General features: G+C 37.4%; 55 protein-coding genes. All 55 read left to right on the forward strand.

Annotated elements, in window-relative coordinates:
- Positions 1–618 precede the first annotated feature (618 nt).
- Complete coding sequence (gene flgB, locus AC3EA5_RS15960; RefSeq protein WP_394187368.1) at positions 619–1008, forward strand: flagellar basal body rod protein FlgB; 390 nt, start codon at positions 619–621, stop codon at positions 1006–1008.
- A 5-nt stretch (positions 1009–1013) separates the two neighbouring features.
- Positions 1014–1475 (forward strand): flagellar basal body rod protein FlgC, encoded by a 462-nt coding sequence (gene flgC, locus AC3EA5_RS15965; protein ID WP_488609234.1) that lies wholly within the window; start codon positions 1014–1016, stop codon positions 1473–1475.
- A 22-nt stretch (positions 1476–1497) separates the two neighbouring features.
- Positions 1498–1803 carry a flagellar hook-basal body complex protein FliE gene (fliE, locus tag AC3EA5_RS15970; RefSeq protein WP_394187370.1) on the forward strand — a complete coding sequence of 102 codons (306 nt, stop codon included), beginning with the start codon at positions 1498–1500 and terminating at the stop codon, positions 1801–1803.
- A 49-nt stretch (positions 1804–1852) separates the two neighbouring features.
- Entirely contained in the window at positions 1853–3436 is a 1584-nt protein-coding gene (fliF, locus tag AC3EA5_RS15975) for a flagellar basal-body MS-ring/collar protein FliF (RefSeq protein ID WP_488609235.1), read from the forward strand.
- A 15-nt stretch (positions 3437–3451) separates the two neighbouring features.
- On the forward strand, positions 3452–4465 hold the full coding sequence (gene fliG, locus AC3EA5_RS15980; RefSeq protein ID WP_394187372.1) for a flagellar motor switch protein FliG: 1014 nt from the start codon (positions 3452–3454) through the stop codon (positions 4463–4465).
- The gene (gene fliH / locus AC3EA5_RS15985; RefSeq protein ID WP_488609236.1) at positions 4449–5228 is read left to right on the forward strand and encodes a flagellar assembly protein FliH; all 780 of its coding nucleotides are present in this window, start codon (positions 4449–4451) and stop codon (positions 5226–5228) included. The genes fliG and fliH overlap by 17 nt, the downstream gene beginning before the upstream one ends.
- A 5-nt stretch (positions 5229–5233) precedes the next feature.
- Positions 5234–6562, forward strand: a complete 1329-nt coding sequence (gene fliI, locus AC3EA5_RS15990; RefSeq protein ID WP_488609237.1) for a flagellar protein export ATPase FliI — start codon at positions 5234–5236, stop codon at positions 6560–6562.
- The gene (gene fliJ, locus AC3EA5_RS15995; protein WP_488609238.1) at positions 6559–7008 is read left to right on the forward strand and encodes a flagellar export protein FliJ; all 450 of its coding nucleotides are present in this window, start codon (positions 6559–6561) and stop codon (positions 7006–7008) included. The genes fliI and fliJ overlap by 4 nt, the downstream gene beginning before the upstream one ends.
- Positions 7009–7013: 5 nt before the next feature.
- Positions 7014–7616, forward strand: a complete 603-nt coding sequence (locus AC3EA5_RS16000) for a MotE family protein (RefSeq protein ID WP_488609239.1) — start codon at positions 7014–7016, stop codon at positions 7614–7616.
- Between the two features lie 29 nt (positions 7617–7645).
- Positions 7646–8935: a flagellar hook-length control protein FliK gene (locus tag AC3EA5_RS16005; protein ID WP_488609240.1), complete on the forward strand. Its 1290-nt coding sequence runs from the start codon at positions 7646–7648 to the stop codon at positions 8933–8935.
- A gap of 11 nt (positions 8936–8946) precedes the next feature.
- Positions 8947–9579 (forward strand): flagellar hook assembly protein FlgD, encoded by a 633-nt coding sequence (flgD, locus tag AC3EA5_RS16010; RefSeq protein WP_488609268.1) that lies wholly within the window; start codon positions 8947–8949, stop codon positions 9577–9579.
- A gap of 16 nt (positions 9580–9595) precedes the next feature.
- Positions 9596–9979 (forward strand): TIGR02530 family flagellar biosynthesis protein, encoded by a 384-nt coding sequence (locus AC3EA5_RS16015; RefSeq protein WP_488609241.1) that lies wholly within the window; start codon positions 9596–9598, stop codon positions 9977–9979.
- A 79-nt stretch (positions 9980–10058) separates the two neighbouring features.
- Complete coding sequence (flgG, locus tag AC3EA5_RS16020; protein WP_488609242.1) at positions 10059–10910, forward strand: flagellar basal body rod protein FlgG; 852 nt, start codon at positions 10059–10061, stop codon at positions 10908–10910.
- A gap of 65 nt (positions 10911–10975) precedes the next feature.
- Positions 10976–11197 carry a flagellar FlbD family protein gene (locus AC3EA5_RS16025; protein ID WP_488609243.1) on the forward strand — a complete coding sequence of 74 codons (222 nt, stop codon included), beginning with the start codon at positions 10976–10978 and terminating at the stop codon, positions 11195–11197.
- A complete protein-coding gene (fliL, locus tag AC3EA5_RS16030) occupies positions 11187–11612 on the forward strand; it encodes a flagellar basal body-associated protein FliL (protein ID WP_394187381.1) in 426 nt (141 codons plus the stop codon). The genes AC3EA5_RS16025 and fliL overlap by 11 nt, the downstream gene beginning before the upstream one ends.
- Positions 11613–11641: 29 nt before the next feature.
- The gene (fliM, locus tag AC3EA5_RS16035; protein ID WP_394187382.1) at positions 11642–12640 is read left to right on the forward strand and encodes a flagellar motor switch protein FliM; all 999 of its coding nucleotides are present in this window, start codon (positions 11642–11644) and stop codon (positions 12638–12640) included.
- Positions 12633–13826, forward strand: a complete 1194-nt coding sequence (gene fliY, locus AC3EA5_RS16040) for a flagellar motor switch phosphatase FliY (RefSeq protein ID WP_488609269.1) — start codon at positions 12633–12635, stop codon at positions 13824–13826. Before fliM ends, fliY begins: the two co-directional genes overlap by 8 nt.
- A 23-nt stretch (positions 13827–13849) precedes the next feature.
- The gene (locus AC3EA5_RS16045; protein WP_394187383.1) at positions 13850–14212 is read left to right on the forward strand and encodes a response regulator; all 363 of its coding nucleotides are present in this window, start codon (positions 13850–13852) and stop codon (positions 14210–14212) included.
- Between the two features lie 4 nt (positions 14213–14216).
- Positions 14217–14894, forward strand: a complete 678-nt coding sequence (locus AC3EA5_RS16050) for a flagellar biosynthetic protein FliO (RefSeq protein ID WP_488609244.1) — start codon at positions 14217–14219, stop codon at positions 14892–14894.
- Positions 14891–15556, forward strand: a complete 666-nt coding sequence (gene fliP / locus AC3EA5_RS16055) for a flagellar type III secretion system pore protein FliP (RefSeq protein ID WP_394187385.1) — start codon at positions 14891–14893, stop codon at positions 15554–15556. Before AC3EA5_RS16050 ends, fliP begins: the two co-directional genes overlap by 4 nt.
- A 13-nt stretch (positions 15557–15569) precedes the next feature.
- Positions 15570–15839: a flagellar biosynthesis protein FliQ gene (gene fliQ / locus AC3EA5_RS16060; protein ID WP_394187386.1), complete on the forward strand. Its 270-nt coding sequence runs from the start codon at positions 15570–15572 to the stop codon at positions 15837–15839.
- 4 nt (positions 15840–15843) lie between these two features.
- The gene (gene fliR, locus AC3EA5_RS16065) at positions 15844–16620 is read left to right on the forward strand and encodes a flagellar biosynthetic protein FliR (RefSeq protein WP_488609245.1); all 777 of its coding nucleotides are present in this window, start codon (positions 15844–15846) and stop codon (positions 16618–16620) included.
- A gap of 1 nt (position 16621) precedes the next feature.
- Entirely contained in the window at positions 16622–17707 is a 1086-nt protein-coding gene (flhB, locus tag AC3EA5_RS16070) for a flagellar biosynthesis protein FlhB (RefSeq protein ID WP_394187389.1), read from the forward strand.
- 24 nt (positions 17708–17731) lie between these two features.
- Positions 17732–19765 carry a flagellar biosynthesis protein FlhA gene (gene flhA / locus AC3EA5_RS16075; RefSeq protein WP_488609246.1) on the forward strand — a complete coding sequence of 678 codons (2034 nt, stop codon included), beginning with the start codon at positions 17732–17734 and terminating at the stop codon, positions 19763–19765.
- On the forward strand, positions 19762–20889 hold the full coding sequence (gene flhF, locus AC3EA5_RS16080; RefSeq protein WP_488609247.1) for a flagellar biosynthesis GTPase FlhF: 1128 nt from the start codon (positions 19762–19764) through the stop codon (positions 20887–20889). Before flhA ends, flhF begins: the two co-directional genes overlap by 4 nt.
- Positions 20873–21745, forward strand: coding sequence for a MinD/ParA family protein (locus AC3EA5_RS16085; RefSeq protein ID WP_488609248.1), 873 nt, complete (start codon positions 20873–20875; stop codon positions 21743–21745). Before flhF ends, AC3EA5_RS16085 begins: the two co-directional genes overlap by 17 nt.
- Position 21746: 1 nt before the next feature.
- On the forward strand, positions 21747–22862 hold the full coding sequence (locus tag AC3EA5_RS16090) for a protein-glutamate methylesterase/protein-glutamine glutaminase (protein ID WP_488609249.1): 1116 nt from the start codon (positions 21747–21749) through the stop codon (positions 22860–22862).
- 14 nt (positions 22863–22876) lie between these two features.
- Positions 22877–24919 (forward strand): chemotaxis protein CheA, encoded by a 2043-nt coding sequence (locus AC3EA5_RS16095; RefSeq protein ID WP_488609250.1) that lies wholly within the window; start codon positions 22877–22879, stop codon positions 24917–24919.
- Between the two features lie 24 nt (positions 24920–24943).
- Positions 24944–25399 (forward strand): chemotaxis protein CheW, encoded by a 456-nt coding sequence (locus tag AC3EA5_RS16100; RefSeq protein ID WP_394187396.1) that lies wholly within the window; start codon positions 24944–24946, stop codon positions 25397–25399.
- Between the two features lies 1 nt (position 25400).
- Positions 25401–26039: a chemotaxis protein CheC gene (locus AC3EA5_RS16105; protein ID WP_488609251.1), complete on the forward strand. Its 639-nt coding sequence runs from the start codon at positions 25401–25403 to the stop codon at positions 26037–26039.
- Positions 26036–26533 (forward strand): chemotaxis protein CheD, encoded by a 498-nt coding sequence (locus AC3EA5_RS16110; RefSeq protein WP_488609252.1) that lies wholly within the window; start codon positions 26036–26038, stop codon positions 26531–26533. The genes AC3EA5_RS16105 and AC3EA5_RS16110 overlap by 4 nt, the downstream gene beginning before the upstream one ends.
- The gene (locus AC3EA5_RS16115; protein WP_488609253.1) at positions 26533–26835 is read left to right on the forward strand and encodes a hypothetical protein; all 303 of its coding nucleotides are present in this window, start codon (positions 26533–26535) and stop codon (positions 26833–26835) included. The genes AC3EA5_RS16110 and AC3EA5_RS16115 overlap by 1 nt, the downstream gene beginning before the upstream one ends.
- 621 nt (positions 26836–27456) lie before the next feature.
- Positions 27457–28230: a FliA/WhiG family RNA polymerase sigma factor gene (locus AC3EA5_RS16120; protein WP_394187400.1), complete on the forward strand. Its 774-nt coding sequence runs from the start codon at positions 27457–27459 to the stop codon at positions 28228–28230.
- A gap of 14 nt (positions 28231–28244) precedes the next feature.
- Positions 28245–28550, forward strand: coding sequence for an RNA polymerase subunit sigma (locus tag AC3EA5_RS16125; RefSeq protein ID WP_488609254.1), 306 nt, complete (start codon positions 28245–28247; stop codon positions 28548–28550).
- A gap of 8 nt (positions 28551–28558) precedes the next feature.
- Positions 28559–29038 (forward strand): hypothetical protein, encoded by a 480-nt coding sequence (locus AC3EA5_RS16130; protein ID WP_488609255.1) that lies wholly within the window; start codon positions 28559–28561, stop codon positions 29036–29038.
- 151 nt (positions 29039–29189) lie between these two features.
- The gene (gene rpsB, locus AC3EA5_RS16135) at positions 29190–29906 is read left to right on the forward strand and encodes a 30S ribosomal protein S2 (RefSeq protein ID WP_394187403.1); all 717 of its coding nucleotides are present in this window, start codon (positions 29190–29192) and stop codon (positions 29904–29906) included.
- Positions 29907–30000: 94 nt separating this feature from the next.
- The gene (tsf, locus tag AC3EA5_RS16140) at positions 30001–30885 is read left to right on the forward strand and encodes a translation elongation factor Ts (protein ID WP_394187404.1); all 885 of its coding nucleotides are present in this window, start codon (positions 30001–30003) and stop codon (positions 30883–30885) included.
- Positions 30886–31007: 122 nt separating this feature from the next.
- The gene (gene pyrH, locus AC3EA5_RS16145; protein ID WP_394187405.1) at positions 31008–31736 is read left to right on the forward strand and encodes a UMP kinase; all 729 of its coding nucleotides are present in this window, start codon (positions 31008–31010) and stop codon (positions 31734–31736) included.
- A 32-nt stretch (positions 31737–31768) separates the two neighbouring features.
- The gene (gene frr, locus AC3EA5_RS16150; protein WP_394187553.1) at positions 31769–32290 is read left to right on the forward strand and encodes a ribosome recycling factor; all 522 of its coding nucleotides are present in this window, start codon (positions 31769–31771) and stop codon (positions 32288–32290) included.
- 175 nt (positions 32291–32465) lie between these two features.
- Positions 32466–33251, forward strand: coding sequence for an undecaprenyl pyrophosphate synthase (gene uppS, locus AC3EA5_RS16155; protein WP_394187406.1), 786 nt, complete (start codon positions 32466–32468; stop codon positions 33249–33251).
- A gap of 5 nt (positions 33252–33256) precedes the next feature.
- A complete protein-coding gene (locus tag AC3EA5_RS16160; RefSeq protein ID WP_488609256.1) occupies positions 33257–34051 on the forward strand; it encodes a phosphatidate cytidylyltransferase in 795 nt (264 codons plus the stop codon).
- A gap of 15 nt (positions 34052–34066) precedes the next feature.
- Positions 34067–35215 (forward strand): 1-deoxy-D-xylulose-5-phosphate reductoisomerase, encoded by a 1149-nt coding sequence (gene dxr / locus AC3EA5_RS16165; protein WP_488609257.1) that lies wholly within the window; start codon positions 34067–34069, stop codon positions 35213–35215.
- A gap of 45 nt (positions 35216–35260) precedes the next feature.
- Entirely contained in the window at positions 35261–36520 is a 1260-nt protein-coding gene (gene rseP / locus AC3EA5_RS16170) for an RIP metalloprotease RseP (RefSeq protein ID WP_488609258.1), read from the forward strand.
- 159 nt (positions 36521–36679) lie between these two features.
- On the forward strand, positions 36680–38392 hold the full coding sequence (locus tag AC3EA5_RS16175; RefSeq protein ID WP_488609259.1) for a proline--tRNA ligase: 1713 nt from the start codon (positions 36680–36682) through the stop codon (positions 38390–38392).
- Between the two features lie 98 nt (positions 38393–38490).
- Positions 38491–42816 carry a PolC-type DNA polymerase III gene (locus AC3EA5_RS16180; RefSeq protein WP_488609260.1) on the forward strand — a complete coding sequence of 1442 codons (4326 nt, stop codon included), beginning with the start codon at positions 38491–38493 and terminating at the stop codon, positions 42814–42816.
- Positions 42817–42949: 133 nt separating this feature from the next.
- Entirely contained in the window at positions 42950–43426 is a 477-nt protein-coding gene (gene rimP / locus AC3EA5_RS16185; RefSeq protein ID WP_488609261.1) for a ribosome maturation factor RimP, read from the forward strand.
- A gap of 28 nt (positions 43427–43454) precedes the next feature.
- On the forward strand, positions 43455–44594 hold the full coding sequence (nusA, locus tag AC3EA5_RS16190; RefSeq protein ID WP_488609262.1) for a transcription termination factor NusA: 1140 nt from the start codon (positions 43455–43457) through the stop codon (positions 44592–44594).
- Positions 44595–44613: 19 nt separating this feature from the next.
- Positions 44614–44892: an RNase P modulator RnpM gene (gene rnpM / locus AC3EA5_RS16195; RefSeq protein ID WP_488609263.1), complete on the forward strand. Its 279-nt coding sequence runs from the start codon at positions 44614–44616 to the stop codon at positions 44890–44892.
- The gene (locus tag AC3EA5_RS16200; RefSeq protein ID WP_394187415.1) at positions 44889–45209 is read left to right on the forward strand and encodes a YlxQ family RNA-binding protein; all 321 of its coding nucleotides are present in this window, start codon (positions 44889–44891) and stop codon (positions 45207–45209) included. The genes rnpM and AC3EA5_RS16200 overlap by 4 nt, the downstream gene beginning before the upstream one ends.
- Before the next feature lie 4 nt (positions 45210–45213).
- On the forward strand, positions 45214–47637 hold the full coding sequence (gene infB, locus AC3EA5_RS16205; RefSeq protein ID WP_488609264.1) for a translation initiation factor IF-2: 2424 nt from the start codon (positions 45214–45216) through the stop codon (positions 47635–47637).
- Positions 47634–47912 carry a DUF503 domain-containing protein gene (locus AC3EA5_RS16210; protein WP_394187417.1) on the forward strand — a complete coding sequence of 93 codons (279 nt, stop codon included), beginning with the start codon at positions 47634–47636 and terminating at the stop codon, positions 47910–47912. The genes infB and AC3EA5_RS16210 overlap by 4 nt, the downstream gene beginning before the upstream one ends.
- A 22-nt stretch (positions 47913–47934) precedes the next feature.
- Complete coding sequence (gene rbfA, locus AC3EA5_RS16215) at positions 47935–48303, forward strand: 30S ribosome-binding factor RbfA (RefSeq protein ID WP_394187418.1); 369 nt, start codon at positions 47935–47937, stop codon at positions 48301–48303.
- An 82-nt stretch (positions 48304–48385) separates the two neighbouring features.
- Positions 48386–49315 carry a tRNA pseudouridine(55) synthase TruB gene (gene truB, locus AC3EA5_RS16220; protein WP_488609265.1) on the forward strand — a complete coding sequence of 310 codons (930 nt, stop codon included), beginning with the start codon at positions 48386–48388 and terminating at the stop codon, positions 49313–49315.
- The gene (gene ribF, locus AC3EA5_RS16225; RefSeq protein ID WP_488609266.1) at positions 49312–50262 is read left to right on the forward strand and encodes a riboflavin biosynthesis protein RibF; all 951 of its coding nucleotides are present in this window, start codon (positions 49312–49314) and stop codon (positions 50260–50262) included. Before truB ends, ribF begins: the two co-directional genes overlap by 4 nt.
- 134 nt (positions 50263–50396) lie before the next feature.
- A partial coding sequence (gene rpsO, locus AC3EA5_RS16230) for a 30S ribosomal protein S15 (RefSeq protein WP_488609267.1) occupies positions 50397–50660 on the forward strand: 264 nt, incomplete at its 3' end.

A 50660-nucleotide genomic window follows, 5' to 3' on the forward strand; every position in this document is an offset into this window, starting at 1 on the left:
ATTCATAAATAAAAGAGAAATCAAGCGCAGACTCAATTTTGCGAACAAGGTGGTTCGCAGGCACAAGTTGATCTAAAGCAATCATTTCAATTTGATCTCTTTGAATGGAATTATGTTTTGAAAGCATTATAGTCACCTCAAGCAAGTATTTTTAAAAGGATAGGTTTCAGAGCCACTCCCGCGGAAAAACGGATGCCGAAAGCCCGCAGACCTTTAGGTCGAGGAGATTGAGGCGTTCGTCCGCAGGAAAGGGCTCAGATTCCACATGATTTATCATATTTTAATTTTAAATGAAAAAAGACTGTAGGCAAACTCAAAATTAATGAGTTTGTCTACAGTCTGACCACAGAGAATTCCATCTCTGTGGTTTTTTTGTTATAGTTTTATCAGAAGATTCTTTTAATTACATGGTATTCTGACAAATTACCCTCTTATTCGACAAATAGGAGTTGGGAATGACCGTCTTGTAGAAAAAAGTTCAAATAAATCGAAAAAACAGTCATTATGGACTATTAAAAACTACATAATGTTCATAGACACTATATTACATCTTCTTTACAATGAGATAGAAAGTGTTATTAAAACGTAATGTTACAGGAAAAGAATGGGGTGAAGTATTTGAGTTTATTTGGTGGAACCATACAAAACTTAGAGAACGGACTAGCATATGCGAGTGTGAAACAAAAAACAATTGCACAAAACATTGCAAATGTCGACACTCCAAATTATAAGTCGAAGGATGTCAGTTTTGCACAGATGTTTTCTGATGCAAAGCAGTCGTCGATGGCGGCATACCGGACAGATACCAAGCATTTTGATTTTAAAATGCGTGATTATTCTCCGGGTGTTTTTAGTTATACGAATATGCGTTACCGACAAAATGGTAACGGTGTTGACATGGATAAAGAACAAGCAAATCTAGCAACCAATCAAATTTATTATAATGCATTGATAGATAGAGTGAGCGGCAAATTGAATTCACTCCAAACTGTTATTAAAGGAGGCTAATGAACATGAGTATCTTCCATAGTATGAATACAACTGCATCAGCCTTAACATCTCAAAGATTACGTATGGACGTTATTTCTTCTAATATGGCCAATGTAGACACCACTCGTGGACGCTTAGTCAATGGTGAGTGGGAGCCGTATCGCAGGAAATCGGTTACGTTGAAACCTCTTGAAGGGCAGTTTTCATCTTTCTTGAATGTTGCTGTTGGACATGCAAGTAAAGGACAAGTTGGGAATGGTGTTAAAGTTTCAAGGATTAACGAAGATAGAGAAACGCCATTTAAACTAGTGTTTGATCCTAGTCATCCTGACGCAGACGAAAATGGATATGTAGAAATGCCAAACGTTGACCCTCTAAGAGAAATGGTCGATTTGATTTCTGCAACACGTTCATATGAAGCAAATGTCACAGTCTTCAATGCCAATAAAGCGATGTTGACGAAAGCGTTAGAAATCGGTAAATAACGGTAAAGAAAGGAAGTAAAAAATGCCAATACAACCTTTATCACTTTTAACACCAGTTCAACAACCGGTGCCAAATATCATGCAAAAAACGACTCCCTATGAAGCACAACAACAATTTGGAGCGATGTTAAAAGATGCAATATCAAATGTAAATGCTCAACAAAAAGTGTCTGACACAATGACTGATAAATTAATCCGTGGTGAACAAGTCGAGCTACACGATGTAATGATCGCTTCTCAAAAAGCAAGCATTATGCTAAGTGGAACGATGGAAGTTCGTAACAAGGTGATTGAAGCGTATCAGGAAATTATGCGTATGAGTGTCTAATATATTTCTGATTTAGTCATGACTCACTCACCAGTACCGGGGGATTAAAATGAATGAACGTATAACAAAATTTAAAAATGATATGACCCTCTTTTGGAGGAGTCGCACAAAAACGCAAAAGGGCACATTAATTGGAACAATTTTAGGTGTGGTCATCCTCGCTGCGGCTGTTACTTTTTTTGCGACAAAAACTGAATATGTCCCATTATTTAAGGATGTATCTACAGCAGAAATTGGTCGTATTAAAGAGACACTGGATGCTCAAGGAGTTCCAAATGAGATTGCTCCTGGCGGGACGACTATATTGGTTCCATCTGAACAGGTTGATTCATTACTTGTCCAAATGGCGGCAGAAGGTTTTCCTCAATCAGGAACGATTGACTACTCCTTCTTCTCACAAAATGCTGGATTTGGTATGACAGATAATGAGTTTAACGTGCTAAAGCTAGCATCCACTCAAACAGAACTTTCAAACCTATTAAAAAGCATTCAAGGCGTGAAAGATGCTCGAGTCATGATTACATTGCCTGAAGAAGGCGTATTTTTAACACAAGGAACCGAAGCAGCAAGTGCTTCAATCGTTTTAAACACAGAACCTGGCTATCAATTTGAAGAACCTCAAATTTTAGCTATGTATAACTTAGTTTCGAAGAGTGTACCGAACTTATCTACAGAAAATATTGTTATTACCAATCAATACTTTGAGTATTTTGATTTGAATAAACCTCAGACCGCTGGTTCATCTGTTATGGATCAAATGGCCATTAAGAAAACCATTGAACGAGATTTACAAAGACAAGTCCAAACAATGCTAGGAACTTTAATGGGTCAAGATAAAGTAATTGTCTCAGTTACCACTGATATCGATTTCCAAAAAGAAAATCGTGAAGAAAACTTAGTTGAGCCTGTTGATAAAGAGAATATGGAAGGTATTCAAATAAGTGCACAACGTATTTCCGAAACCTTTACAGGAAATTCACCGGTTGAAGGTGGCACTCCTGAAGGAGAAGATCCAACTGACAATTTCACCAATTATGTTGAAGGTGGAGCAGGTAGTGGGGATTATGAAAAAATCGAAGAGACGATTAACAATGAAGTAAACCGAATTCGTAAAGAGATTGTAGAAAGTCCATATAAGATTCGTGATATTGGACTTCAAGTAATGGTTGAACCGCCAAACCCAGAGGATATTGCTTCATTACCAGATGGTGTTGAACAAGATATTGAACAAATACTTGCCACAATCGTTCGTACGACCATTGATAAAGATTCAGTCGGTCAATTAACGGAAGAACAAGTGGGAGAAAAAATTGTTGTCTCTGTACAACCATTCAATGGGAAGGCTACAGAACTTGCAAACACAGAACCGATTATTCCTTGGTGGGTGTTTGTCGTAGGCGGAATTTTATTCGCAGTTATATTACTTCTAGTATTCTTTATGTTCCGTTCTAGAAAATCAAAACAAGAAGATTTGCTTTTACTTGAAGAACAAAGAGAAGAATTTAACGTGGCAGATATTAATTCAGAAAAAGAAACGGAAGCTACATTGCGTCGTAAGCAATTAGAAAAAATGGCGAAAGATAAGCCAGATGATTTTGCTAAATTACTTCGCACTTGGATTGCTGAAGATTAATGGGGGGTTCGGCTGTTGTCCAGGAAAGAAAAAGACTTATCAGGTAAGCAAAAAGCTGCTCTCCTGTTAATCTCGCTGGGTCCTGAAGTATCCGCTGCCATTTACAAACATCTTAATGAAGATGAAATAGAGCGTCTTACTTTAGAAATATCAGGCGTGAAAAAAGTAGAACCAGAAGTTAAGGAAGATATTATAGAAGAATTCCATACAATTGCATTGGCTCAAGACTACATCTCACAAGGTGGTATTGGTTATGCGAGGACGGTTCTTGAAAAAGCTCTTGGGTCAGATCATGCTCAATCCATTATCAACAGATTGACCTCTTCGTTGCAAGTTCGTCCATTCGACTTCGCTCGAAGAGCAGATCCTTCTCAAATATTTAACTTTATTCAAAACGAACATCCGCAAACCATTGCATTAATTCTTTCTTATTTAGAAGCACAACAAGCTGGAACGATTTTGTCGTCACTTCCACAAGAGGTGCAAGCAGATATCGCGAAACGTATTGCGACGATGGATTCAACTTCACCGGAAGTCATTAGTGAAATAGAATCTGTGCTTGAACGAAAATTATCATCAACTGTAACACAGGATTACACAGAAACAGGCGGTATTGATGCAGTTGTAGAAGTCTTAAATGGTGTTGACAGACAAACTGAAAAAACGATTTTAGATGCACTTGAAATTCAAGATCCAGAACTTGCTGAAGAAATCAAAAAACGCATGTTTGTCTTTGAAGATATTGTTACGCTGGATAATCGCTCCATACAACGTGTGGTTCGTGATTGTGAAAATGAAGATTTACTACTATCGATGAAAGTATCGAGCGAAGAAGTAAAAGATATCATTTTCCGCAATATGTCCCAACGTATGGCTGAAACGTTTAAAGAAGAGATGGAAATTATGGGTCCAGTTCGATTGCGTGATGTTGAAGAAGCACAATCTCGAATTGTTGCCGTTATCAGACGCCTAGAAGATGCGGGAGAAATCATTATAGCTCGTGGCGGAGGAGATGACGTCATTGTCTAGAATCATCCGATCAGAATTTGCAAGCGCATCAAGTGAACCATCAAAATCCATTCAAATCCGAAATCTTTCTTTCCAATCTGAAGTAACTGAAGAAAAGCCGTTGACGATCGATATGCTTTTAAAAGAGCGTGACGTTCTTATGAAAAAGGCTATGGATGAAATTGAACTTGAGCGAAATCTTTTGATGAACCAAAAGCAACAAACTCAAGTTTACATTGAACAAGAAAGAACAAAATGGGAACAAGATAAAGTTGAATTTATACAGCAAGCTTACGATGAAGGTTTTCAGCAAGGTTTTGAAGAGGGACATCAAAGAGTTCAAAGTGATATGACGCATGCCATACAGCAAGCGAATGAAACCATGCAACATACACACGATAATGCAAAAAAATATATCGATGAGCAGGAAAAGGTCATCTTAGAATTATCACTTCGAACAGCTGAACGCATTTTAGGAATAGCTTTAGAAGAAAACGAAGAACACTATTTAGCTCTTGTTAAGAGAGGGCTAAAGGAAGCACGAGAAATGAAAGAAATCAAACTGTACGTTCCAACCATTCACCATGCACTCGTATCTGCAAATAGAGATGAGTTAGCATCCATTTTTCCGGTAGATGTACCGTTTATGATTTTTGTGAATGAAGACTTGCAAGCAACTGATTGTTATATAGAAACCAATCACGGACGAATCGTAGTAAGTGTTGATGAACAATTAACTCAATTGAGATTAAAGCTAACAGAAATACTTGAAAGTCAGGAGTGACCATTATGAGAGCCGATCAACTATCTGCACATATTCCACATATGACGACGTTTAAGAAATATGGTCGCGTGAAACGTGTAATTGGATTGATGATTGAATCTCAAGGTCCTGAAAGTTCAATAGGTGATGTTTGTTTTATTCACGTGCCAAGCTCTCGAGGTGGTGTATCCATCATGAAAGCTGAAGTAGTTGGATTTAGAGATGAGATTGTTGTTTTAATGCCATATACAAATATTCGTGAAATTTCGATTGGATGTTTAGTCGAAGGAACTGGAAAACCGCTTGAAATCAAAGTGGGACCTGCATTAATTGGGAAAGTATTAGATTCGATGGGTGAACCTATTGATGGTAGTTCGTTACCAAAGGGATTAATCACAACTTGGACGGAACAAGATCCACCGAATCCATTAACTAGACCACCAATTCATGAAAAGCTTGAAGTAGGCGTTAAAGCCATTGACGGCATGTTAACGGTTGGTAACGGTCAGCGTGTCGGGATTTTTGCAGGATCTGGTGTTGGAAAAAGTACGTTGCTTGGTATGATCGCGAGGAATACAAAAGCAGATTTAAACGTAATCGCACTTATTGGAGAGCGTGGTCGTGAAGTTCGCGAATTCATTGAAAGAGATTTAGGACCTGAGGGACTTAAACGATCAATTGTCGTTGCTGCAACATCAGACCAACCGGCTTTAATGCGTATCAAAGGTGCATTTACTGCGACTGCAATTGCGGAATATTTTAGAGACAGAGGCTTAAACGTCATGTTGATGATGGACTCTGTTACACGTGTGGCAATGGCTCAACGAGAAATCGGCCTAGCTGTTGGAGAGCCACCTGCAACAAGAGGTTATACCCCTTCAGTATTCGCCATATTACCGAAGCTTCTCGAGCGAACAGGGACGAATGAACACGGTTCGATTACCGCATTTTACACAGTTTTAGTTGACGGTGACGATATGAACGAACCAATTGCTGATGCAGTTCGAGGAATACTTGATGGACATATTGTTCTCGATCGTACATTAGCGAATAAAGGTCAGTATCCAGCGATTAATGTATTAAAAAGTGTTAGCCGACTTATGAATCACATTTCAGATGACGATCACGTTAAAGCAGCAGAGAAGTTAAGAAATTTGTATTACACATATAACAAATCTGAGGATTTAATTAACATCGGTGCCTACAAACGTGGGACATCAAAAGAAATTGATGAAGCCATACAATATGAACCTTTAATCACAGAATACTTGAAACAAGGGTATCTTGATAAAATTCATATGGATGAAAGTGTAGACCAAATCATTACGTTAGCAAATGGGAGTGCAAGCAAATGACAGCTTATCATTATCGATTTGAAAATGTTCTGGTTGTTAGAGACCAAGAAAAAAATGAAATGGAACTTGCTTTTAAAGATTCAGTTCGACACTTTGAAGATGTTGCGACCAAGTTATACGACATGTTGAAAAAGAAAGAAGACGTTCTTGAAAACCAACAAGAGAGAATGACGATTGGCTCAACGGTTGATGACATCCATCATTTCTCGAGATTCATAAGTGGTATAGAACGGTCTATTGCTGATATGCAACAAAAAGTAGTACAAGCCAGATCTAAAATGAACTGGCATGAAGAGAAACTAGTTGAAAAGACCTTAGAAGTTCGCAAGTACGAAAAGATGAAAGAAAAAGATTTAGATGCATTCAATGCCGAGCAAGATCGACTAGAAATGAATCGATTAGATGAATTATCTTCTCTTACATATAGCAGGAAAGAAACTAGGTGATAAAAATGGCAAAACCAACGAAACCAACAATTAAACAAGGAACAATTGCAGTTGAATCTGAAAAAACTGGGTTTCTAAAAAAACTCTTTATGCTGTTTTTCATTCCTGTTTTATTTGGACTTGCCGTTATACTTATCATCGCCCAACTGACGAATATAAACGTTTTCGAATCCGTAACTAAGTTGACGAATGGTGAATCTGAAGAAAATGTCGATTCAGTTGAAGAAGAACAACTTGTATTTGAAGAAAAGGTTGTTACACTTCAAGCTCAAATTCAAGAAAAAGAAGCACAAATCGTTCAACTACAAACAGAACTAGATTCTTCAGCTTCTGAAAAAGAAGGGTTGCTCATTGAACAAGAGCGTCTTCTTGAAGAAATTGCACTTTTAAAACGTCAAAAAGATGACACGAAACGAGACTTTGATGAAATAGTGGCAACATTTGAGCAAATGTCATCCAAATCTGCTGCGCCAGTCTTAAATAATATGAGTGATGCAGAAGCACTTCGAATCTTAACCAATCTAAAACCCGATATATTAGCGGGTATCTTAGAAAAAATGACGCCTGAACAAGCTGCCAAATATACAGAACTGATGTCTAAGCAATAAATATCGGCTCATTGAAAGGAGGTGAATAAATGAACATCGTCGCAAGCAAAGCACTACCGATTCAAGGAAACTCAGCATCAGCCAATCGTGTAAGCTCTCAAACATCCAATTCGTCGACTGCTAAAACATCTTCAGAGTTCAAGAAGAATGAAGCATTCGGAGCAGTCTTTAATCAATTTGCGGTTAAACAACATTCTCAAGAAGTTAAAACGCCTGTTATGGATCAATCATCTGAGAATTTAGGTGAAATAGCCGCTTTAGTAGATGTTGAATCTCTCGAGGGTTTAATGAAGTCATTAAACTTAAATGTTGAGGCTATAGAAATATCAGGCCCAATGACATTTGAGAAGTTAGGTAGTTTACTAGAATTGAATGAAGATGAACTAAAGGCTTCGATTGAAGAAATGTTAGGTCAAGAAGTAAAAACGAATGACTTGTGGGAATTACTTGGTCAAATTGATTTACATGCATCAACCTTTTTAAAGTCTGTGATGGAATCACTTGAAGGTGTTGGGAAAGTACCACCACAACAAGCTGCAACGGTCCTTCAATTCTTAAAGGGAGCTGAATTGGCTGCACCAAAAACTGATTTACTTTTAAAACAAGAGTTAGCTGTATTTAATTTAAAAGAATTGATGCAATCCTTATCATCACAACTTGAAAAATTAATGAATGTAAACTCATCTCAACATGGTTTCTTAAAAGGACAATCATTCCAATCGCTTTCAATTAATTTTGCAAAGAGTATGACTGCTGAAGAACCAACTGAAACATCTACAGTTACTCAAACTCAAACTGCATCAAAAGTAACTGAAACGACTACTCAAACAGTAACTGTCGGGTTAAATACGCAAGTAAAAACTGAGACAGTAACGGTTAACCTACCGGTTGCTAAGGCTGCACAATCAGAAGCATTAATTAAGGAATTTCAAGCGTTATTAAACCGTTCACAATTTGGAAAGACCGGTGGCATGACGAAGATGTTAATCAAAATGTACCCCGAACATCTTGGAACAATCCGAGTAGAATTAGTTCAAAAAGACGGCATAATGACCGCACGAATGCTCGCAAATACATCCCTTGGTAAAGAGATGTTAGATAGTCAACTTCATCAATTGAAGTCTGCTTTTGCTAATGCCAACGTACAAGTTGATCGTATTGATGTCACACAAGCTCTTCAAGACTCGAGCAAAAATGACAAACAACAGCAATTTGGTCAATCGTTAAAACAACAGCAACAAGAACAAGAACATCAAGATCAAGAAGAAACTCCGGAGCAAACTTCGTTCCGTGAATTCTTAATGGAATTGGAGGCGTAATTTTGGCTGATATGAATAAAATCACAAGCAATATGTATTTAGCTCAAAAGTCAGATGAACGTAAAACAGGGAACAGTCAACTTGGTAAAGATGAGTTCTTAAAGATCTTAATGGCTCAATTACAAAATCAAGATCCGACAAACCCTATGAAAGACAATGAATTCATTGCTCAAATGGCTCAATTTTCATCATTAGAACAAATGACGAACATGACACAAGCATTTGAAAAATTCGCTTCAGGTCAGCAACAAACTCAATTAATTCAATACAATACGTTTGTTGGGAAACAAGTGAAATGGCATGAACTAACTGAAGAGTTAGACGCAGATAATAAACCAGTTGTTAATGAAGGATTAGGATCAATCAAATCAGTTAAATTTGTTGATGGTTCAGTCGAATTCACTTTAACTGATGGGAAAGTAATTAATCCAGGAAATATCTCTGAAGTACTTTCAAGCGGAGCAACGACTAATAACTTAGTTGAAGCTAGTATGTTAATAGGTAAAACAATTGGATACACCGATGGAGAAACTGAGAAATCAGGCGAAGTAGTATCCGTTTCAAACAAAGATGGAAAGATTCAATATATTTTAGCAGATGGATCGAAAGTATCCTCTGATCAATTCTCAAGTATAAGCCAATAAGGAACGGAGATTCGCAATGGACAAATTGACTATTCAACGCGTTCCACTGCAACCAACAACTGTTCGTCAAAACTTGAGCACCAAACCGGCATTGCCACCTAAACAATCTTTCTTACAACAGTTACACATAGCCACGGATAAGCAAGAGTTGAAAGTGAGCAAACACGCTTCTGAACGACTAGCAGAGAGAAACATTCAGATTACTGATCAAGAATGGCAACGTGTCTCTGACAAAGTATTTGAAGCTCGAAAAAAAGGTGTAAAAGACTCACTTGTCTTGATGGAACAAGCTGCACTAATCGTAAGCGCTAAAAACGCAACCGTTATTACAGCAATGGATCGCATGGAAGCGAAAGACCAACTATTTACGAACATCGATGGAACGATTTTATTAAATTAAATGGCAGGACCTAGAAGAGGATGCCAATGTGCTGTGGATCGAATGAAGCAGACACACAATTCTAAGGAGGAACTAACAAATGTTACGTTCAATGTATTCAGGTATAAGCGGGTTAAAAAACTTTCAAACAAAATTAGATGTAATTGGTAACAACATTTCTAACGTAAATACTTACGGATTCAAAAAAGGCCGTACTGTATTTAAAGATATGATTTCTCAAACTACAGCAGGGGCATCAGCGTCTACAGCAACTCGTGGGGGAGTTAACCCGAAACAAGTAGGTTTAGGTTCTCAAATCGCATCAATTGATACTATTCATACGGGTGGATCATTGCAATCTACTGGTCGAGTATTGGATTTAGCTATTTCTGGTGATGGCTTCTTCCAATTAGCAGATGGTGCAGGAGGTTCAGCTACTGCAGATCCAACTGGATATGCAACAGGAAGACTATTTTCACGAGCAGGAAATTTCTACATGGATAGTAAAGGTTTTGTTGTAAATGGTGATGGTAAATATTTAGTAGGAACTAGTGGAACTACTACAGCTGTTGGAGCTCCAATAAAAATACCAACTACTGCACAAAGTATGTCAATTGGTCAAGACGGTTCAGTAACATATGTGGATGCTGCAGGAACATTGCAAACAGCTGGTCAAATTATGTTAGTTAAGTTTCCTAATAGTGGTGGATTAACAAAGACTGGAGCGAATTACTTCGAAGAATCTCCAGCTTCAGGGCAACCTACTGCTGGCGCTGCACCTCTTACAGCAGGTCTTGGTGGCGTTCAGTCTGGTTTCCTAGAAATGTCTAATGTTGACCTTTCAGAAGAGTTCACTGAAATGATCGTGGCACAACGTGGTTTCCAAGCAAATACACGTATCATTACAACTTCGGATGAAATCTTGCAAGAGTTAGTAAACTTAAAACGATAAACTAGATGGATAAATTCATTGTAGAGGGGGGTCGGGCCGACTCCATGTGAGCCCGGCCCTTACCAATGATTGAATTAACTCGCCTTAATGGCAAAGCGTTTTCTTTAAACGCTTTATACATAGAAACAATTGAGTCATTTCCAGACACTACGATTGCCTTAACAACAGGTAGAAAGTATGTCGCATTGGAAAGTGAACAAGAAGTTCATGAAAAGATTATTCATTTTTACAAGCAAGTTCAGTTATTATCTAACCCCCATTTAAGAGGTGATAAAGATGAAGAATAAGTTATTAACGATTATGCTCATTATTTTAGTTTCTATTACCCTTATTGGGGTTGTTGCACTCATACTAGTCATGCAGTTTAATAAGGATGGGGAGGCTGAAGGGCCAACCATTGATGAAATTATTGAGTCTTCGGTTGATGTACCTGAAATTACAACGAATTTATCTGCAGATGATTTTATTCGCTTGTCACTTAAGATTCAAACAGACAGTGTTGAAGCAGCTGAGGAATTAACAAAACGTGATTTCCAGGTGAAAAATATCGTGATTCAAGAATTATCAGAAATGAGTGCTGCTGATTTAGAAGGTAAAGAAGGTAAGCAAACATTTGAAAATGCTTTAAAGCTTCAGATTAACGAACTAATGCATGACGGTGAAGTGCAACAAGTGTACATAACCTCTTACATTATCCAATAAAGAAAAGCTTTTGATAGGAGGTGGGGAAAATGGCTGGAGATGTGTTATCACAATCCGAGATAGATGCGTTATTGTCTGCTCTTTCTACCGGCGAGATGACGGCTGATGAGATGAAAAAAGAAGAGGAAACACGAAAAGTAAAAGTTTATGACTTTAAACGTGCTCTTCGATTCTCAAAAGACCAAATCCGAAGTTTGACCCGGATACACGAAAATTTTGCTCGATTACTTACAACATTTTTCTCAGCTCAACTTAGAACTTACGTGCAAATCACTGTAGCTTCCGTTGATCAAATTCCTTTTGAAGAATTTATACGCTCTATTCCAAACATGACATTAATCAATGTTTTCGAAGTGCCACCTTTGGACGGGAATATTTTAATGGAAATTAATCCGAACATTGCATATTCCATGCTCGATCGACTTATGGGTGGGCAAGGGGTTAGTAATAGCAAGGTTGATAGTTTAACAGAAATCGAAACGAAAATAATGACAAATCTATTTGAGCGATCGTTTGATAATTTACGAGAAGCTTGGGCAAATGTCGCGGATATTGATCCGATTATGACAGAGCTTGAAGTAAATCCTCAATTTTTACAGATGATTTCACCAAATGAGACTGTCGTCGTAATTTCGTTTAATACCATCATTGGTGAAACGAGTGGAATGATTAATATCTGTATTCCACACGTTGTGTTAGAACCAATTGTTCCTAACCTTTCTGTTCGTTACTGGATGCAAACGAATAAAAAAGCCGTATCTCCAGAGCAACTTGAAATATTAGAGAATCGTGTTAGAAAAGCAGATTTACAAATCGTTGCTGAGCTAGGTAAAACTGAGATTTCAATTGAAGATTTCCTTCTCCTGCAACCGCAAGATGTTATACAATTGAATCAGAAAATAGAAGATCCACTCGTTCTTCGAATAGGTGATGTACCTAAATTTTCTGTTCAACCAGGTAAGTTGAAGAAACGAATGGCTATACAAGTGATTGAACCATTGAAAGGAGGAGACGAGAATGATGAGTGATGACATGCTCTCCCAAGAAGAAATTGAAGCCTTACTTAGAGGAGAACCAATTGAACCAAAAACTCAGCCGTCGACTCAAGATGACATCGTAGTAGAAGATTATTTAGACGCTTTTGCACAAGATGCTTTAGGAGAAATTGGCAATATTTCATTTGGTAGTTCTGCAACAGCGCTTTCGGCTCTATTAGGTCAAAAAGTAGAAATTACAACACCTACAATTAGTATGATTAATCGTAATCGTCTTGAAGATGAATTCCCACATCCATATGTAGCAGTTCAAGTACAATACACTGCTGGTTTAATTGGGATGAATTTATTAGTCATTAAACAATCGGACGCGGCGATAATTGCTGACTTAATGCTAGGTGGAGATGGTCTTTCACCGAGTCCAGACTTAAGCGAGATCCAATTAAGTGCTGTTCAAGAAGCGATGAATCAAATGATGGGTTCTGCTGCGACTTCTATGTCTACAGTATTTAACAAGAAAGTAGATATTTCACCTCCTTCGATTGATTTACTTAACTTTAAAGAAGAAGAAGGATTAGATAAGTTACCAGAGGATGACTTGCTTGTTAAAGTAAGTTTCCGTTTAAAAATCGGGGAATTAATTGACTCGAATATTATGCAATTGTTGCCATTGAAATTCAGTCAAAAACTTGTAAAAGGGTTAATGGGTGAAGATGATGAGGAAGTGGCGGCAACTAGTGTGGCTGAAGCTCCTGTGCAATCTGCACCAGTAATGCAAGAGCCTGCTTATCAAGAAACACCAGCAGCCTATCAGCAACCTCAATTTGCTGAACCGCAATACGCGCAGCCCCAATATGCACAACCGCAGGCAATGCCTCAAAGACCACCGCAAGCACCGGTCAATGTTCAACAGGCCCAATTTGCGAGCTTTGAGTCAAACCAATTAACACAATCTGAATCGCGAAACTTGAATATGCTTCTTGATATTCCTTTGCAAGTAACGGTTGAGCTAGGACGAACGAAACGATCTGTTAAAGAAATTCTTGAACTTACAAGTGGTTCAGTCATTGAGTTGGATAAACTTGCTGGTGAACCTGTTGATATTTTAGTAAACGCTCGATTAGTAGCCAAAGGTGAAGTTGTTGTCATTGATGAAAACTTCGGTGTTCGTATTACGGACATTGTTAGCCAAGCAGATCGATTAAATAATTTACGATAGACCATTACTGGAGGAATCACGTTATGTCAAAAAGAATTTTAATAGTAGACGATGCAGCATTTATGCGTATGATGATTAAAGATATTTTATCGAAAAATGGATTTGAAGTTGTTGGGGAAGCTGCTGACGGTGTACAAGCCATTGAAAAATATCATGAACTTAAACCTGATTTAGTTACAATGGATATCACAATGCCTGAAATGGATGGTATTGCAGCATTAAAATCAATTAAAGAAAAAGATCCTTCAGCAATCGTTATAATGTGTTCTGCAATGGGTCAACAAGCAATGGTTATTGATGCTATTCAAGCTGGTGCAAAAGATTTCATCGTGAAACCTTTCCAAGCTGATCGTGTAATAGAAGCTATTCAAAAAGCGATAGGGTAATCGAATGAACATGATTCACTTGGGATTTAAAAAAAGTATTGTCACTATATTGTGTGCGTTTCTATTTTTGTTAATAGGTTCGGCACCAATGGATGCATCTACGAATCCGAACGCCAATATTAAACAATGCATCGAAAATCCTGAATCCTGTGATCAAGATGACCCGCCAGCTGCCGAAACTACACCTGAGACGGCAGCTGTTAGTTTGTCTGCATGGGATTATATCAAAATGGTTTTAGGATTATTATTTGTTTTGGCATTATTATATGGAGTTTTGAAATTCATCAACAGTAAAAATCGTCAGTATCAACAACATCAGTTGATCCAAAATTTAGGTGGTCTTTCTCTAGGTCAGCATAAATCGGTTCAGCTTTTACAGATTGGTGATTCTCTCGTATTAGTTGGTGTAGGAGAAGATATTTCGATATTAAAAGAAATTACTGATCCTGAAGAAAAGGAAAAAATGTTAACTTTCTATAATCAAAAGCAAGAAATGACTTCTCAAATTCCGTATATTGCGGAACTTGTTAACCGCTTCAAACAAAATTACTCGAAAAACGCGACAAATGATCAGTCTTCGAGTAAATTCGATCAAATTTTTAAAAACCGCTTAAATGAAATCAAGTCAGACCGTACTAACGGTTTACGTGATTGGAAGAAGAAGGAGAACGATCGCCAATGAACGAATTTGTTGATTTATTTGCGAATAGTGATGCTTCAAGTGTTTCTACTTCCATCAAGCTTATGCTCCTTCTTACGGTTCTTTCTTTAGCACCGAGTATTTTAATATTGATGACATCGTTTGCTCGAATTGTCATTGTACTATCGTTTGTAAGGACGGCACTCGCTACTCAGCAAATGCCACCAAACCAAGTCATCATTGGGCTTTCATTGTTTTTGACATTCTTTATCATGTCTCCAACGTTACAAGAAGTGAATGAGAACGCTTTGACACCTTTATTTGATGAAGATATCACGTTAGAAGAAGCATATACACGTGCAAGTGGTCCATTCAAAGATTTTATGAGTGAACATACGAGACAGAAAGATTTAGAGCTATTTTTAAGTTATACAGGTGCTGAACAACCAGCATCAATCGAAGAAATTCCCTTAACGATTATGGTTCCCGCTTTTGCGTTAAGTGAAATAAAAACCGCTTTCCAAATTGGCTTTATGATCTTCATTCCATTTTTAGTTATAGATATGGTTGTAGCCAGTGTTTTAATGTCAATGGGGATGATGATGTTACCACCGGTAATGATTTCATTGCCATTTAAAATTTTATTGTTTGTGTTAGTTGATGGTTGGTACTTAGTAATGAAATCTTTGCTTCAAAGCTTTTAGGGGATGAATCCATATGACGGGTGAAATGGTTATTGCGATAGCAGAGCGAGCAATTTGGGTTGTCCTATTAACTTCAGGACCCTTACTAATTCTTGCGCTTGTTACTGGTTTGTTGGTTAGTATTTTTCAAGCAACCACACAAATTCAAGAGCAAACGTTAGCATTTGTTCCGAAAATCGTGGCTGTCTTACTAGGAATCGTATTCTTCGGTCCTTGGATGTTAACTCAAATATTGAGTTATTCACAGGATATTTTTGAGAATTTGATACGATACATTGGTTGAGTCTATGGAGCAAATATTACCAAGTGTTACCGTTCTTTTATTAATTATTGCAAGAGTATCTGCTTTCTTTGTTATTTTACCGTTATTCTCACATCGAACAATTCCTGCAAGTCATCGGATCGCTTTTGCAGTCATGCTCTCATGGATGATGTATTACACGATGGATGTTGAACCTTTTGAATTTAATGGCGATTATTTATTTTTAGTTGCAAAAGAAGTAATTGTTGGATTATTTATTGGTTTACTTGCTTACATAATTTTGACCGCTGTTCAAATTGCCGGAAGTTTTGTGGACTTCCAAATGGGGTTTGCGATTGCGAATATCATCGATCCCCAAACGGGTGCACAAAGTCCATTACTTGGTCAATTTTTCAATACGCTGGCCTTATTGTTAATGCTCGCTTTAAATGCCCACCATTTACTATTGGATGGTATCTTCTATAGTTATCAATTTATACCTATGGAATTTGTTTGGCCGCCTTTTGGAGAACCAGGTTTTGCGGAATTCATTATGCGAACATTTACAGCTGTGTTTGCAATCGCATTTCAAATGTCGATTCCAATCGTCGCAACGTTATTTTTAGTGGATATTGCGCTAGGGATAACAGCAAGAACAGTCCCTCAATTAAACATTTTCGTAGTTGGTTTTCCTATCAAAATCGGCGTTAGTTTCTTAGTGTTAATCGTGATGATGGGTGTCATGATGAATGTCATAAAGAATTTATTTGAAATTATGATTTTAAGTATGCGTGATCTAATGATCATTTTAGGTGGTGGATAACTTGAATCGGTTACATTTGAATTTACAGTTCTTCGCTGGTGAAAAGACCGAAAAAGCTACACCTAAAAAAAGACAGGACCAACGTAAAAAAGGACAAGTTTTAAAAAGCCAAGATGTAACTAGCGCTATTGTGCTATTGTCCGTTTTTTTATTTTTACTATTCGGTGCCGGATTTATGAGAGACCGAATTTTTTCCTTTTTCTATCAAACTTTTAATCGCTATGTATTAATTGATAGTCTATCAGTCGAGTTAGTGATGGAAATCTATTCAGATGTATTAATGGAAATGGGCTTCATTCTTTTACCGATTATGTTAGTTGCAATGGTTGCAGCGGTAGCCGCCAATTTCTTTCAATTTGGGCTGCTATTTACGACTGAACCGTTGAAAATGGATCTAAAAAAATTAGATCCTATAAAAGGTCTAAAACGAATCTTTTCATTACGTGCCATTATTGAGTTAATCAAATCAGTTTTAAAAATTTCTTTAATTGGTTCAGTAACCGTTGTTATTTTATGGATGAATCTTGAGAATGTACTTTCGCTTTCTTTTAAAACTGCATGGGACACTTTATCAACAGTTTCTTATTTAACTGTGATGATGGGAATTGCAGCGTCCTTTGTTTTACTGTTCGTTTCTATATTGGACTATTTTTATCAGAAGTATGACTTTGAAAAAAATCTTAAAATGTCTAAACAAGACATTAAAGATGAATATAAAAATTCCGAAGGGGATCCGGTTGTGAAATCTCGGATTAAACAAAGGCAACGTGAAATGGCCATGCGTCGGATGATGCAGGAAGTTCCAAATGCTGATGTAGTTATTACGAATCCGACTCACTACGCCATTGCGTTGAAGTACGAAGATGGTCAAATGGATGCCCCTGTGGTTGTTGCAAAAGGTGCGGATTTTATTGCACAAAAAATAAAGCTTATTGCCAAAGAAAATGAGATTGTTATGGTAGAAAATCGCCCATTAGCTCGTAGTATGTACGATCAAGTTGAGATTGGCGACAGAATACCTGATGAGTTTTTCAAAGCAGTTGCTGAAATTCTAGCGTATGTATATCGAATAAAACGAAAAATTTAGTGTACTACAAGTGGAGGGCAAGTCATGCAGATTCGCGACATCGGAGTTTTAGCAGCCGTCATTTTAATAGTAGCGATGCTCATCATTCCACTTCCAGGATGGATGTTAAGTTTTTTAATCATGGTCAATATTACATTGGCATTAATGGTTTTATTAACTTCTATGAATATGAAGGAAGCGTTGGAGTTTTCCATATTTCCTTCCTTGCTTTTATTGTTAACGTTATTCCGATTAGGTTTGAACGTTTCGACAACCCGTTCCATTTTAAGTAACGGTGAAGCTGGTGGGGTTGTTGAAACATTTGGAACGTTCGTGGTGGGCGGAAATGTCCTCGTTGGTATGGTGGTTTTCGTCATCCTAATTATTATTCAGTTCATTGTTATTACAAAAGGGGCAGAGCGAGTATCTGAAGTAGCTGCTCGTTTCACTCTTGATGCAATGCCTGGTAAGCAAATGAGTATTGATGCGGATTTAAATGCCGGGATGATCTCTGAAGCGCAGGCGCGAGAAAGACGATTAAAAGTTGGGAATGAAGCAGACTTTTATGGAGCAATGGATGGAGCTACTAAATTCGTTAAAGGTGATGCGATTGCCGGTATTATTATCGTTATTATCAACTTATTAGTAGGAATGATTATTGGTGTTGTCCAAATGGGTCTGCCATTTGGTGAAGCGGCCTTGTTGTTCTCTCAATTAACAGTTGGAGATGGAATTGTATCACAAGTACCTGCTTTGCTTATCTCAACTGCTACAGGGATTGTGGTAACTCGTCAAGCTTCAGAAGGAAATTTAGGGTCGGATATTACGGGTCAGTTATTGAGCCAACCAAAATTACTATATGTAGCATCTGCTACCATTTTCCTTCTAGGTTTATTCACACCGATTACTGATTTACTTACAATTCCATTAGCCGCTACTTTAGCAATTGGTGCATTTATGATGAGTCGTAAAGTAGAAGAAGATCCAGCTGAAGTTCTTGAATATGAAGAAGAAGTGGCGACGGATGGAATGAAGAGCCCAGAAAACGTAGTGAACCTACTAAATGTCGATCCAATTGAATTCGAGTTTGGTTATGGATTAATTCCATTAGTAGATACAGCACAAGGTGGAGATTTACTAGATCGAGTTGTTATGATTCGAAGACAGCTAGCACTTGAGCTTGGGATTGTTATTCCAGTTGTTCGTATTCGAGATAATATTCAATTACAACCAAATGAATATCGAATAAAAATCAAAGGGAACGAATTGGCACGTGGGGAACTATTGCTTGATCATTACTTAGCAATGAGTCCAGGAGACGATGATACGATTGAAGGAATAGATACAATTGAGCCTTCATTTGGATTGCCAGCTAAATGGATTACAGAGCATGTAAAAGAAGATGCTGAAATGCTAGGCTATACAGTAGTCGATCCTCCGAGTGTGGTATCTACACATATGACCGAAATCATTCGAGCGAATGCAAATGAGTTATTAGGAAGACAAGAAACGAAACAGTTAATCGATCATGTACGAGAAACGTATCCTATTTTGGTGGATGAGTTAACACCTACACCATTATCAGTAGGCGAAATACAAAAAGTTCTAGCTAAATTACTTAAAGAGCATGTTTCGATTCGAAATTTACCGATTATATTTGAAACATTAGCTGATTATTCGAAAATGACTTCTGATGTCGATATTTTAACCGAGTATGTTAGACAATCTTTAGCACGTCAAATTACGACGCAATATGCTGGTACGCAAGCTAATTTAAAAGTATTAACGGTATCAGGTAGAGTCGAAAAACTAATTGCTGATAGTATTCAACAAACAGAACATGGGAATTATTTGTCAATTGATCCTAGTGATTCTCAAAATATTTTAGAGTCCATTGCGAAGGAAGTCGATCGGGTTTCTCTCATTGAACAATCGCCGGTTGTATTATGTTCGCCAGCGGTACGGTTGTACTTGAGACAAATGACAGAGCGTTATTTCCCGCAAATTCCGATTCTTTCATACAACGAACTGGAATCATCGATTGAAGTACAAAGTGTTGGGGTGGTGAACGTAGAATGAAAATGAAAAAATATTCAGCAGTCACAATGACAGAGGCTATGAGCAAAGTTCGTGCCGATTTAGGTGATGACGCGGTGATTTTAAATTCAAAAGTAGTTTATACGAAGGGGTTTTTGGGTCTCTTTAAAAAGAAAACCATTGAAGTTGTTGCTGGAATGGATAAATATGAAACACCACTTCAACCTGTTCAACCACTTCAAAAAGAAATGATATCAAGTGTTAAAAAAGAAGAAGTCGTTCCAAGTGAACTAAAAAAAGAGTTAAGTGATATCAAAATGCTTGTTCAATCATTGCAGCGACCAGTTGAAACAAAAAAATATACGGAAGACATTGAGTCTTTCCTTCAATATTTACGTAATCATGAAATAAATGAAGAGCTTATCACACGTATTGGTGATGAGCTTTTTGAACATGTAAATGAAAATGATTTAAATAAACAATCCCTATCATATCGTCAAATTGCCACTCAAGTCTTAAAAGGAGCTTTAAAAGATGTTCCATTTGGTGGCCTTTCCTATCAAAAGAAGTACATTAATGTCCTTGGTCCAACTGGAGTTGGAAAAACGACAACGATTGCCAAGATGGCTGCTCACTCTGTTTTACAAAAGAAAAAGAAAATTGGTTTTATTACAACAGATACATACCGAATTGCCGCAATCGAGCAATTGAAAACGTACGCTGGTTTACTGCAAGCCCCAGTGGAAATCGTCTATAATAGCGAAGATTTCAAAAAGGCGATGGAAACTTATAAAGACTACGATTTGGTATTCATTGATACGGCAGGTCGTAACTATAAAGAAGTGAAGTTTGTAGAAGACGTGAAAAAGCTGATTCAATTTGAAGACAATGTTGAATCGTATTTAGTTCTATCAAGTACTTCAAAAGAGAAAGATATGGAAACGATTATTGAACAGTTTAGCTCGTTTCCCATCGAACAATTTATTTTCACGAAAGCTGATGAAACAAATTCTATTGGCTCTATGATCAATTTAATGATTAAATATAATAAGGGACTTGCTTACTATACGGATGGGCAAGAAGTCCCGGAAGATATAAATGAAGCTTCAGTTGATTCTTTATTAAAGTTACTTTTTAAGGAGTATGAAGATGAGAGATCAAGCTGAGTCACTTCGAATGCATATGCTTCGTAACCAAGGTCAAATTGGTCGCTCTATCGCTGTAGTTAGTGGGAAAGGTGGAGTGGGAAAGAGTAATTTTTCATTAAACTTTTCTTCCATGCTAGCTTCATTAGGTAAAAAGATTGTCGTTATCGATATGGACATTGGTATGGGCAATATTCATATTTTATTAGGGAAAAGTGTCCCTACGAATTTAAAAGATTATTTAGATGGAAAACAGTCATTGGAAAGTGTTATGTACGAAGGACCTAATGGTATGAAGTATATATCAGGTGGATCTGGATTGAATGGTGTATTGGAATGGACTGATGAGATGTTTGATCGGTTAATCCAAGCATTTGAACATTTCCAAAAAGAATACGATGTTATTTTGTTCGATATGGGCGCAGGTGCTACAAATAAGATTTTAGATTTAATCGTAGCTGTGGACGATGTCATTGTGATATCGACTGCTGAGCCAACTGCTATAACAGACGCGTATTCTATGATGAAGTATATTCATTTTAAGGATCCAGAAAAGAATTTTTATGTTGTTTGTAATCGGGCTTTTACTGCAGAAGAAGGAAGGGACACAGTAACGAGACTTTCCTTTGCTATGTCTAAGTTTCTTGATAAGGACGTTACGATATTAGGATCACTTCCAGAAGATCCGGCCGTTAGAAAAGCTGTAAAAGAGCAAATGCCTTTCTCAATCTTGTATCCAGAAGCTGAAATTTCAAAAACACTTCGTGTAATGACGAATCGTTTTATAGAATCTTCGCAAGAAGAAGTACATGCAAATGAACAACAAAATACTTTTATCATTCGTTTGAAAAACATGTTTAAGAAAGGTCGTGACTAACATGATTTTAGGCGAAAAGAAAAAGTTACTCATCGTTGATGATTCTGCATTTATGCGAAAACTTATTAGTGACTTTTTTACTGATCATCCTCAAATTGATGTCGTTGGAACAGCGCGAAATGGGAAAGATGCTTTATTAAAAATGAAGTCCCTAAAACCGGATGTTGTCACGATGGATGTAGAAATGCCGGAGATGAATGGCATTGAAGCGTTAAAACTAATTATGGCAGAATATCCTGTTCCTATTGTTATGTTATCGAGTACTACGGAGAGTGGAACAGAAAACACGATGCTTGCGATGGAATATGGAGCTGTCGATTTTGTTGCAAAACCAAGTGGAACCATTTCACTTGATTTACACAAGGTCAAAGATGAGTTAGTAGAAAAAATTTTCCACGCCTCTCAAGTTCCGGTAAAAAAAATTCGAAACACGGAAGTAAGTAAGCTTCCGAAAAAAACGGTAAATGAAAAAGATCGCGAACGCACATTACCTATAGCTGCGACTTCTGAAAAATCAAATGAACACAAATGGGTGACGTCACGAAAAAAAATAGTTTTAATCGGAACTTCAACAGGTGGACCACGTGCTTTACAAGAAGTTTTAACAAGACTTCCAAAAAACATAAACTCGCCGATATTAGTTGTACAGCATATGCCTGCTGGATTTACAAAATCACTTGCTAACCGACTTGACCAATTATCGGAGATTCATGTGAAAGAAGCGGAGCATGGTGAAGTACTCATGGATGGAACGGCCTATATAGCACCAGGAGGCTTTCATTTACAACTTGCGCGTATAGGTACGAACTATGCGGTTGAATTAAATAACCAACTTCCACCTCGAGTCGGACATCGTCCCTCAGTGGATGTCTTATTTGAAAGTGCAAGTCTTTTATCGGATGTTGATAAAATTGCCGTTATTATGACGGGGATGGGTTCAGACGGATCTAAGGGCTTAATTCAACTGAAAGAAAAAGGTGTAGTAAAAGCAATCGGTGAATCTGCCGATACATGTATTGTATACGGCATGCCAAAAGCTGCATTTGAAACGGGTTTAATCGACGACGTGGCAGATGTCGATGATATAGCGAAAATAATCATGAAATTCTTGCCTTAAAGGGGTGCCATTCAATGGAGATGAGTCAATATTTAGAAATGTTCATCGAAGAAAGCAAAGAACATTTACAAGCATGTAATGAAAATTTGTTGGAATTAGAAAAAAATCCTTCAGATTTAAGAATTGTAAATGAGATTTTCCGTTCTGCACATACTTTAAAAGGGATGTCAGCAACAATGGGGTATGAAGACACAGCAGATTTAACACACAAAATGGAGAACGTCCTTGATGCCATTCGAAATGAAAAAATTGTCGTGACGACGGCTATTCTTGATGTGGTCTTTACTGCAGTGGATCATTTAGAAGCAATGGTTATGGACATAGCGAGTGGTGGAACAGGAAAGCGCGATGTAAGCGCAACTGTTAAAGATTTAAATGCCATAGAAAAAGGTGAATTAGCAGTAGTTGATACTTCTGAAATTGCCGCAACAACTGTAGAAGAAACGAAACAACATTCATTCTTAACATACGATGAATTCGAACTAACCGTCATCTCTCAATCACATGAGCAAGGTTTTAATACATATGAAATTTCTGTAAGCTTACGTGAAGACTGTTTATTGAAAGCTGCACGTGTCTTTATGGTATTTGAATTACTTGAAAAAATGGGCGATGTCATTAAGTCTTCCCCATCAGTAGATCAGTTAGAAAGTGAGCAGTTCGATACTCAATTCCATGTATCATTAGTTACCAACGAACCCGCTGAAGATGTTCAAAAGAAATTAATGAAAGTTTCTGAGGTTGTGGAAGTCGTCGTTCATTCAGTGACGATTGAACAATTACAATCTAGAAATAATGAATCCCCAGTTGTAGAAAATGAAAATCAATCTCAAAATACAAGTTCATCAAATGATGTGGCTGTTGCTCAAAATGCAACTAACGCTCCATCAAAAGGTGTACAAGCTGGAAATAAAACAATTCGTGTAAATATCGAGAGATTAGATATTTTAATGAATCTATTTGAAGAACTTGTAATTGACCGAGGAAGACTGCAGTCAATTTCATCAGAGTTAAACCATAGCGAATTAGATGAAACTGTCGAACGCATGACAAGAATCTCCGGAGACTTACAGACAATTATTTTAACAATGCGTATGGTTCAGGTAGAGACAGTATTTAATCGATTCCCTAAAATGGTTCGTCAGTTAGCGCGTGATTTGAATAAGAAAATTAACCTTGAAATCATCGGTGCAGAAACTGAACTTGACCGAACAGTTATTGATGAAATTGGAGACCCACTTGTTCACTTAATACGAAATGCACTTGATCACGGCGTAGAACGACCAGAAATTCGTGTAGCGAATGGTAAACCTGAAGAAGGTACAGTTGTTTTGAGAGCTTATCATAGTGGGAACCATGTATTTATCGAGCTAGAAGATGATGGAGCAGGGATTAACCGAGACAAAGTTTTAAATAAAGCAATTTCTAAAGGAATCGTTACAAATGAAATGGCTGCAACGATGACCGATAAGCAAGTGTTTGAATTGATAATGGCATCTGGCTTCTCAACTGCTGATACCATTTCAGATGTTTCTGGTCGTGGTGTTGGACTTGATGTAGTGAAATCGACCATAGAATCTTTAGGTGGATTTATCACGATTGATTCAACTGAAGGGAAAGGTTCATTATTCTCGATTCAATTGCCATTAACATTGTCTATTATTTCAGTAATGCTTGTTGAAATTGAAGAAGAAATGTTTGCAATCCCATTATCATCAATTATTGAAACAGCAATTATTCGTTCAACTGATATATTAAATGCTCACAACCAAAAGGTAATTGATTTCCGTGGCAAAGTTGTTCCTCTTGTATTCTTGGATGACGTCTTCAGTGTTCCAAGAAATGAACAGAGCGATGAAGAGTTTTTATCAGTAGTTATTGTTCGCAAAGGTGACAAAATGGCTGGACTAGTTGTTGATTCATTTGTTGGTCAACAAGAAATTGTACTTAAATCATTAGGTAATTATTTATCAAGTGTATTTGCCATTTCAGGTGCAACCATTTTAGGAAACGGTAAAGTGGCATTGATTGTTGATTGTAATGCATTGATCAAATAGTTCACTCGGAGAGGGTGCGGAAAAATGACAGAATTAAAAGCAATGGATGATTTAAAAGTTATCGTATTTGAACTAATGAATAAAGAATATGTAATTCCAGTAAGCCAAGTGCAGTCAATTGAAAAAATGATGCACATTACACGTGTACCTAAAACACCTTCATTTGTAAAAGGAGTTATTAACTTACGTGGTGTAGTCACACCAATCATCGATTTACGTGAACGTTTTAACTTGCAGGCAAGTGAAGCCAATGAACAATCTCGTATGATTATGATTAAGCTTGAGGATATGGAAGTAGGATTAATCGTCGATGCTGCAAATGATGTATTGGACATTCCTTTATCCGCAATCGAACCTCAACCTGATGTAGTCGGTTCAATTGAATCCGAATTTATTGGAGGCGTTGCAAAACTGGAACGTCGACTGCTTGTCATGCTGCAATTAGAAAAGGTATTGAATCCAATTAAGCAGGCCATATAATATGGGGATTCATCAAAATATTACATCTATCCATCTAGATGTTTTAAAAGAAATTGGGAATATTGGAGCTGCTCATGCAGCCACAGCATTATCCAGTCTTTTAAATAAGAAAATCGATATGAAAGTTCCAAAAGTTGAAATGGTGTCTTTTGATGACATGATGGATCTTGCTGGTGGACCAGATAATGTCGTAACGGCTATTTATCTACGAATTGAGGGAGATGTTTCAGGTAGTATGTTTTTTATACTACCAATTGAACAATCAAATGCTTTCATTCGAAACTTAATACAAGATCCAACATTTGATTTTGAAAAACCACCATTATCAGAGATTGGAATTTCGGCAATGCAAGAGCTAGGGAATATTTTATCAGGTTCCTATCTATCGGCACTTTCAGATTTCACGAGATTAAAAATATATCCTACTGTGCCAGCATTAACGGTTGACATGGTAGGAGCAATTATTAGTTTTGGTTTAGTTGAATTGTCTCAAGTTAGCGACTACGTTATTGTAATTGACACAGCTATTCATGAAGAAGATGTGCCGGGTTCAGAAGATGTGAGAGGCCATTTCTTTTTACTTCCTGACCCAGAATCGTTTGATTCCATTTTTAAATCATTAGGAGTTACCTTACCATGATCATTACAAGGCAGGTTGTCAAAGTAGGTATTGCAGATATGAATGTGGCAAAGAATCCGGATACAATTCGGACATCTGGTCTTGGGTCTTGTGTGGGTGTAGTTTTGTATAATGAGTTCCAAAAAATTGCTGGATTAGTCCACGTTATGTTACCTGACTCAAGTCTTAATCGCACTGAGTCAATCAATCTTGCGAAATTCGCTGATACTGGTATACCTGCCATGATCGAACAGTTAAAACTTGAAGGTGTTCAACCATTTAAACTGAAAGCAAAAATTGCTGGCGGCGCACAAATGTTCCAATTTGCATCAAGCAGAGATACTTTACGAATTGGGCCCCGAAACGTAGAAGCGGTAAAGGCATGTTTGCTACAGTTTAAAATTCCATTAATCGCAGAAGAAACAGGCGGTAGCAGTGGGAGAACGATTGAATTTGACCCATCTACTGGACTATTAAATATTCGAACGGTTAACCAAGGAGTGATTGATATCTAATGGTTGGTTCTATATTATCTAATTGTTGGGCAGCTTTAATTGCCTTTTCATTGTATTTTGCTCTTGCTTTACCTAATGGCACACCCATATCCATACTGACCGGTTCGTTTATTTGGGCCTTAGTATTATTCCTTCTCACATTTATTATTCGATATTCCCTCTATTACGTATGGCAATCTGAAGAGATGCCAGTTTTAGACTTAATTGAACAAGTGGAGATTGCACAACAAAAATCCAACGAAACGAACCCATCAGCTGAAGAAATGGCTGCAGTCGTAAAGCAATTATTGAAAGATGAATAATACAGATATTTAAGGCAGCTGAATATATTCAGCTGCCTTAAATTATGATTAAAAAAATAAAGTTTCATTTCCAAGGCTTTAAGGCTTTAACAATTGAAATTTATTGTTTAACGTGTTTCGTTTTCCACAGGTGTCTCAAGAAATAGTCACTCATTTTGACACTGTACTTTATATCAACATACGGTAAGTTATATTCATGATAACTTCACAAGCAAACCAATCGTTGATATAGCTGTTTTACGATAAGAAATCTAACACGTAAACGCTCAGTGTAATAACTTGCAACTACCCTATGTTGCAGTTTGAAGTAATATAGTAAAAGGTGTTTATAATTATATGAACAAAAATACAGATAATTATATTCATATTTACATCATTTTCAGTTGATTGAAATGGAGGTGGCGACTCCAGCGGAATCAGCAAGAACTGAAGACCTGGACTGAGCATAGCGAGGGAAGCGGCTGAAGTCTTGCCCGCGGAAAGCGTCCACCGCAATGAAAATCAACGTTTATTTTATTTGTCTAATTCATGGGCAGCTGAGTGTATTCAGCTGCCCTTTTTGTCGAAATATTTGTTATAATGTTCTTAAATATATTTTTTTACAAATGATAGGGGGATTCGATGACACAATCCAATCAATCCGACGAACAACGTAACTGGCAACTATGGATAAACGAAAAAGATCCAGATGCAGGCGATTTGTTAATCCGTAAATATACCCCCTTGGTTAATTATCATGTCCAAAGAATTGGTGCAGGTCTACCCAAGAATGTCTCAAAAGATGACTTGAAAAGTTTAGGGATGATGGGGTTATTCGATGCGCTTAATAAATTTGAGCCTCAAAGGGACTTGAAATTTGATACATATGCATCGTTCCGTGTTCGAGGAGCAATTATTGATGGTTTAAGAAAAGAAGATTGGCTTCCACGATCAACTCGAGAAAAGGCTAAAAAGTTAGAGGCTAATATTGAAGAATTAGAACAAAAATTGATGAGGCATGCGACACCTGAAGAAGTGGCTGCGCATGTTGATTTACCTGTTGATGATATTTACCGAACCGTCCAAGAACATTTCTTTTCAAATGTCTTGTCGATTGATGAACAAATACAAGACAGTGAAGAGGCTGAAGGCAAATCATTTGTCATTCGTGATGTCGAAACGAAATCACCAGAGCAACAACTGGTAAAGGTTGAATTATTAGGAGACCTTGCTGATCGCATAAAATTATTAAACGAAAAAGAACAACTAGTCCTTAGTTTGTTCTATACAGAAGAGTTAACACTAACCGAAATCGGTGAAATGCTAAATTTATCGACCTCAAGAATTTCACAAATTCATTCTAAAGCCCTTTTTAAGTTACGAAAGTATTTAACCAGTGAAATGTTAAATGCCTAATTGGGGGAAAACATATGAGCCTAAAAGGTGTCGAATTACAAATTGCCATACCCAAAACATTTGACGCTGGCAAGATGTCTGATACAGCAAATCAGTTAACATTGAGAAACCAAGAAGCGGCTTCTGATGCCATGATGCGACAATTAGAACGAAATCGTTCTACCGTTACGACGACATTGCATGCTGAAGAATTACATCAAGAGAAAGATCCAAAACAACATGATTCTGAACAGCAAGAGGAACAAGAAGAAAATAGTATAGAAACTAAAGTTGTGTCAAAGCATCCCTATAAAGGGAATTTTGTGGACTTTAGTGGATAGGAGTATCTATGTCAGGTGTGTTATTAACATTCTTATTTATTCTTCAATTTGTTTCTTTTTTTCTAATCGCATTATTATTTACTAGACTATCTAATGCGAAAGATATAGAAAAGCAACACGAAGAATTTATGAAAGAAATGGACGATGCAGTAAGTGCGTATTTATTTGAAATAAAAGACGAAAATAACCGTTTAATCGAAGAGTTGGCTATAACGAAGGAAACGAATCACCTTATAAAAGTAGAAGAAAAAACACCAATAGATGAGATTCCATTTTCACCTCGGTCAACTGTTTCGAAAAGTGCAGTTGCAAAACTTTATCAACAAGCTTCCCCTGTTAAAGAAACAGTAGAGAGTAAAAATGAACTAACTCCACAAAATCAAGTTTTAGCTTTATCAAATGCTGGTAAATCAATTGAAGAAATCGCTAAGCAATTAGGAAAAGGGAAAACTGAAATTGAGCTTATGTTAAAATTTCACCATGAATAGGTTGCAGTACTATTTTATATATGGTATATTATCAAATGGTGTTATCACACACGCATTTGGATAGTGACAAGTGGTCCTTATTAAATTAAGGTCTTGTGCTCTAGTTGAAGAATGCGGAGGGAAATTAAACCAAACCAGGAGGAAACAAAAAATGTCAGTAATTTCAATGAAACAATTACTTGAAGCTGGTGTACACTTCGGTCACCAAACTCGCCGTTGGAATCCAAAAATGAAAAAATACATTTTTGTTGAACGTAACGGAATCTACATCATCGATCTACAAAAAACAGTTAAGAAACTTGAAGAAGCTTATGCTTTCATGCGTCAAGTTGGAGCAGATGGTGGTAAAGTTCTTTTCGTAGGTACGAAAAAACAAGCACAAGATGCTATCAAAGAAGAAGCAGAGCGTTCAGGTATGTACTACATTAACCAACGTTGGTTGGGTGGTACACTAACTAACTTCGGTACTATTCAAAAACGAGTTAATCGTATGAAAGCTATCGAAAAAATGGAAGAAGACGGTACATTCACAGTTCTTCCTAAAAAAGAAGTAGGACAACTTAAAAAAGAACACGAACGTCTTGTTAAATTCTTAGGCGGTATTCGCGACATGAAAGGGACTCCAGATGTTATGTTCATCGTTGACCCACGTAAAGAGCGTATTGCTGTTGCAGAAGCTATCAAATTACACATTCCAATCGTTGGAATTGTAGATACTAACTGTGACCCTGATGAAATTGATTATGTAATTCCAGCAAATGATGATGCGATTCGTGCCGTTAAATTATTAACAGCTAAAATGGCAGATGCTTTAATGGAATCAAGACAAGGTGAAGAACAAGCTCCAGCTGAAGCTGCTGCAGAATAATTCACATGTACGATAAAGGTGATAAGCGGCTAAACCCCTTATCACCTTTTTTTGAGAAAAAGACACTCATATATATTGATAGGAGGAAACAATAATGGCAGTTACAGCTCAAATGGTAAAAGAATTACGTGAAAAAACAGGCGCAGGTATGATGGACTGTAAAAAAGCATTAGTAGAAACAAATGGTAATCTTGAAGAGGCAATCGATTTCTTACGTGAAAAAGGTCTTTCAAGTGCTGCTAAAAAAGCAGACCGTATTGCTGCTGAAGGTACAACATCTATTTTAGTAAAAGGTAATGAGGCAGTACTTCTTGAAGTAAATGCTGAGACTGACTTCGTTGCTAAAAACGAAGGCTTCCAAGTACTTGTTAAAGAATTAGCTGAACACTTGTTAGCGACTAAACCAGCTTCAGTTGAAGAAGCAACAGCTTCGACACTTCCAAATGGTCTTACAGTAGCTGATCACATTTCAAATGCAATTGCTAAAATTGGTGAAAAAATCACTTTACGTCGATTTGTTGTTCGTACAAAAACAGACAATGATGCTTTCGGTCCTTACCTTCATATGGGTGGACGTATTGGCGTATTGGTAATGCTTGAAGGATCTACAAACGAGCAAGCTGCTAAAGATGTTGCAATGCATGTTGCTGCATTAAACCCGCAATTCATTTCTCGTGATGAAGTTTCTGAAGAAGAAGTTGACCGCGAGCGTAAAGTGTTAACTGAGCAAGCTTTAAACGAAGGCAAACCAGAAAACATTGTTGCTAAAATGGTTGAAGGTCGTCTTGGTAAGTATTTTGAAGAGGTTTGTCTTTTAGATCAATCTTTCGTTAAAAATTCAGATCAAAAAGTACGTGATTTCGTTAACTCAACTGGCGGAACAGTAACAGAATTCGTTCGTTACTCTGTTGGTGAAGGAATTGAAAAACGTCAAGATAACTTCGCTGAAGAAGTTATGAGCCAAGTTAACAAAGGGTAATTATTATTCAGTTAATCACTTTATGTGATGAACAGAATATACATCCAATTATACGATTTTACCTAGGGGGCACGATTTTGTGTTCCCTATTTTTCCACAAAAAAGTGTGATGGAGGATTCCTATGAGCGAACCACAATACAAAAGAGTTGTACTAAAGCTAAGCGGAGAAGCATTAGCAGGGGAGCAAGGTTTTGGTCTATCACCCCAAATTATTATGTCAGTTGCAGAACAAGTAAAAGAAGTAGTTGAGTTAGGTGTGGAAGTTGCTGTAGTAGTTGGCGGCGGAAACATTTGGCGTGGGAAAATAGGTAGTGAAATGGGAATGGATCGTGCTACAGCCGATTATATGGGCATGTTAGCAACCGTTATGAATTCATTAGCCTTGCAAGACTCTTTAGAAAAAGTCGGCATTGAAACTCGGGTTCAATCATCGATTGAGATGAGACAAGTTGCTGAGCCATATATTCGTAGAAAAGCAATTCGTCATCTTGAAAAGAAACGTGTTGTGATTTTTGCAGCAGGTACTGGAAATCCTTATTTCTCTACTGATACGACAGCGGCTCTTAGAGCAGCAGAAATTGAAGCAGATGTTATTTTAATGGGTAAAAACAATGTTGACGGTGTTTATTCAGACGATCCTAAAACAAATAGTAATGCTAAAAAATATGATGAGTTATCTTTCTTAGAAGTTATCCAACAAGGTCTGCAAGTGATGGATTCTACAGCATCAACCTTATGTATGGACAATGATATTCCGCTTATCGTATTCTCAATAATGGAACATGGAAATATTAAACGTGTTGTATTAGGTGAAAAAATCGGAACAGTTGTTAGGAGGAACTCAAATTGACTAAAGAAGTATTAAATCAAACTACTGAAAGAATGACAAAAGCAATTCAAGCATTGACTCGTGAACTTTCAACGATTCGTGCAGGTCGTGCAAGTGCTTCATTGCTTGATAAAATCTTTGTTGATTACTACGGTGCTCCAACACCTATTAATCAAATTGCTGGAGTTGCGACGCCAGAAGCTCGTTTGATCACGATTCAACCTTACGATAAGTCTTCACTTGGTGACATTGAAAAAGCAATTCTGAAATCTGATCTTGGTATTTCTCCGTCTAATGATGGAACGTTGATTCGAATTGCCATTCCAGCGTTAACTGAAGAACGTCGTAAAGATTTAGTTAAAGTGGTTAAAAAAGAAGCTGAAGAAGCAAAAGTTGGAATTCGCAACATCCGTCGTGATGCAAATGATGAATTGAAAAAGTTGGAAAAAAATGGTGATATCACTGAAGATGATTTACGCAGCTTCACAGAAGATGTTCAAAAATTAACGGATGATCATATTGTGAAAATTGATCAAGTTGCAAAAGATAAAGAAAAAGAAATTTTAGAGGTTTAAAGAATCGTCCTAACCTTATCCTAATTTTCTTTCTTAACGGTAGAACTTTCTTTTAATGAAGACGTCCTTACTACTAGGACGTCTTTTTTTTCGTCAGAATGAAGAATATGCCAGCATTTTTTGTTATGATAAGAAAGAAACCGTTCCGAGATGTAAGTAAAGTGGAGGCTCCAATATGTTGAATAAACTCTTTCGGCGTAATACTGAACGACCGAACCTAATGTTAGCGGAACGAATTTCGCTAGTGAAAAATGAAATGATACCTACTCACATTGCCATTATTATGGATGGTAACGGGAGATGGGCAAAAAAACGTGCACTTCCTAGAGTAGCTGGACATCATGAAGGCATGAAAACCGTTAGAAAAATCACACGATTAGCGAATGATCTAGGCGTGAAAGCCTTAACTGTATATGCTTTCTCAACCGAAAATTGGAAACGACCAAAAATGGAAGTCGATTTTCTCATGAGGTTGCCGGAAGAATTTTTAGGTACGTATTTACCAGAACTGATTGAACAAAATGTTCGTGTCGAAATGATGGGAGAAATCGATTCAATTCCACCACATACACACGCTGCTGTTAATAAAGCAATGCTTGCAACAAAAGACAATACAGGATTAGTTTTAAACTTTGCATTAAACTATGGAAGTCGCTCAGAAATTACAAAAGCAACTCAAAGTCTTGCTGAACAAGTGAAACAAGGCAAGCTACTGCCTTCTGAAATTACAGAAGAAATGCTTTCACAACATTTAATGACTTGCTCATTACCTGAACCGGACCTTTTAATTCGTACAAGTGGGGAAGTACGTCTTAGTAATTTCATGTTATGGCAATTAGCTTATACAGAATTTTGGTTTACTGATACGTTATGGCCTGATTTTGATGAAAGTTGTTTACTTGATGCAGTGGAGAGCTATCAGAAAAGGAATAGACGTTACGGAGGATTGAAAGGGGAGTAAAGCACTTGAAACAACGCATACTCACAGCTGTGATAGCTGCTGCATTTTTTATACCGATTGTCATTTTAGGAGGTCTACCATTCACTATATTGGTGTATGCGATGGCAACTGTAGCTTTATATGAAATTTTAAAGATGAAGGGACTATCCCTTTTTTCTGTTCCAGGATTAATTTCATTGTTTGCTTTGTTTGTATTTTTATTACCTACCAAATGGGCAAATCAATTAATGGATTTAACTAGCTACACAAAAATAGATTTAGCACTTATAACCATATTAATTTTATTAACTTATATTGTTGTAGTAAAAAATCGCTTTAATTTTGATGATGCAGCCTTTTCGATTTTAGGTGCTCTATATATTGGAATCGGATTTTTCTATTTTGTTGAAACGCGAATGGCTGGTATTGAATATGTCATTTTTGCATTAGGAATTGTGTGGACAACGGACTCAGGTGCCTATTTCATAGGCAAAAAATTTGGTAAAAACAAATTATGGCCTGATATTTCACCGAACAAAACCATTGAAGGTTTTGTTGGCGGGATTATAACGGCCATTGTTTTTGCGCTCATTTTTCAGTTCATCTCTCCTTTCCCAATTTCAATCATTGCTTTAATCATTGTTACAATCATTGCTTCTATTTTTGGGCAAATAGGTGATTTAGTTGAATCTGCTTTAAAGCGACAATACCAAGTAAAGGATTCAGGCGATATTTTACCTGGGCACGGAGGAATATTAGACCGATTCGATAGTTTATTGTTCGTCCTACCATTATTACATTTCTTGCATTTTGTTGCATAAAGGGGATTGAATTGCATGACGAAGCATATAAGTTTATTAGGCGCTACAGGATCAATAGGAATACAAACACTTGATATTATAAAAGAACATCCAGAAGAATTTAATTTAGTTGCCTTTTCTGTTGGCCGCAACTTGGACAAAGCACGTGAGATTCTTCGTGATTTCAACCCTTCGCTAGTGTCTGTTCAAGAAGAATCTGATTCTCGAGTGCTTCAACAAGAATTCCCTAAAATTCAATTCACTTATGGCTCGAAGGGGTTAGTTGAGGTCGCAACCCACTCTGATACGAGTGTACTTGTGAATGCGGTTTTAGGAAGCGTAGGTTTAGAATCAACATTAGAAGCTATTAAACAACAGAAGACTATCGCTTTGGCCAATAAAGAAACACTCGTAACAGCAGGACATCTCGTTATGGCTGCCGCTGAAAAATACCAGACCTCTATATTACCTGTGGATAGTGAACATTCAGCACTTTTTCAATCAATGAATGGAGAAAACCGCAGTGAGATCAGTAAACTGATTTTAACAGCATCTGGAGGCAGCTTCCGTGATAAGACGAGAGAAGAATTAGCCAATGTAACCATTAAAGATGCTTTAAATCATCCGAATTGGTCGATGGGCGCCAAGATTACAATCGATTCAGCTACAATGATGAACAAAGGTTTAGAAGTCATTGAAGCTCATGTGTTATTTGATATTCCTTATGATGATATTGAAGTGGTATTACATAGGGAAAGTATCATTCATTCAATGGTGGAATTCCAAGATACAAGCATCATGGCCCAATTAGGTACACCTGATATGAGAGTACCTATCCAATATGCATTATCGTATCCGAATCGTTTGCCTAGAAAGAATGCAAAACGGTTAAACTTGGTCGAAATAGGCAAACTTCATTTTGAAGAAATGAATATGAAACGATTCCATGCTTTGAAGTTAGCCTATGATGCAGGACGAGCTGGCGGGACAATGACAACTGTTCTAAATGCTGCAAATGAAGCGGCAGTAGCCTTATTCCTGGAAGAACGTATTTCATTCCTGGAAATTGAAGAGTTGATTGAAAGAATCATGGACGAACATCAAATTGTTTCAAAACCTGATTTGGAGACAATTCTTCATGTGGACGCTGAAACAAGAAAAGCCATTCAAAACATGGTAAAATAATTAAAGCTTTGAGTGAACTGAAAAGCTAGATAAAGGTGGGATACCATGGAATCAACCATTGCGTTTATATTAATTTTTGGATCACTTGTTTTCTTTCATGAATTAGGACATTTTATTTTCGCCAAAAGAGCAGGGATTATGGTCAGAGAATTTGCCATTGGTTTTGGACCGAAAATTTTAGGATTTACGAAAGGTGAAACTTTATATACCATCCGTTTATTACCGTTAGGTGGATATGTGCGTATGGCTGGTGAAGACATGGACTCGGTTGAATTACAACCCGGTTTTCGTGTCGGATTGCTTCTTAATCGAAATGAAGAAGTCACAAAAATTGTTTTAAATCAAAATAAACTTTTACCAGACATGCTTTTTCTAGAAGTTGAACGGTCAGATTTAGAAAAAGGTTTGTGGATAGAAGGCTATGATGAAGAAGAACGTTTAGTACGTTATTCAGTTTCTCGAAATGCTGTCATTTCTGAAAATGGCAAGGATACACTTATTGCTCCTTACGATCGTCAATTCGGTTCGAAATCGATTGGGAAACGAGCGATGGCTATCTTTGCAGGACCTTTATTTAATTTCATTTTGGCTTTTTTCATTTTCTTAGCGATTGGATTGCTTCAAGGTGTTCCTACCTACGAACCAGTGATTTCTGGTGTTCAAGATAACGGCCCCGCAATTGAAGCAGGCATTCAAGAAGGAGATTTAATAACTAAAATTAACGGTCAGGCAATTGATTCATGGCAACAATTAGCCGGAAAGATTCAAGAAAGTCCCGGCAAAGAGCTGAATTTTGAATATGTACGTGATGGAGAAACCTTACAATCGAACATTACGCCAAAAACAATTGAACAAAAAGGACAAACTTTTGGTCAAATTGGTGTGTTATATGAAAGTCCAGTTGAAAAAAATCCGCTTAAAGCAGTTGCTTATGGCGCAGAACAAACATATACATGGATTCTCAAAATCTTTGAACTACTCGGCATGCTTGTAACAGGTCAGTTTACTATCGATGCATTGTCTGGTCCGGTAGGGATTTATAAAGCTACTGAAGAAGTTGCGCAATACGGCGTGTTCAATTTAATGAATTGGGCAGCTATTTTAAGTATTAATTTGGGGATTATGAATTTACTTCCACTACCTGCTTTAGATGGTGGCCGCTTACTATTCTTCTTGTTCGAAGCAATTCGTGGAAAACCGATTGACCGACAAAAAGAAGGCATGGTTCATTTCGTTGGAATTATGTTACTAATGGTTCTTATGGTTGTTGTAACATGGAACGATATTCAACGATTTTTCTTTTAATTAATACTTAATTCATTGTCAATGAAGATATTCACATAAAGAGATCTCACCTAAGCTTAATAGCTAGTGGTCTCGAAGACATTTCACTAACGCAGTGTGTCTAACTAAAGAATTCAAAAATCACCAAAATACGTATTCGTTTGAGGAGCTTATTTATTTATGAAACAGAGTCAAACTTTTATACCAACACTACGAGAAACGCCAGCAGATGCAGATGTTAAGTCACATCAAATGTTATTAAGATCTGGATTCATTCGTCAAAACACAAGTGGAATTTATTCATTCTTACCACTTGGTAAACGAGTTCTACAAAAGGTAGAACAAATCGTTCGCGAAGAAATGGATGCTATTAATAGCGTTGAAGTGCTAATGCCTGCTATGCAACAAGCTGAACTATGGCAAGAAACAGGTCGTTGGTATTCATATGGGCCAGAGTTGATGCGCTTAAAAGACAGACATAATCGTGAATTTGCGCTTGGTGCAACACATGAAGAAGTGATTACGTCACTTTTGCGTGATGAAATAAAATCTTATAAAAAATTACCTTTAACGCTTTATCAAATTCAATCGAAATTCAGAGATGAAAAACGTCCCCGTTTCGGTTTGTTGCGCGGAAGAGAATTCCTAATGAAGGATGCTTATTCGTTCCATGCAACACGTGAAAGTTTAGACCAAACTTATGAAGATATGGTTCAAGCTTATTCACGAATCTTTACACGTTTAGGACTTAATTTCAGAGCAGTAATTGCAGATTCAGGTGCTATTGGCGGAAAAGACACGCATGAATTCATGGTGCTTTCGGAAATTGGAGAAGATACAATTGCTTATTCAGACTCATCTGATTTTGCTGCAAATATTGAAATGGCTGAAGTGAATATGAAGTACGACGTATCAACTGAAGAGTTACTTGAAATGGAAAAAGTAAACACACCGGACCAAAAAACAATTGAGCAAGTTTCTAGTTTCTTGAATGTAAGTCCACAACAATGTATCAAAACATTAGTGTTTAAAGCTGATGAAGAATTTGTTATCGTTTTAGCACGTGGCGACCATGAAATTAATGACATTAAGGTGAAAAATGCCTTACAAGTAAAAACAATTGAATTGGCTAGCGAAGAAGAAACGAAACAATTAATGCAATGTGAAGTTGGATCACTAGGTCCTGTTAAACTTCCGGTTGGTGTAAAAGTTTTAGCAGATCACGCAGTTGCTTCTATTCGAAACGGTGTTTGTGGGGCGAATGAGGCTTCTGTTCATCTGACTAATGTGAACCCAGAAAGAGATTTCGCAGTTGACTTATATGAAGATCTTCGTTTCATTATGGAAGGCGACCCATCACCAGATGGCAAAGGAACAATTGTCTTTGCTAAAGGGATTGAAGTAGGACATGTATTTAAATTGGGAACGACTTATTCTGAACCAATGAATGGTACTTTCTTAGATGACAATGGACGTAGTCAACCTTACATTATGGGTTGTTATGGAATCGGCGTTTCTAGAGTCATGGCAGCTGTAGCCGAACAATACCAAGATGAAAAAGGATTTACTTGGCCTGGGGCTGTTTCGCCATATGACGTTCACTTAGTACCTGTAAATACGAAAGAAGAAGCACAAGTGGCTTTAGCCGATGATTTATACAAGCTTCTTAAATCATATCGTTATGATGTGTTATATGATGACCGTGCTGAGCGTGCGGGAGTTAAGTTTGCGGATGCAGATTTAATCGGACTTCCAATTCGAATAACAGTTGGAAAAAAAGCATCAGAAGGCATTGTTGAAGTGAAAATTCGTCATTCTGGTGAATCATTTGAGTGGAGTAGAGAAGAAGTATTAGACCATTTACAAACATTTTTTCGTACATTCAATCAGTGATTAGTAAAAATACTTTGTGTTAATCACATGGCAAAGAAGTAGGAAGACCGAGTTCTCAGGTCTTCCTTTCTTATTCAGTAACGAGAGGAGGTCCATTGGTGACTGAAATACTTGAAGCCAAAAGACGTTTACAACATTTACTACTGCAATTGCAATTAACAGACGATCAATACATGCCATTTTTTGAATCAGCCTCATTATCGAGAATGACGGTACATAAAAAAGAGCGAGTTTGGAAATTTATGATTCAAGTTGAACAGGTACTACCTTTTGAATTATTCTTGCTTCTTCAAACGAGACTACGTGAAAAATTTGCAGGGATAGCAGATGTGAAATTAATACTTGCTTGTGAAAATAAAGAAGTAAGCCATGATTTAATTTGCTCTTATTGGCCCGTTATTCTAGAGGAAATAGATGATATGTCTCCACCTCTTAGAAACCGTTTAATTGGTCAACAACCAGCTTTTAATGGACAAACTGTTTTATTCACCTGTGCATTAGAAATAGAACATCGTACATTAAAATCGAAATATGCTGAAAAAATTTCAGCTGTATATACATCGTATGGATTTCCATTGATGCCTGTAGATTTTAAAATGGTGGAAGAAGCTGCGGAACAAGCGGAAGCGCAGCAAGCATTTTTGGAACAACGTAGAATCGAGGAAGAAGAACTGGGTAAAAAAGCGCTTGCGGATATGCAAAAACGTGATAAAGACCGCTCAACTTCTGGTCCTTCCAATAATGGTCCATTCCAATTAGGTGTAAATATTAAGCCGGATGAACCAATAATGGAAATTAAACAAATTCAAGATGAAGAACGCAGGATTACGATAGAAGGATTTGTGTTCGATGTTGAAGTGAAAGAGTTACGAAGTGGTCGTTCGTTATTAACCGTTAAAATGACCGATTATACAGACTCGATTTTAGTTAAAATGTTTTCCCGTGATAAAGAAGATGCGGAATTAATGACATTGTTGAAAAAAGGGACTTGGTTGAAAGTTCGAGGGTCTGTACAAAACGATACTTTCGTTCGTGATTTAATTGTGATGGCTCAAGATATGATGGAGATCCGAGTAGACGCCCGTAAAGATACAGCGCCAGCGGATGAAAAACGAGTAGAACTTCATTTGCATACTCCAATGAGTCAAATGGATGCTGTATCATCTGTTGATGCACTTGTTGGCCAAGCAGCGAAATGGGGGCACCCAGCAGTTGCCATTACTGATCATGCAGTGGTGCAATCATTCCCAGATGCTTACGCAGCGGGTAAAAAACATGGCATTAAAATTATTTATGGGTTAGAAGCTTACTTAGTAAATGATGGGGTTCCCATCGCATACGAAGAAGAGCACAGAAAATTATCAGATGCTACTTACGTGGTCTTTGATGTTGAAACAACGGGTCTTTCAGCCGTCTATGATTCTATTATTGAATTAGCAGCAGTTAAGATTAAAGACGGCAATGTAATCGACAAGTTTGAAAGTTTTGCGAATCCACATCACCCACTGTCTGCAACCACAATTAATTTAACTGGCATAACTGATGATATGGTTACTGATGCACCAGAAATTGAAACGGTCATTAAAGATTTCCATGATTGGATTGGCGATAGCATTTTAGTCGCACATAACGCTTCTTTTGATATGGGCTTTTTATACGTTGGGTATAAAAAATGTGGCTTGCAAGATACCATCCACCCTGTCATAGATACATTAGAATTAGCTAGATTTTTACATCCTGAACTGAAAAATCACCGATTAAATTCATTGGCAAAGAAATTCAATATCGATTTAACGCAACATCATAGAGCGATTTATGATACTGAGGCCACCGGGTATTTACTGCTTATCTTGTTAAAAGAAGCAGAAGAAAAAGGAATCCACTACCACGATGAATTTAATCACCAAACAGGAAATGGCGAGTCATATAAAAGGGCGAGACCCTCGCATTGTACCTTATTGGCAACTGATGAAGTTGGATTGAAAAATTTATTTAAATTGGTGTCAACTTCACATATGAATTCGTTTTTCCGAGTTCCTCGTATTCCAAAGTCCGTTCTAGTAAAGCATCGTAAAGGATTAATTATTGGTTCGGGATGTGACAAAGGAGAAGTTTTTGAAGGGTTAATGCAAAAATCTCCTGAAGAAGTTGAAGATATTGCAAAATTCTATGATTATTTAGAGATTTTTCCAAAAGAAGCTTATTCTCATTTAATTGAATTAGAGCTTGTGAGAGATGAATGGAATCTTGAAGATATCATTCGTAAGATGGTGAAGCTTGGTAAGAAACTTTCAATTCCAGTCGTAGCGACAGGGAATGTACATTATGTTCATGAAAATGATGCGATATTTAGACAGATATTAATTGGTGGTCAAGGTGGAGCAAACCCATTAAATCGAGCTAAATTACCGAAAGTTCACTTTAGAACAACGAATGAAATGTTAGACTCATTTGCTTTCTTGGGTGAAGAAACAGCTAAGCAATTAGTTGTAGAGAACTCAAATAAAATTGCAAATATGATTGAAGACATCAAACCGATCAAAGATGATTTGTATACACCGAAAATTGAAGGTTCAGATGAAGAAGTTCGTGAACTTAGCTATTCAATGGCAAAACAAATTTATGGTGAAAACTTACCTGAAATTGTTGAAGCTCGAATTGAAAAAGAACTCACGTCGATAATTGGACATGGATTTGCGGTTATTTATTTAATTTCACATAAGCTTGTGAAAAAATCACTGGATGACGGATACTTGGTAGGGTCACGTGGTTCTGTAGGTTCATCATTGGTCGCAACATTGATGGAAATTACGGAAGTAAATCCGCTTCCTCCACATTATGTTTGTCCAACGTGCAAACAGGCAGAGTTTTTCGATGATGGTTCCGTAAGCTCTGGTTTTGACTTGCCGAATAAAGACTGTCCTGTCTGTGAAATTCCATACCGCAAAGATGGACAAGATATCCCGTTCGAAACTTTCCTAGGTTTCAAGGGGGATAAGGTGCCAGATATTGACCTTAACTTTAGTGGGGAATACCAGTCTGTTGCACATAATTACACAAAAGTTCTCTTTGGAGAAGATAATGTGTATCGGGCGGGAACAATTGGTACAGTTGCAGAAAAAACAGCTTATGGATACGTTAGAGGATATGCAAATGATCATAACTTAACAATTCGTGGGGCTGAAATTGATCGATTGGTTTTAGGGTGTACTGGAGTTAAACGGTCAACCGGACAACATCCAGGGGGCATAATCGTTGTGCCTGATTATATGGACATCTTTGACTTTTCACCAATTCAGTTCCCAGCAGACGCTCAAGATTCCGAATGGAAAACAACTCATTTTGACTTCCATTCTATACATGATAATTTGTTGAAACTTGATATTCTAGGACACGATGATCCTACTGCTATTCGTATGCTACAGGATTTATCAGGAATAGATCCTAAAACCATTCCGACGGATGATCCCGAAGTAATGAAGATTTTCAGTGGTACATCGTCTTTAGGTGTTACAGAAGAACAAATAGGGTGTAAGACAGGAACACTTGGTATTCCTGAGTTTGGAACGCGGTTTGTGCGTCAAATGCTTGAAGAAACAAAGCCTTCTACTTTTTCAGAACTTGTGCAGATTTCAGGATTATCCCATGGTACAGACGTTTGGCTAGGGAATGCACAAGAGTTGATTCAAAACGGTACATGTCAATTATCTGATGTTATTGGATGTCGTGATGATATTATGGTTTATTTAATCTATCAAGGATTAGAACCGTCGTTGGCATTTAAAATTATGGAATCAGTGCGTAAAGGTAAAGGACTTACACCTGAATTCGAAAGTGATATGCGTTCAAATGGCGTACCGGAGTGGTATATTGATTCTTGTAAAAAAATCAAATACATGTTCCCTAAAGCCCATGCGGCTGCATATGTATTGATGGCCGTTCGTATTGCTTACTTTAAAGTTCATTTCCCAATTCTTTATTACACAGCTTATTTCACTGTTCGCGCAGCAGACTTTGACTTGCATGTGATGACGAAGGGTTCTGCTTCAATTAAAGCGAAGTTAGATGAAATAAATGCGAAAGGCTTGGATGCTGCACCGAAAGAGAAAAGCTTAATGACAGTCCTAGAGATTGCTCTTGAAATGTGTGAACGTGGGTACCACTTTAAGAAAGTGGATTTGTACCGTTCAAGTGCTTCTGAATTTATCATTGATGGGAAAGGGTTAATCCCACCATTTAATGCGATACCAGGTCTAGGGACAAACGTAGCTAAAGCGATTGTGGAAGCACGGAAAAATGGAGAGTTTCTTTCTAAAGAGGATTTACAACAACGTGGTCGTGTCTCCAAAACATTGATTGAGTACATGGATACACTTGGTTGTTTGGAAGGTATGCCTGATGCAAATCAGTTGTCTCTATTCTGAGCCTGATTTGCACACAGTGCATGGTTATGGTATAATTTGAGTAACATTTGTTGATAGGTACGCGACAAAAGAGTGGGATTTCCCGCTCTTTTCTGTTTGTTATGTCGTAAACAATATCTAGCAGGAGGCATGTATGAGCAAAATATTAAACGAAGTAGAAACGCTTGTGAAGCCCATTGTTGAAGAATTAAACCTTGAATTAATTGATTTGGAATTTGTAAAAGAAGGCCGAGATTGGTTTTTACGTATTTATGTAGATACACCTCAAGGTGGAATCGATATCGAACAATGTGCACTAGTTAGTGAACGTGTGAGTGGTGTTTTAGATGAAAAAGATCCGATTGAACAAAATTATTTCTTAGAAGTTTCTTCACCTGGTGCAGAACGACCGCTTAAAAAAGAAAGTGATTATGAAAAAGCAGTCGGGAAATATATCCATGTAAAGACATACGCAGCAGTTAAAGAGTTGAATGAAAAAGAATTTGAAGGAACTTTACTTTCAAATACTCCAGAAGAACTTGAAATTGAAGTGCGTGTAAAGACTAGAAAAATTAAAGTTAAATTGACAAAAGAGAAAATTGCATTTGCGCGATTAGCAATTAATTTCTAAGCATAATGTGAATTTAGGAGTGAAGAAAATGAGTAGTGAATTGCTAGATGCGTTAGTCGCATTAGAAAAACAAAAAGGCATTTCTCGTGATGTTTTGGTTGAAGCGATTGAAGCGGCTTTAGTAACGGCTTATAAACGCAATTTCAATCAAGCACAAAACGTACGTGTAGATTTAAATTTAGATAATGGTTCAATGCGTGTTTACTCTCGCAAAGACGTTATGGAAGAAGTATTAGATGAGCGCCTTCATATATCATTAGAAGATGCAAAAGTTGTTAACCCAGCATTTGAACTTGGTGACATCGTGGAAGAAGAAGTAACACCACGTAACTTTGGTCGAATTGCTGCTCAGACTGCAAAGCAAGTAGTTACACAACGTGTACGTGAAGCTGAACGTGGACTTATTTATGAAGAATATGTAGATCGCGAAGAGGATATCGTAAACGGAATTGTTGAACGATTAGATGCTCGTAATATTTATGTAGGTCTTGGGAAAGTTGAAGCTGTTTTACCAGTAAATGAGCAAATTCAAAATGAAGTGTATCATCCACACGATCGTATTAAAGTGTTCATCACAAAAGTTGAACGTACAACTCGTGGACCTCAAGTATTCGTTTCGAGAACACATCCAGGTTTACTTCGTAGACTATTTGAGATGGAAGTTCCTGAAATCTTTGATGGAATTGTTGAGATTAAGTCAATCGCTCGTGAAGCAGGAGACCGTTCTAAAATTTCAGTTGTTGCTCATAACGAAGAAGTAGATCCAGTAGGATCATGTGTTGGTTCAAAAGGCTCTCGTGTTCAAACGATTGTTAATGAATTAAATGGTGAGAAGATTGATATTGTTGAGTGGTCTGATGATCCTGTAATCTTTGTTGCAAATGCTTTAAGTCCTTCTAAGGTACTTGATGTTCAAGTAAATGAAGAAGAAAAATCAACGACTGTTGTTGTTCCCGACTATCAATTGTCTTTAGCAATTGGTAAAAGAGGTCAAAATGCTCGTCTAGCTGCTAAGTTAACTGGTTGGAAAATTGACATTAAGAGCGAAACGGATGCACGTGAATTAGGATTATATCCACCTGCTAATGCTCAATATGATGATGAGTACGAAGAAGATGAGTATGAAGACAATGATTCAATTGACTTATATAAAGACGACGAAGAATAAGCGAAGAGGGTGAATTCTGATGTCGAATCAAAAGAAAATTCCACTGCGTAAATGTGTAGCTACAAACGAAATGTTTCCTAAAAAAGAAATGATTCGTATTGTTCGTTCGAAAGAAGGCGAAGTGGCAGTTGATATAACTGGTAAAAAGTCTGGACGCGGTGCATATGTTTCAAAATCAGTGAAAGCTGTTGAAGTTGCTAAAAAACGCAAAGTTTTGGAAAGTCAATTAGAAGTAGCTGTACCTGAAACAATATACGAAGAATTAATGACCATTGTTTCAAAAGAAGGCACTTTATGAATCCGGAACAAGCAATTTTACAACTATTAGGATTAGCTACTCGAGCACGTAAAATTACTACTGGTGAAGAATTAGTGGTAAAAGATGTTCGTGGCAATAGAGCAAAACTAGTTATTATTTCTACGGACGCTTCTGCTAATACGAGCAAAAAGTTAAAGGATAAATGTACGTCTTACAACGTTGAGTTGCATGAATTCGGTGATCGATATGATCTCGGACATGCTACAGGAAAAGAGGCCCGAGTGGTACTCGCCATTACAGATGCCGGTTTCGCGAAAAAACTGTCCGGCCTTCTCAACGAAATAAACCGGGGGTGACCTAATGAGCAAATTAAGAGTTCATGAATATGCGAAACAGATTAATAAGACCAGCAAAGAAGTTATCGAAGAATTAGGTAAATTAAATGTTCAAGTGACGAATCATATGTCGACATTAGAAGGCGATGCTGTATCTAAATTAGATTCAGTTTATAAAAAATCTTCAACAGCATCAAAACAAACGACATCGACTGATCGACCACAAGGACAAAACACTCGTCCTCAAGGAGATCGTCCACAAGGACAAAATACTCGTCCTCAAGGAAATCGTCCACAAGGACAAAACACACGTCCTCAAGGAGATCGACCACAAGGGCAAAACACTCGCCCTCAAGGAAATCGTCCACAAGGACAAAATGCTCGTCCTCAAAGTACTACTCCAGCGAAGCCATCTAATGGTCAAGCTAGAGGTGTAGCTACTCAAGGAACTGCTCGTGATAAACAAAAATCTCAAACGACTAATTCAACAGATAGTCGTAAACAAGAACAAGGGACACAAGCGAAAGAGCAAAAAGTTTTCGGTCAAAACAAAGCTCCAGCTGGTGCATATAGAGGTCGTCAAGGTGGCGGTGGTAATCATCGTCCTGGTACAGGAAATCGCGCTGGTCGTAAAGGCAAGCAAAATCGCCAACCGGTAGCTCCACCAGTACCAAGAAAAGAAAAAGAATTACCAGAAAAAATCACTTTTTATGAATCGTTATCAGTTGCAGAACTTGCGAAAAAGTTAGGCCGTGAACCTTCAGAAATCATTAAAAAATTATTCTTACTTGGAGTAATGGCTACAATCAACCAAGAACTGGATAAAGATGCAATTGAACTAATTTGTGCAGACTACGGTGTTGAAGTAGAAGAAGAAATCAGAGTAGATATTACTGATTTAGAAGTTTATTTTGAAGATGAAACAGAAGTAGCTGGCGTACAAAAAGAACGTCCACCAGTTGTAACGATCATGGGTCACGTTGACCATGGTAAAACAACTTTACTTGATTCAATCCGAAAAACAAAAGTTACTGCGGGCGAAGCTGGCGGTATTACTCAACATATTGGGGCATACCAAGTTGTTGAGAGCGGTAAGAAAATCACTTTCTTAGATACTCCAGGACATGCGGCGTTCACAACAATGCGTGCTCGTGGTGCGAAGGTTACGGATATCACAATTTTAGTAGTTGCAGCAGATGATGGTGTAATGCCTCAAACAATTGAAGCAATTAACCATGCTAAAGCAGCTGAAGTTCCAATTATCGTAGCTGTTAATAAAATGGATAAACCTGCAGCAAACCCTGACCGTGTAATGCAAGAGTTAACAGAACATGGGTTAGTATCTGAAGCTTGGGGTGGAGAAACGATTTTTGCTCCAATTTCAGCTTTAACAGGTGAAGGTATTGATAATCTGTTAGAAATGATTTTATTAGTTTCTGAAGTTGCTGAATTAAAAGCTGACCCTAAACGTCGTGCTATTGGTACAGTAATTGAAGCTCAATTAGATAAAGGTCGTGGATCAGTAGCAACGCTACTAGTTCAAGACGGAACATTAAAAGTTGGAGATCCAATTGTTGTTGGTCATACATTTGGTCGAGTTCGTGCAATGGTGAACGATTTGGGTCGTCGTGTCAAAGAAGCGGGTCCAAGTATGCCAGTTGAAATTACTGGATTAAGTGAAGTTCCACAAGCTGGCGATCGTTTTGTTGTCTTTGAAGATGAAAAAACAGCTCGTCAAGTTGGTGAATCTCGTGCAACAACTATGGTTCAAGAACAACGTTCAGAGAAAACACGTGTAACATTAGATAACTTGTTTGATCAAATGAAACAAGGCGAAATGAAAGAGCTTAACCTTATTGTGAAAGCGGATGTGCAAGGTTCCGTTGAAGCAATGGCTGCGTCATTGATGAAGCTAGAAGTTGAAGGGGTTAATGTTCGAATTATCCACACTGGTGCTGGTGCAATAACTGAATCTGATATTTCACTTGCTGCTGCTTCAAATGCTATCGTTATTGGGTTTAACGTTCGACCTGATATTAATGCAAAACGTGCTGCAGAAGCTGAAGGTGTAGATATTCGTTTACATCGTGTTATTTATAAAGTAATTGAAGAAATCGAAGCAGCTATGACTGGTCTATTAGATCCTGAGTTTCAAGAGAAAATTATTGGTCAAGCTGAAGTTCGAGAAACATTCAAAGTATCGAAAATCGGTACAATTGCAGGAAGTTATGTGATCGAGGGTAAAATTGCTCGCGATAGCGGAATCCGCGTTATTCGTGATAGCATCGTTGTCTTTGAAGGCGTTTTAGATTCACTTAAACGTTTTAAAGATGATGCAAAAGAAGTAGCTAAAGGGTATGAATGTGGTATTACTGTGAAAAACTATCATGATGTTAAAGAAGGCGACATCATTGAATCGTTCGTTATGGAAGAGATTAAACGCAAATGATTTCATACGCGGAATGTGAGTTCATCATTCCTACGTCTCATTCGTTAAAAGAGAAGCGAGCTGTTTTACAGCGAATGCTGACTCGAACGAAGCAAAAGTTTAATGTTTCTATTTCTGAAATAGATCATCAAGATGTTTGGCAAAGAACGAAAATAGCGATTGTTTGTGTTGCTTCTTCTAGTGATGCAAGCGATCGTGAACTCACTCACGCCATCAACTTTTTAGAATCAAATCCAGAGTGGGAAAGAACGGAAACGATCCGTGAACATTTATAGATAGAACAGAGGTGAAGCCAATATGGCGAATCGCTCAACTCGAGTAGCAGAACAAATGAAAAAAGAATTAGGCGAGATTATTGCTCGTAAATTAAAAGACCCTCGCATTGGGTTTGTTACCGTTACCGATGTAGAAGTAACAGGCGATTTACAACAAGCAACCGTTTATATCACTGTTTTAGGGAATAACAGAAAGCGTTCAGACACATTAAAAGGTCTAGAACAAGCTAAAGGGTTTATTCGTACTGAAATCGGTCAACGTATTCGATTACGTAAGACGCCGGAACTCATGTTTGCATTTGATGTTTCTGCAGAATACGGTAGTAAAATCGATACATTGCTTAAGCAAATCAAGACTGAAGACAACGAAAAAACTGAAGATATCGAATAACAGAGAAGAAGTCTGCTTTTTATAAGCAGGCTTTTTCTCAATTCCATACATAAAATTTAATTAGCTAAAGGAGATGGAACGAATGCACAATGGCATTCTTCCCCTATGGAAAGAAAAAGGAATGACTTCACATGACTGTGTCTTTAAACTGCGTAAAATTCTAAAGATGAAACGAATCGGTCATACAGGAACCCTCGACCCTAATGTTGAAGGTGTCTTACCTATTTGCTTAGGTGAATCCACTAAAGTAGCTGAATATTTAACGAACGCTGGCAAGGAATACATTGCTGAAGTAACAATAGGATTGTCCACCACGACTGAAGATGCAGACGGTGAAACGGTAGATTCCAACTTAGAGATCAAGACCATTTCAAAACAACAATTACAACAGGTCTTAACTTCTTTGACAGGTGTAATTACTCAAACACCACCCATGTATTCTGCGGTTAAAGTAAATGGGAAAAAGTTATATGAGTACGCAAGACAAGGACTTGTTATTGAACGGCCATCTAGAGAAGTAACCATTTATGAGTTGGAATTACTTAGCGATGAATCATCATTTATGGGTGAGCAGATTTCATTTCCAATTCGTGTGTCATGCAGCAAGGGTACTTATATTCGCACATTAGCCGTTCAAATTGGAGAGAAATTGGGTTATCCTGCTCATATGTCTAAATTAGTTCGCACCGCTTCAGGGTCATTTAAAGAAGAGCAATGTATAACTCTGCAAATGGTTCAAGACAAGGTGGATGATGGCACACTTGGAGATTTTCTTCTGCCGTTAGATTATGCTTTAGAAAACATGGTGTCATTTGAAGTGCCTAAAGAATTTGTGAAGTCCATTAAAAATGGTCAAGTGTTAGATCAAGTTGAACTATTAAAAGAACATGATCGCTTAGTTTTTACTTATGAAGGACAAGCGGTAGCTGTTTATATTAATCATCCAACCAAAGAGGGAAAGATGAAACCAGAAAAAATGTTTTCTTGGGAAGTTGAGGAGAATTTATTGTGAAAACCATTCATTTATCCTATCCACATCATATTGCAAATATAAATACCGATGGAGATCTTTCGTTAGCGATTGGTTTTTTTGATGGAATTCATTTAGGTCATCAATCCGTAATCTCAAAAGCGAAAGATGTAGCAAAAGAAAAAGGGATTAAATTAGCGGTTATGACATTTGATCCTCACCCATCAATCGTTTTAGGAAAACGCAATGAGCAGGTTTTCTATATCACTCCAATGGAACAAAAATTGCGTTTACTTGAGTCTATGGAAGTCGATATTGTTTTTGTAGTAAGGTTTACTTCAGACTTTGCGAAATTAAGCCCTCAAGAATTCATCGAAAAGTTCATTGTAGATTTAAATGTTAAACATGTAACTGCTGGCTTCGATTTCTCATTTGGGTCATTTGGACAAGGTTCAATGGATACAATGCAGGAATTGTCTGAAGGTCGCTATGAAGTCACCATTGTTCAGAAAAAGACAGATGAAACAGAAAAAATTAGTTCTACAAGAATTCGTCAAGAATTGAAATCAGGAAATATGGACAAAGCTCGAGCATTGCTTGGCAGGCCATATCAAATTCCTGGTGTTGTTGTCCATGGTGATAAGAGAGGAAGACAAATCGGATTCCCTACGGCCAATATTCAAGCACAAGAAGGCTCTTTCATTCCGGCGAACGGCGTATACGCGGTTAAAATGCTTGTGCAAAATGAATGGATTGAGGGAGTTTGTAACGTTGGTTTTAAACCTACTTTTAATAATCCAGAACACAAGAAGTTAACGATTGAGGTTCATCTTTTCGATTTCGATAAAAACATTTATGGGGAAGAAGTGTTCGTCGATTGGTTTAAGCGAATACGAGATGAGCAAAAATTCGATGGTATTCATGCATTAAAAGAACAAATTGAAAAAGATAAACAGTCTTCCATTGAGACTTTGAAAAACTTAAGGTAATGGTTGCTTATCCTTTCTGAATATGCTACTATTTTAAGGTGCACAGTCGTGTACTTAACTGTTGCTTGGCAGTGCGATTCACCACCGCTTGCTCAGTAATTGGGGATATTAATAGAGTATTGGAGGTGAACCGGATGGCAATTACACAAGAACGTAAAAACGAATTAATCGCTGAGTACCGTACTCACGAAAGCGACACTGGTTCTGCAGACATTCAAATCGCGGTCTTAACAGAAGAGATTAACAGCTTGAATGAACATTTACGTACACACAAGAAAGATCATCACTCACGTCGTGGTCTATTCAAAATGGTAGGTCGTCGTCGTAACTTGTTAAAATACTTACGTGAAAACGAAGTATCACGTTACCGTGACTTGATCGCTAAACTTGGTTTACGT

It is taken from the genome of Paenisporosarcina sp. (assembly GCF_057785155.1).

Coding starts and splice junctions, on each gene's coding strand:
- tsf (WP_394187404.1), top strand. CDS start 30,001: ATGGCAGTTACAGCTCAAATGGTAAAAGAATTACGTGAAAAAACAGGC.
- dxr (WP_488609257.1), top strand. CDS start 34,067: ATGACGAAGCATATAAGTTTATTAGGCGCTACAGGATCAATAGGAATA.
- fliH (WP_488609236.1), top strand. CDS start 4,449: ATGACGTCATTGTCTAGAATCATCCGATCAGAATTTGCAAGCGCATCA.
- pyrH (WP_394187405.1), top strand. CDS start 31,008: ATGAGCGAACCACAATACAAAAGAGTTGTACTAAAGCTAAGCGGAGAA.
- AC3EA5_RS16105 (WP_488609251.1), top strand. CDS start 25,401: ATGGGGATTCATCAAAATATTACATCTATCCATCTAGATGTTTTAAAA.
- fliY (WP_488609269.1), top strand. CDS start 12,633: ATGAGTGATGACATGCTCTCCCAAGAAGAAATTGAAGCCTTACTTAGA.
- uppS (WP_394187406.1), top strand. CDS start 32,466: ATGTTGAATAAACTCTTTCGGCGTAATACTGAACGACCGAACCTAATG.
- fliQ (WP_394187386.1), top strand. CDS start 15,570: ATGACGGGTGAAATGGTTATTGCGATAGCAGAGCGAGCAATTTGGGTT.
- fliL (WP_394187381.1), top strand. CDS start 11,187: ATGAAGAATAAGTTATTAACGATTATGCTCATTATTTTAGTTTCTATT.
- AC3EA5_RS16045 (WP_394187383.1), top strand. CDS start 13,850: ATGTCAAAAAGAATTTTAATAGTAGACGATGCAGCATTTATGCGTATG.
- AC3EA5_RS16090 (WP_488609249.1), top strand. CDS start 21,747: ATGATTTTAGGCGAAAAGAAAAAGTTACTCATCGTTGATGATTCTGCA.
- AC3EA5_RS16000 (WP_488609239.1), top strand. CDS start 7,014: ATGGCAAAACCAACGAAACCAACAATTAAACAAGGAACAATTGCAGTT.
- AC3EA5_RS16085 (WP_488609248.1), top strand. CDS start 20,873: ATGAGAGATCAAGCTGAGTCACTTCGAATGCATATGCTTCGTAACCAA.
- fliF (WP_488609235.1), top strand. CDS start 1,853: ATGAATGAACGTATAACAAAATTTAAAAATGATATGACCCTCTTTTGG.
- flhF (WP_488609247.1), top strand. CDS start 19,762: ATGAAAATGAAAAAATATTCAGCAGTCACAATGACAGAGGCTATGAGC.
- AC3EA5_RS16050 (WP_488609244.1), top strand. CDS start 14,217: ATGAACATGATTCACTTGGGATTTAAAAAAAGTATTGTCACTATATTG.
- AC3EA5_RS16025 (WP_488609243.1), top strand. CDS start 10,976: ATGATTGAATTAACTCGCCTTAATGGCAAAGCGTTTTCTTTAAACGCT.
- flgG (WP_488609242.1), top strand. CDS start 10,059: ATGTTACGTTCAATGTATTCAGGTATAAGCGGGTTAAAAAACTTTCAA.
- fliR (WP_488609245.1), top strand. CDS start 15,844: ATGGAGCAAATATTACCAAGTGTTACCGTTCTTTTATTAATTATTGCA.
- truB (WP_488609265.1), top strand. CDS start 48,386: ATGCACAATGGCATTCTTCCCCTATGGAAAGAAAAAGGAATGACTTCA.
- rnpM (WP_488609263.1), top strand. CDS start 44,614: ATGTCGAATCAAAAGAAAATTCCACTGCGTAAATGTGTAGCTACAAAC.
- rseP (WP_488609258.1), top strand. CDS start 35,261: ATGGAATCAACCATTGCGTTTATATTAATTTTTGGATCACTTGTTTTC.
- AC3EA5_RS16015 (WP_488609241.1), top strand. CDS start 9,596: ATGGACAAATTGACTATTCAACGCGTTCCACTGCAACCAACAACTGTT.
- AC3EA5_RS16115 (WP_488609253.1), top strand. CDS start 26,533: ATGGTTGGTTCTATATTATCTAATTGTTGGGCAGCTTTAATTGCCTTT.
- AC3EA5_RS16110 (WP_488609252.1), top strand. CDS start 26,036: ATGATCATTACAAGGCAGGTTGTCAAAGTAGGTATTGCAGATATGAAT.
- rpsB (WP_394187403.1), top strand. CDS start 29,190: ATGTCAGTAATTTCAATGAAACAATTACTTGAAGCTGGTGTACACTTC.
- AC3EA5_RS16210 (WP_394187417.1), top strand. CDS start 47,634: ATGATTTCATACGCGGAATGTGAGTTCATCATTCCTACGTCTCATTCG.
- AC3EA5_RS16100 (WP_394187396.1), top strand. CDS start 24,944: ATGACAGAATTAAAAGCAATGGATGATTTAAAAGTTATCGTATTTGAA.
- AC3EA5_RS16120 (WP_394187400.1), top strand. CDS start 27,457: ATGACACAATCCAATCAATCCGACGAACAACGTAACTGGCAACTATGG.
- infB (WP_488609264.1), top strand. CDS start 45,214: ATGAGCAAATTAAGAGTTCATGAATATGCGAAACAGATTAATAAGACC.
- AC3EA5_RS16005 (WP_488609240.1), top strand. CDS start 7,646: ATGAACATCGTCGCAAGCAAAGCACTACCGATTCAAGGAAACTCAGCA.
- fliJ (WP_488609238.1), top strand. CDS start 6,559: ATGACAGCTTATCATTATCGATTTGAAAATGTTCTGGTTGTTAGAGAC.
- AC3EA5_RS16125 (WP_488609254.1), top strand. CDS start 28,245: ATGAGCCTAAAAGGTGTCGAATTACAAATTGCCATACCCAAAACATTT.
- flgC (WP_488609234.1), top strand. CDS start 1,014: ATGAGTATCTTCCATAGTATGAATACAACTGCATCAGCCTTAACATCT.
- AC3EA5_RS16095 (WP_488609250.1), top strand. CDS start 22,877: ATGGAGATGAGTCAATATTTAGAAATGTTCATCGAAGAAAGCAAAGAA.
- fliI (WP_488609237.1), top strand. CDS start 5,234: ATGAGAGCCGATCAACTATCTGCACATATTCCACATATGACGACGTTT.
- nusA (WP_488609262.1), top strand. CDS start 43,455: ATGAGTAGTGAATTGCTAGATGCGTTAGTCGCATTAGAAAAACAAAAA.
- flhA (WP_488609246.1), top strand. CDS start 17,732: ATGCAGATTCGCGACATCGGAGTTTTAGCAGCCGTCATTTTAATAGTA.
- fliM (WP_394187382.1), top strand. CDS start 11,642: ATGGCTGGAGATGTGTTATCACAATCCGAGATAGATGCGTTATTGTCT.
- rimP (WP_488609261.1), top strand. CDS start 42,950: ATGAGCAAAATATTAAACGAAGTAGAAACGCTTGTGAAGCCCATTGTT.
- frr (WP_394187553.1), top strand. CDS start 31,769: ATGACAAAAGCAATTCAAGCATTGACTCGTGAACTTTCAACGATTCGT.
- AC3EA5_RS16175 (WP_488609259.1), top strand. CDS start 36,680: ATGAAACAGAGTCAAACTTTTATACCAACACTACGAGAAACGCCAGCA.
- fliP (WP_394187385.1), top strand. CDS start 14,891: ATGAACGAATTTGTTGATTTATTTGCGAATAGTGATGCTTCAAGTGTT.
- fliE (WP_394187370.1), top strand. CDS start 1,498: ATGCCAATACAACCTTTATCACTTTTAACACCAGTTCAACAACCGGTG.
- flgD (WP_488609268.1), top strand. CDS start 8,947: ATGAATAAAATCACAAGCAATATGTATTTAGCTCAAAAGTCAGATGAA.
- AC3EA5_RS16200 (WP_394187415.1), top strand. CDS start 44,889: ATGAATCCGGAACAAGCAATTTTACAACTATTAGGATTAGCTACTCGA.
- AC3EA5_RS16130 (WP_488609255.1), top strand. CDS start 28,559: ATGTCAGGTGTGTTATTAACATTCTTATTTATTCTTCAATTTGTTTCT.
- rbfA (WP_394187418.1), top strand. CDS start 47,935: ATGGCGAATCGCTCAACTCGAGTAGCAGAACAAATGAAAAAAGAATTA.